This window comes from Brevibacterium sp. CCUG 69071, assembly GCF_021023135.1.
GTDB lineage: Bacteria > Actinomycetota > Actinomycetes > Actinomycetales > Brevibacteriaceae > Brevibacterium.
Map to the genome: position 1 here is coordinate 688,236 of NZ_PGFV01000001.1, position 56,357 is coordinate 744,592.

52 protein-coding genes, 1 tRNA gene and 1 pseudogene (1 of these 54 only partly in view) are annotated in these 56,357 nt (G+C 66.4%); 18 read left to right on the forward strand and 36 right to left on the reverse strand.

The window, feature by feature from the left end:
- Positions 1-43 precede the first annotated feature (43 nt).
- Positions 44-1,804, forward strand: coding sequence for a 5'-3' exonuclease H3TH domain-containing protein (locus tag CV023_RS03195; protein WP_230744006.1), 1,761 nt, complete (start codon positions 44-46; stop codon positions 1,802-1,804).
- 42 nt (positions 1,805-1,846) lie between these two features.
- Positions 1,847-4,108 carry an accessory Sec system translocase SecA2 gene (secA2, locus tag CV023_RS03200; protein ID WP_230744007.1) on the forward strand — a complete coding sequence of 754 codons (2,262 nt, stop codon included), beginning with the start codon at positions 1,847-1,849 and terminating at the stop codon, positions 4,106-4,108.
- Positions 4,109-4,150: 42 nt separating this feature from the next.
- On the opposite strand, the gene CV023_RS03205 is transcribed toward secA2, so the two are convergent.
- The 5 genes from CV023_RS03205 to CV023_RS03225 form a co-directional block, all read right to left on the reverse strand.
- Entirely contained in the window at positions 4,151-6,847 is a 2,697-nt protein-coding gene (locus CV023_RS03205) for a DEAD/DEAH box helicase (protein ID WP_230744008.1), read from the reverse strand.
- A complete protein-coding gene (gene tatC / locus CV023_RS03210) occupies positions 6,840-7,622 on the reverse strand; it encodes a twin-arginine translocase subunit TatC (RefSeq protein WP_230744389.1) in 783 nt (260 codons plus the stop codon). Before tatC ends, CV023_RS03205 begins: the two co-directional genes overlap by 8 nt.
- Before the next feature lie 56 nt (positions 7,623-7,678).
- Positions 7,679-8,008 carry a Sec-independent protein translocase subunit TatA gene (gene tatA, locus CV023_RS03215; protein ID WP_230744009.1) on the reverse strand — a complete coding sequence of 110 codons (330 nt, stop codon included), beginning with the start codon at positions 8,006-8,008 and terminating at the stop codon, positions 7,679-7,681.
- 110 nt (positions 8,009-8,118) lie between these two features.
- The gene (locus CV023_RS03220) at positions 8,119-9,006 is read right to left on the reverse strand and encodes a WYL domain-containing protein (protein WP_230744010.1); all 888 of its coding nucleotides are present in this window, start codon (positions 9,004-9,006) and stop codon (positions 8,119-8,121) included.
- Positions 8,990-10,012 carry a helix-turn-helix transcriptional regulator gene (locus CV023_RS03225; protein ID WP_230744011.1) on the reverse strand — a complete coding sequence of 341 codons (1,023 nt, stop codon included), beginning with the start codon at positions 10,010-10,012 and terminating at the stop codon, positions 8,990-8,992. Before CV023_RS03225 ends, CV023_RS03220 begins: the two co-directional genes overlap by 17 nt.
- Before the next feature lie 40 nt (positions 10,013-10,052).
- Between CV023_RS03225 and CV023_RS03230 the strand changes: the two genes are divergently transcribed.
- Positions 10,053-11,177, forward strand: coding sequence for a DUF3866 family protein (locus CV023_RS03230; RefSeq protein WP_230744012.1), 1,125 nt, complete (start codon positions 10,053-10,055; stop codon positions 11,175-11,177).
- A 39-nt stretch (positions 11,178-11,216) separates the two neighbouring features.
- Here the strand turns inward: CV023_RS03230 and CV023_RS03235 are convergent, their stop codons facing one another.
- The 7 genes from CV023_RS03235 to dop are packed head-to-tail and all read right to left on the reverse strand — an operon-like array spanning position 11,217 to position 17,278.
- Positions 11,217-11,591 (reverse strand): FKBP-type peptidyl-prolyl cis-trans isomerase, encoded by a 375-nt coding sequence (locus CV023_RS03235; RefSeq protein WP_230744013.1) that lies wholly within the window; start codon positions 11,589-11,591, stop codon positions 11,217-11,219.
- Between the two features lie 41 nt (positions 11,592-11,632).
- Complete coding sequence (locus tag CV023_RS03240; protein ID WP_230744014.1) at positions 11,633-12,589, reverse strand: FKBP-type peptidyl-prolyl cis-trans isomerase; 957 nt, start codon at positions 12,587-12,589, stop codon at positions 11,633-11,635.
- 51 nt (positions 12,590-12,640) lie between these two features.
- Positions 12,641-14,044 (reverse strand): Pup--protein ligase, encoded by a 1,404-nt coding sequence (gene pafA / locus CV023_RS03245; protein ID WP_230744015.1) that lies wholly within the window; start codon positions 14,042-14,044, stop codon positions 12,641-12,643.
- Positions 14,045-14,734, reverse strand: coding sequence for a proteasome subunit alpha (gene prcA / locus CV023_RS03250; RefSeq protein ID WP_230744016.1), 690 nt, complete (start codon positions 14,732-14,734; stop codon positions 14,045-14,047).
- Positions 14,735-14,747: 13 nt separating this feature from the next.
- Positions 14,748-15,548, reverse strand: a complete 801-nt coding sequence (prcB, locus tag CV023_RS03255; protein ID WP_230744017.1) for a proteasome subunit beta — start codon at positions 15,546-15,548, stop codon at positions 14,748-14,750.
- Between the two features lies 1 nt (position 15,549).
- Positions 15,550-15,741, reverse strand: coding sequence for a ubiquitin-like protein Pup (locus CV023_RS03260; RefSeq protein ID WP_230744390.1), 192 nt, complete (start codon positions 15,739-15,741; stop codon positions 15,550-15,552).
- A gap of 10 nt (positions 15,742-15,751) precedes the next feature.
- Entirely contained in the window at positions 15,752-17,278 is a 1,527-nt protein-coding gene (gene dop / locus CV023_RS03265; protein ID WP_230744018.1) for a depupylase/deamidase Dop, read from the reverse strand.
- Positions 17,279-17,310: 32 nt separating this feature from the next.
- On the opposite strand from dop, the gene CV023_RS03270 reads away from it, so the two are divergent.
- Positions 17,311-17,715, forward strand: coding sequence for a DUF3054 domain-containing protein (locus CV023_RS03270; protein WP_230744019.1), 405 nt, complete (start codon positions 17,311-17,313; stop codon positions 17,713-17,715).
- Positions 17,716-17,771: 56 nt separating this feature from the next.
- Here the strand turns inward: CV023_RS03270 and arc are convergent, their stop codons facing one another.
- Genes arc through CV023_RS03285 form a run of 3 tightly spaced genes read right to left on the reverse strand, consistent with a single transcriptional unit; the run spans position 17,772 to position 21,656 of the window.
- Positions 17,772-19,430: a proteasome ATPase gene (arc, locus tag CV023_RS03275; RefSeq protein WP_230744020.1), complete on the reverse strand. Its 1,659-nt coding sequence runs from the start codon at positions 19,428-19,430 to the stop codon at positions 17,772-17,774.
- Positions 19,427-20,449 (reverse strand): tRNA (adenine-N1)-methyltransferase, encoded by a 1,023-nt coding sequence (locus CV023_RS03280; protein WP_230744021.1) that lies wholly within the window; start codon positions 20,447-20,449, stop codon positions 19,427-19,429. Before CV023_RS03280 ends, arc begins: the two co-directional genes overlap by 4 nt.
- Positions 20,450-20,495: 46 nt before the next feature.
- The gene (locus tag CV023_RS03285) at positions 20,496-21,656 is read right to left on the reverse strand and encodes a site-2 protease family protein (RefSeq protein WP_230744022.1); all 1,161 of its coding nucleotides are present in this window, start codon (positions 21,654-21,656) and stop codon (positions 20,496-20,498) included.
- 127 nt (positions 21,657-21,783) lie between these two features.
- Between CV023_RS03285 and CV023_RS03290 the strand changes: the two genes are divergently transcribed.
- Positions 21,784-22,593, forward strand: a complete 810-nt coding sequence (locus CV023_RS03290; RefSeq protein ID WP_230744023.1) for a RecB family exonuclease — start codon at positions 21,784-21,786, stop codon at positions 22,591-22,593.
- A 48-nt stretch (positions 22,594-22,641) separates the two neighbouring features.
- On the opposite strand, the gene CV023_RS03295 is transcribed toward CV023_RS03290, so the two are convergent.
- Complete coding sequence (locus CV023_RS03295; RefSeq protein WP_230744024.1) at positions 22,642-23,301, reverse strand: HAD family hydrolase; 660 nt, start codon at positions 23,299-23,301, stop codon at positions 22,642-22,644.
- Positions 23,302-23,323: 22 nt separating this feature from the next.
- Here CV023_RS03295 and CV023_RS03300 point away from each other — a divergent pair, with 22 nt between their 5' ends.
- A complete protein-coding gene (locus CV023_RS03300) occupies positions 23,324-24,154 on the forward strand; it encodes a proteasome assembly chaperone family protein (RefSeq protein WP_230744025.1) in 831 nt (276 codons plus the stop codon).
- A 22-nt stretch (positions 24,155-24,176) separates the two neighbouring features.
- On the opposite strand, the gene mshC is transcribed toward CV023_RS03300, so the two are convergent.
- The 3 genes from mshC to CV023_RS03315 form a co-directional block, all read right to left on the reverse strand.
- Entirely contained in the window at positions 24,177-25,436 is a 1,260-nt protein-coding gene (mshC, locus tag CV023_RS03305; RefSeq protein ID WP_230744026.1) for a cysteine--1-D-myo-inosityl 2-amino-2-deoxy-alpha-D-glucopyranoside ligase, read from the reverse strand.
- Between the two features lie 62 nt (positions 25,437-25,498).
- Positions 25,499-26,311 carry an SCO1664 family protein gene (locus CV023_RS03310; RefSeq protein ID WP_230744027.1) on the reverse strand — a complete coding sequence of 271 codons (813 nt, stop codon included), beginning with the start codon at positions 26,309-26,311 and terminating at the stop codon, positions 25,499-25,501.
- 6 nt (positions 26,312-26,317) lie between these two features.
- Entirely contained in the window at positions 26,318-26,881 is a 564-nt protein-coding gene (locus CV023_RS03315) for a DUF3090 family protein (protein ID WP_230744028.1), read from the reverse strand.
- 57 nt (positions 26,882-26,938) lie between these two features.
- On the opposite strand from CV023_RS03315, the gene CV023_RS03320 reads away from it, so the two are divergent.
- Entirely contained in the window at positions 26,939-27,217 is a 279-nt protein-coding gene (locus CV023_RS03320; RefSeq protein ID WP_230744029.1) for a hypothetical protein, read from the forward strand.
- Between the two features lie 52 nt (positions 27,218-27,269).
- On the opposite strand, the gene CV023_RS03325 is transcribed toward CV023_RS03320, so the two are convergent.
- A complete protein-coding gene (locus tag CV023_RS03325; protein ID WP_230744030.1) occupies positions 27,270-28,169 on the reverse strand; it encodes an aldo/keto reductase in 900 nt (299 codons plus the stop codon).
- Between the two features lie 69 nt (positions 28,170-28,238).
- Here CV023_RS03325 and CV023_RS03330 point away from each other — a divergent pair, with 69 nt between their 5' ends.
- Complete coding sequence (locus CV023_RS03330; protein ID WP_230744031.1) at positions 28,239-29,072, forward strand: undecaprenyl-diphosphate phosphatase; 834 nt, start codon at positions 28,239-28,241, stop codon at positions 29,070-29,072.
- A gap of 34 nt (positions 29,073-29,106) precedes the next feature.
- Here CV023_RS03330 and CV023_RS03335 read toward each other — a convergent pair whose 3' ends face one another.
- A complete protein-coding gene (locus CV023_RS03335) occupies positions 29,107-29,793 on the reverse strand; it encodes a histidine phosphatase family protein (RefSeq protein WP_230744032.1) in 687 nt (228 codons plus the stop codon).
- A gap of 58 nt (positions 29,794-29,851) precedes the next feature.
- On the opposite strand from CV023_RS03335, the gene CV023_RS03340 reads away from it, so the two are divergent.
- Both CV023_RS03340 and CV023_RS03345 read left to right on the forward strand, forming a co-directional pair.
- The gene (locus tag CV023_RS03340; RefSeq protein ID WP_230744033.1) at positions 29,852-30,034 is read left to right on the forward strand and encodes a DUF5703 family protein; all 183 of its coding nucleotides are present in this window, start codon (positions 29,852-29,854) and stop codon (positions 30,032-30,034) included.
- A 28-nt stretch (positions 30,035-30,062) separates the two neighbouring features.
- Positions 30,063-31,043: a DMT family transporter gene (locus tag CV023_RS03345; RefSeq protein ID WP_230744034.1), complete on the forward strand. Its 981-nt coding sequence runs from the start codon at positions 30,063-30,065 to the stop codon at positions 31,041-31,043.
- On the opposite strand, the gene CV023_RS03350 is transcribed toward CV023_RS03345, so the two are convergent.
- The 5 genes from CV023_RS03350 to CV023_RS03370 form a co-directional block, all read right to left on the reverse strand.
- Complete coding sequence (locus tag CV023_RS03350; protein WP_230744035.1) at positions 30,997-32,304, reverse strand: M20/M25/M40 family metallo-hydrolase; 1,308 nt, start codon at positions 32,302-32,304, stop codon at positions 30,997-30,999. The two genes, CV023_RS03345 and CV023_RS03350, sit on opposite strands and share 47 nt — an antisense overlap.
- 122 nt (positions 32,305-32,426) lie before the next feature.
- Positions 32,427-32,514, reverse strand: a tRNA-Leu gene (locus CV023_RS03355).
- A gap of 81 nt (positions 32,515-32,595) precedes the next feature.
- A complete protein-coding gene (locus CV023_RS03360) occupies positions 32,596-33,450 on the reverse strand; it encodes a MaoC family dehydratase (protein ID WP_230744036.1) in 855 nt (284 codons plus the stop codon).
- A complete protein-coding gene (locus CV023_RS03365) occupies positions 33,450-34,802 on the reverse strand; it encodes a 3-oxoacyl-ACP reductase (protein WP_230744037.1) in 1,353 nt (450 codons plus the stop codon). Before CV023_RS03365 ends, CV023_RS03360 begins: the two co-directional genes overlap by 1 nt.
- Positions 34,799-36,088 (reverse strand): acetyl-CoA C-acetyltransferase, encoded by a 1,290-nt coding sequence (locus CV023_RS03370; protein ID WP_230744038.1) that lies wholly within the window; start codon positions 36,086-36,088, stop codon positions 34,799-34,801. Before CV023_RS03370 ends, CV023_RS03365 begins: the two co-directional genes overlap by 4 nt.
- Positions 36,089-36,146: 58 nt before the next feature.
- Between CV023_RS03370 and CV023_RS03375 the strand changes: the two genes are divergently transcribed.
- Together CV023_RS03375 and CV023_RS03380 are read left to right on the forward strand one after the other, a co-directional pair.
- The gene (locus tag CV023_RS03375) at positions 36,147-36,734 is read left to right on the forward strand and encodes a TetR/AcrR family transcriptional regulator (RefSeq protein WP_230744039.1); all 588 of its coding nucleotides are present in this window, start codon (positions 36,147-36,149) and stop codon (positions 36,732-36,734) included.
- Positions 36,731-38,827: an acyl-CoA dehydrogenase family protein gene (locus CV023_RS03380; RefSeq protein WP_230744040.1), complete on the forward strand. Its 2,097-nt coding sequence runs from the start codon at positions 36,731-36,733 to the stop codon at positions 38,825-38,827. The genes CV023_RS03375 and CV023_RS03380 overlap by 4 nt, the downstream gene beginning before the upstream one ends.
- A 190-nt stretch (positions 38,828-39,017) precedes the next feature.
- Here the strand turns inward: CV023_RS03380 and metX are convergent, their stop codons facing one another.
- From metX to CV023_RS03410, 6 genes are all read right to left on the reverse strand, one after another.
- Positions 39,018-40,052, reverse strand: a complete 1,035-nt coding sequence (metX, locus tag CV023_RS03385; protein ID WP_230744041.1) for a homoserine O-acetyltransferase MetX — start codon at positions 40,050-40,052, stop codon at positions 39,018-39,020.
- A gap of 1 nt (position 40,053) precedes the next feature.
- Positions 40,054-41,376 carry an O-acetylhomoserine aminocarboxypropyltransferase/cysteine synthase family protein gene (locus CV023_RS03390; RefSeq protein WP_230744042.1) on the reverse strand — a complete coding sequence of 441 codons (1,323 nt, stop codon included), beginning with the start codon at positions 41,374-41,376 and terminating at the stop codon, positions 40,054-40,056.
- 135 nt (positions 41,377-41,511) lie between these two features.
- A complete protein-coding gene (locus tag CV023_RS03395; RefSeq protein WP_230744043.1) occupies positions 41,512-45,024 on the reverse strand; it encodes an error-prone DNA polymerase in 3,513 nt (1,170 codons plus the stop codon).
- Position 45,025: 1 nt separating this feature from the next.
- A complete protein-coding gene (locus CV023_RS03400; protein WP_230744044.1) occupies positions 45,026-46,654 on the reverse strand; it encodes a Y-family DNA polymerase in 1,629 nt (542 codons plus the stop codon).
- The gene (locus CV023_RS03405; RefSeq protein WP_230744045.1) at positions 46,644-47,459 is read right to left on the reverse strand and encodes a porin; all 816 of its coding nucleotides are present in this window, start codon (positions 47,457-47,459) and stop codon (positions 46,644-46,646) included. The genes CV023_RS03400 and CV023_RS03405 overlap by 11 nt, the downstream gene beginning before the upstream one ends.
- Positions 47,460-47,498: 39 nt before the next feature.
- Complete coding sequence (locus CV023_RS03410; RefSeq protein WP_230744046.1) at positions 47,499-49,229, reverse strand: HNH endonuclease signature motif containing protein; 1,731 nt, start codon at positions 49,227-49,229, stop codon at positions 47,499-47,501.
- Between the two features lie 231 nt (positions 49,230-49,460).
- Between CV023_RS03410 and CV023_RS03415 the strand changes: the two genes are divergently transcribed.
- From CV023_RS03415 to CV023_RS03425, 3 genes are all read left to right on the forward strand, one after another.
- Positions 49,461-50,126 carry a class I SAM-dependent methyltransferase gene (locus CV023_RS03415; RefSeq protein ID WP_230744047.1) on the forward strand — a complete coding sequence of 222 codons (666 nt, stop codon included), beginning with the start codon at positions 49,461-49,463 and terminating at the stop codon, positions 50,124-50,126.
- Between the two features lie 89 nt (positions 50,127-50,215).
- A complete protein-coding gene (locus CV023_RS03420) occupies positions 50,216-50,680 on the forward strand; it encodes a tRNA (cytidine(34)-2'-O)-methyltransferase (RefSeq protein WP_230744048.1) in 465 nt (154 codons plus the stop codon).
- Between the two features lie 45 nt (positions 50,681-50,725).
- Entirely contained in the window at positions 50,726-51,550 is an 825-nt protein-coding gene (locus tag CV023_RS03425; protein WP_230744049.1) for a PfkB family carbohydrate kinase, read from the forward strand.
- Between the two features lie 114 nt (positions 51,551-51,664).
- Here CV023_RS03425 and CV023_RS03430 read toward each other — a convergent pair whose 3' ends face one another.
- Positions 51,665-51,919 carry a type B 50S ribosomal protein L31 gene (locus CV023_RS03430; protein WP_230744050.1) on the reverse strand — a complete coding sequence of 85 codons (255 nt, stop codon included), beginning with the start codon at positions 51,917-51,919 and terminating at the stop codon, positions 51,665-51,667.
- Positions 51,920-52,095: 176 nt separating this feature from the next.
- Between CV023_RS03430 and CV023_RS03435 the strand changes: the two genes are divergently transcribed.
- Positions 52,096-52,647, forward strand: a complete 552-nt coding sequence (locus tag CV023_RS03435; protein ID WP_230744051.1) for a YbaK/EbsC family protein — start codon at positions 52,096-52,098, stop codon at positions 52,645-52,647.
- 3 nt (positions 52,648-52,650) lie between these two features.
- Here the strand turns inward: CV023_RS03435 and CV023_RS03440 are convergent, their stop codons facing one another.
- The 3 genes and pseudogenes from CV023_RS03440 to CV023_RS03450 form a co-directional block, all read right to left on the reverse strand.
- Positions 52,651-53,421, reverse strand: coding sequence for a phosphatase (locus tag CV023_RS03440; RefSeq protein ID WP_230744052.1), 771 nt, complete (start codon positions 53,419-53,421; stop codon positions 52,651-52,653).
- A 138-nt stretch (positions 53,422-53,559) separates the two neighbouring features.
- Positions 53,560-54,537, reverse strand: a complete 978-nt coding sequence (rhuM, locus tag CV023_RS03445; protein WP_230744054.1) for a RhuM family protein — start codon at positions 54,535-54,537, stop codon at positions 53,560-53,562.
- A gap of 15 nt (positions 54,538-54,552) precedes the next feature.
- Positions 54,553-55,005, reverse strand: a pseudogene (locus CV023_RS03450) (TrmH family RNA methyltransferase); the annotation flags it as partial.
- Positions 55,006-55,199: 194 nt separating this feature from the next.
- On the opposite strand from CV023_RS03450, the gene CV023_RS03455 reads away from it, so the two are divergent.
- Complete coding sequence (locus CV023_RS03455) at positions 55,200-55,835, forward strand: recombinase family protein (protein ID WP_230744055.1); 636 nt, start codon at positions 55,200-55,202, stop codon at positions 55,833-55,835.
- Positions 55,836-55,996: 161 nt separating this feature from the next.
- Positions 55,997-56,357 carry the 5' portion of an AAA family ATPase gene (locus CV023_RS03460; RefSeq protein WP_230744056.1) on the forward strand. 1,988 nt of this gene lie beyond the right edge of the window, so only the first 361 of its 2,349 coding nucleotides appear in the window; the start codon lies at positions 55,997-55,999; its stop codon lies beyond the right edge, outside the window.

Genomic DNA, 56,357 nt, shown 5'->3' on the forward strand with positions numbered 1-56,357 from the left:
CCCGTGTCAGGACCGTCGGGTATCGTCATCGATTGTGAAGCCCTTGGTTCTGATCGACACGCCCGCTCTGTACTATCGCGCCTTCTATTCGGTGCCCGACTCGATCGTCAACGACGACGGTCAGCCGGTCAACGCCGTCCGCGGGGTCCTCGACGCGATCGCCCAGATGATCCGCCGCTTCGGTTCGGATCGGGTGGTGGCGACGATGGACGCGGATTGGCGACCGGCGTTCCGCACCGCGATCATGCCCGAATACAAGGCAGCCCGGGTCAGGGATGAGGAGGCCGGGACGGAGATCCCGCCGGAACTCGACGCACAGCTGCCGATCATGCGCCGGGTGATCGAGGCCGCCGGGATACCGATCGCCGAGGTGGACGGCGCCGAAGCCGACGATGTCATCGCCACGATGGCCGCTGAGTCGCGGACACCGGTGATCATCGTCTCCCCCGACCGGGATCTGCTCGCCCTCATCGATACGGTCTCCGAGGTCAGCGTCCTGCGCCCTCGCAAGGGCGGCGAGTGGGAGGCGATCGGACAGGCCGATCTGCCCACGGCCTACGGCGTGCCCGACGGTACGCGCTACCGTGAGCTCGCGGCGATGCGCGGCGATCCCTCCGACGGACTGCCGGGCGCGCCCGGCATCGGGGAGAAGACCGCGGCGACGCTGCTGGAGAGCTTCGGGTCGCTCGAATCCATTATCAAGGCCGCGAAGGCCGGGGTGAAGACCGGAGGGCTCAGCCCCAAACGTGCGGCCACTCTCATCGAATCCGAAGACGCGCTGCACAAGACGGTCGAAGTCATGCGGTGCCTGACCGATGTCTCCCACGGCATCGATGTCGAGAGCATTCCGGGACCGCTCGATCGTTCCGCGGTCGACGCGGCCGCCGCGGGCCAGAACATCCGTCGATCCGTCGACAACCTCATATCAGCGCTCGACGATGCCCGCACGGGCGCACCCTCGACCTCAGGCGCACCCTCGACCTCAGGCGCCCCCTCGGCATCGGGCGCCCAGGGGACCACGGTTGCCACAGGAGCCGCAGGAGCAACAGGCGCCACGACTGACACGGTAGCCTCGGCAGCCTCGACGCCACCGGCCATCTCGCCGGTCGCCGCGGCGAACTCCGCGGAATCCTGGACGCAGTCCCGCCTCGTCGGCTTCGACCTCGAAACCACGGGTGTCGAACCGGAGACCGCTCGCATCGTCACCGCGGCCTTCGTCGACTCCGCCGTGGACACGCGCACCTGGCTCGCCGATCCGGGCATCGAGATTCCCGAGACCGCCCGCGCCATCCACGGGATCACCACCGAGTTCGCCCAGGCCAATGGGGCGCCGGCCGCGCAGGTGGTCGCCGAACTCTGTGCCGTCTTCGCCGAGCTCAGGGACACCGGCGCCGTCGTCGTCGGACACAACATCGTCTACGACCTCAGCGTCATGTCCGCCGAGGTGAAGCGCCATCGCCCGGATATCGACTTCCCCGCGATCATTCCGACCATCGTCGACACCTTCGTCGTCGACAAGCACATCGACCCGTACCGCAGGGGAAAGCGCACGCTGACGGAGACGGCCAAGGTCTGGAAGGTCGACCTCCTCGACGCCCACGACGCCTCGGCCGATGCCCTCGCCGCGCTGGACATTTCCCGGGCATTGGCCGAGAACTCCACCGAAATCGCGAGGCTGACCCGTGCGGAGATCATGGCCGCACAGGGTGAGTGGAAGAGTTCCCAGGCCGCGGGACTGCAGGCCTGGCTGCGGAAGAAGGGCAACGCCGAAGCCGTTGTCGATGGCTCCTGGCCGATGCCCTGAGCGATAGACTCTGGTGCGACCATCACTCAACGAAGGACGATAATGGGTTTCTTTTCTCGATTGCTCAACCGACCCGGTGCGCAGGCGGACAAGGCCACCGGCTGGTTCGATCGAGCGGCTGATGAGCTCGACAAGGCCAGCCGCGAGTTCTCCGAGCTCAGTGATGCCGAACTCACCGAGGCCGCCGGCGAGGTGTTCGCCAAAGGGACCCAGCAGGACACCCTCATCCGCTACTGCGCACTGGCCCGCGAGGCCGCTGAACGAGCACTCGACGAACGCGCCTACGACACCCAGCTCAAGGGACTCGTCGGACTCCTCCAAGGCACGATCATCCAGATGGCCACCGGCGAGGGCAAGACCCTCGTCGGCGCCCTCGCCGCCGCCGGCTACGCACTGCAGGGGCGGCGCGTGCACGTCGTCAGCGTCAACGACTACCTCGCCGTGCGCGACCGCACCTGGATGAAGCCCGTGTTCGACCTCCTGGGCGTGGATTCCGGGGCCATCTCGGCCGCACAGGAGGACGCCGAGCGCCGCGATGCCTATCGTTCCGAAGTGCTCTACGCCTCGGTGACCGAGGTCGGATTCGATGTGCTCCGTGACCGCTTCATCACCGACGACGCGGACCTGCGGGTGCCCTCCCGCGATGTCGTCATCGTCGACGAGGCCGACTCCGTGCTCATCGACGAAGCGCGAGTTCCGCTCGTCCTCGCCGGCTCGGCCAGCGTCGAAGACTCCGACGCCGTCATCGCCGCCCTCGTGGAGAAGCTGAGCGCCGGGGTCGACTACGAAGTCAGCCCCGACCATCGCGCGGTGTCGCTGACCGACGAGGGAGTCGACCGCGTCGAGTCCGAACTCGAGGTCGATCTCTTCGGCGAGGGAGCCTCCGAACTCGCCGCCGTCAACCTCGCCCTCTACGCCAAGGCACTGGTCAAACGCGATGTCGACTATCTCGTCGTCGACGGCCGGATCAAACTGATCTCGGCCTCACGCGGTCGTGTCGCAGAACTCCAGCGCTGGCCCGATGGCCTGCAGGCCGCCGTCGAAGCCAAGGAGGGCGTGGGCACGACAGAGAGCGGAGAGATCCTCGACCAGATGACCGTCGAGGAGCTCGTCCACGGCTACGAGACCGTCTGCGGCATGACGGGCACGGCCTTGGCCGTCGGCGATGACCTCCGTGAGTTCTACGATCTCGAGATCGTTCCCGTCGACACCCACCTGCCGGTCATCCGCAAGGACGAACCCGACCGCCTCTACACCTACCAGGAGTCGAAGGAACGCGCGATCGTCGAGGAGATCGCGGAGAACCACGGCAAGGACCGACCGGTGCTCATCGGCACCTCCTCGGTGGCCGAGAGCGAATCTCTGGCCTCCCGGCTCGCCGAACGGGGAATCAAGGCCAATGTGCTCAACGCCAAGGACGATTCCCTCGAAGCTGAGATCATCGCCGCCGCCGGTGCCCCGGGCGCGGTGACGGTGTCCACGCAGATGGCCGGTCGCGGCACCGACATCCGCCTGAGCGACGATGCGGTCGCCGAGGCCGGTGGCCTCCTCGTCATCGGGGCCGGACGCTATCTGTCCTCGCGCCTGGATGATCAGCTGCGCGGCCGGGCCGGCCGCCAGGGCGATCCCGGCACCTCAGTGTTCTTCACCAGCCTCGAGGACGAGCTGCTGACCCGGGTCCCGGAGATCCAGCGCTTCGTCTCCGAGGGCGACGAGACGGGATGGATCGAGTCCAAACGTGCCCTCGGCCTCGTCGAACATGCGCAGCGGATCGCCGAGGGGCAGAACACCGCTCTGCACCGTGACACCTGGAAGTTCAACGAACTCATGGCCAAGCAGCGGGATCTCGTGCTCGAACGACGGGTGGAGATCAGGACCGCGAGCGAACCCATCGATGAGCTCAAGAAGCGACTCGGTGACCGCGCGGGCGAGCTGGCCGATCAGCATTCCGAGGAACTCGTCGACTCCGTTCTCCGCGAGGTCATGCTCTTCCATCTCGATTCCCGGTGGGTCGATCACCTCGCCTTCCTCAACGATCTGCGCGAAGGCATCCACCTGCGCACCTTCGCCCGGGAGAAGCCGCACGAGGCGTTCAACACCGAATCGATCCGGGTCTTCTCCTCGTTCTGGTCCGATGTGGTCGAGGATTCGGCGACGACGGTCGAGGAGGCCGAATTCACCGATGAGGGCATCGATCTCGCCTCGCACGGGCTCAAACGCCCGTCATCGACGTGGACCTATCTGACGACGGAGAGCGCCTTCGGCTCCGACGTCGAGAACATCGTCAAGCGCATCAAACGCTGAGGCGCCCGCAGAAGCGCGCGGCTGCTCGGCGCGGCCGCGCGCTCAGGAGTCGGCGACGACTCCGCGACGGACGGCATTGATCGTCCGTCGGATCCGCACCGCGGTCTCGGCCTCGGCCACCTCGGCGACCTGACCGAGGAGGTCGAGGCTCTGCTTCGCCCAGCGGACGAAGTCTCCGGCCGCGATGTCGGTGCCCCGCAGCGATTCGGAGAGGCTCTTGCCCTCCGTCCAGCGGTACATCGGCTTGACCAGTCCCCTGTCGGGTTCGTCGGTGGTCGACAGGGCCTGCTGCTCTTCGAGCTGATAGAGCCGCTTCCAGATCGTCTCTGCCTCATCGGCGGTGACCTTGAGGTCCCGCGAGGGGGCACGATCAGTTCGGAGTGTGTCGCCGCGGCGGGATTGGAACACGAAGCAGGAGGCGAATGCGGCCAGCTCGGGTTCGACGAGACGGTCCCAGAGACCGGCGCGCACGGTCAGCGCCACCAGCAGGTCCCGCTCACCATAGATCCGACGCAGCATGTCCGAATGCTCCGGTTCGAAGCCGAGCGTGCGCAGGAGATGCTGCACACGGTCGAACACGAGGGCGATCGAGGTTGTTCGTCCCTCGATCCGGGAGATCAGGGATTCGTTCTCCTTGATCAGCTTCGCGGCGCGGTTCGCCCAGCGGGCGTGGATCTCACGGTCGGGGCAGTCATGGCAGGGGTGTGCCCGCATCTGCGCATCGAGTTCGGCGACCGTCGAGCTCACACCGGGACTCTTCGCCGTGGTCTCCCAATGCACATCGGGATCGACCCGACCATCGGACTTGGCTTCGTCGAGGATTCCCAGCAGCTGGCGACGGTCCCCGGCCTGCCGATGGTTGAACTTCTTCGGAATGCGGATGCGTCCCTGCGCAGCCAGCGGCTCTGTCACCTCGTGGGGACGCAGATGCCATACCTTGCCCTGCTCGGTCAGCACCGTCGGCAGCCTCGACACCCCGTCGCGGGAGGACATCGGCGCGATGATCACGGCGTATCCCTCGACGCGTTTGGTCGGCATCGTCACCACGTCCCCGGGTTTGAGCGCCGTCAGCGATTCCACGATCTCACGCTGCCTGTTGCGAGACTTCGTCCGCGTCTCCTGCTTCTGCGTATCGGAGATGGACTGGCGCAGCTGCGCGTATTCGGCGAAGTCACCGAGCTCGCACTGCATCGACTTCTCATAGGCCTCGATGGTGGTCTCGTTCTTACGCACCTTCTTCGCCAGTCCGACCACGGCCTTATCCGCCTGGAACTGGGCGAAGGAGGTTTCGAGCACCTTCGCGGCCTCCGCCGAGCTCATCCGTGAGAGCAGATTCGCGGTCATGTTGTAGGTCGGACCGAAGGCCGAGTTGAGGGCGTAGGACCGGTTCGAGGCCAGCCCTGCGAGCTCGCTGACCTCGAAGCTCGGGTGCCAGACGACGACGGCATGGCCGATCCGGTCGATGCCGCGGCGACCGGCCCGTCCGGTCAGCTGCGTGTACTCCCCCGGTGTGATCGAGACATGCGCCTCGCCGTTGAACTTCACGAGCTTCTCGAGCACCACGGTGCGGGCGGGCATATTGATGCCCAGGGCCAGAGTCTCGGTGGCGAAGACGACCTTGATGATGCCCTGCGAGAACAGCTCTTCGACGAGCTGTTTGAACTGCGGAATCATCCCGGCGTGGTGGGCCGCCACACCGAGCAGCAGGCCTTCGCGGAAGGTGTGGAATCCGAGGATGCCGAGGTCCTCGTCGGAGAGTTCGTCGCGCAGCTTCTCGATCTCCGCATTGACGATGATCTTCTCCTCCTTCGAGTTGAGATCGAAGCCGGAGGTCAGATACTGCTCGACCGCTTCGTCGCAGGCGTTGCGGGAGAAGATGAACATGATCGCCGGGAGCATGGCCGCCTCGGCCAGGGAGGACACGATCTGGGTTCGGCTGGGCCGCCGGAAGCGAGCTCGGGTGGCACGGGCACGCTTCGACCGCGGGCCGCCGTGGGTGCGGGTGGCATGGCCGAGAGCGGGATCGATCCGATCAGAATCGGCATGCGTGAAGAGGTCGTACATGCGGTGGCCGACGAGCACATGGTTGACCAGCGGCACGGGTCGGTGGGACGTGGAGACGATCGTGGTCGGTCCCCGCACCTCACGCAGCCAGGCACCGAATTCCTCGGCGTTCGAGACCGTGGCCGACAGTGAGACCATCTGCACACGTTCGGGCAGGTGGATGATCACCTCTTCCCAGACCGGCCCGCGGAAGCGATCGGCGAGGTAGTGCACCTCGTCGAGGACGACGAAACCGAGATCGGACAGGCCCTCCAGGTCGTTGTAGAGCATGTTCCGCAGCACTTCGGTCGTCATCACGATGATCGGCGCGTCCCGCCGAATCGTCGTGTCGCCGGTGAGCAGGCCGACGTTCTCCACCCCGTGGACATCCATCAGGTCGTTGAACTTCTGATTGCTCAGAGCCTTGATCGGCGTCGTGTAGAAGACGCGCTTTCCCTCATCGCGGGCGAGTTCGACGGCGAATTCGGCGATGAGCGTCTTGCCGGCCCCGGTCGGGGCGGTGACGAGGACGTCCTTGCCGTCCTGCAGGTTCGTGCAGGCCTCGATCTGGAAGTCGTCGAGCTCGAAGTCCGTGCGCGCCATGAACCGACCCAACGGGGTTCTGGCCATCTCGGCGCGGGCACGGAAGTCGGCGTAGGCGTCGGCGGGACTGGTCGAACTCGGGGATTCAGTCATTCTTCTCTTCGTCTAGGGGGTCAGCGGGGTCGACCCACAGGCCCTGGGCGATCAGGCGCTTCTTCTTGCGGCGATCGTTGAACAGGCAGATCACCCAGGCGAGGCAGAACAGGGTCATCATCGGGATGACGAGGAAGAACATCGACATCGCATCGGGGGTGGGGGTGGCGATCGCGGCGAACAGGAACACCAGCATCACGATCACGCGCCAGGAGCGTCGGATCCGGTCTGCGGAGAGGATCCCGAGCATGTTCAGACCGACCATGAGCACGGGCAGGACGAAGGCGAGACCGAAGACGACGATGATGACCATCACGAAGCTCAGGTAGTCCTGAGCCGGAATGATGTTCGTGCCGCCCTCGGGGGTGAAGGAGGTCAGCGCCTTGACCGCGTTCGGCAGGGCGAAGAACGCCATCGTCGATCCGGCGAGGAACAGCGGGATCGCGCTGCCGAGGAATCCGACGGAGTACAGCTTCTCCTTCTTCGTCAGGCCCGGAACGATGAATGCCCACACTTCGTAGAGCCAGATCGGGCAGGCGAGAAAGATGCCGATGAAGAAGGAGAGCTTGATCTTCAGATCGAACGGTGAGGCGACCCCGGCGAAGTTGATCTCCGCGGTGCGTCCGCTGGTGTCGCGGATGGTCCTGATCGGCTCCTGCAGGATGTCGAGGACCGGATCATAGAGGAACCAGCCCGCGACGGCCCCGAGCACGACGGCGATCGCGGCGATGAACACACGATTGCGCAGTTCGATGAGGTGCCCGACGACGGGCATCTTGCGTTCGGGATTCTTCCGACGAGAGGAATGGGATCTCCGCTGGCTGTTCTCTTTCACTTCTCGTGAGACTGCGGATCCTGCTTCTCTCCGGTCGGCCGGTCGGCCGCCGAGGAATCTGCCGGTTTCGACTCAGCAGACCGGGTCTCGGCAGCTCGGGCGTCGTCCGTGCGCGGCGTGCCTGCATTCGAGGCGTCCCTGCCCAGCTCTCCCGGCTTCGTCTCCGTGGCCGTCGAATCATCGTCGTCACGGAGGTCCTTGACCTCGGACTTGAAGATCTTCATCGACTGGCCCAGGCTTCTGGCCAGCTGCGGCAGCTTGGGAGCGCCGAAGATGATCACGATGATGAGGATCACGATCGCGATCTGCACGAAACTTGGTCGCATGATGGCTCCTTGGTATGGGTGTGCTGTGTCAGATTCTACGCGCTGCAGCTGAGCCTTTCATCCTCATCGCTCGGCACGCCGGACCGGACGGCTTCAGGATGGTTCGCGGCTCAGCCGAGTCGGGCCAGGGCCGCCTCGACGGCCTCAGCATCGTCGATGTCGGTGATCACCTCGGCGTGCCGGAGCAGGAATCTGCTCAGCCAGTCAACGGAGTGCACCATCACCCGCACCCGCACGGCCGATTCGGAGTTGTCCGGGTATTCACGCTCGAGCACCTCGAGTTCATCGGCCAGCCAGGCGCCGTCGGCGGAGAGGCCGATCGTGACCTCCCGCGATTGTGAGGAGGATTCGCTCACCGACAGGGGCGGGTGCGCCGCGGCCGCCCAGGAGCGGATGCTGCCGAAGGCGAAGCGGCGTGGTGCTCCGGCCGAATAGCACCAGGCGTCGACGTACCAGTCGGCTCCGGGAATCAGCCGGGCGGGCGCGATCGTGCGATGCGTCAGTTCGTCGCGGGAGGCCACGTAGTAGTCGATGCTCACCGCGGACTCCGTGTCGATGGCCTGGCGGAGGAACTCCATGAGCTCCTCGTCGGCGGGAATCGGGCTGACCTCGACGGTCGTGTGCAGGTTCTCCCCCGCCGCCAGACGCAGCTTCTCGGCGGCGCTGCGCACGGCCGCGGTGTCGAGTCCGGGCAGGGCATCGAGGAGGTCGAGGGCGAGTACGAGGACTCCGGCCTCCTCGGCGCTCAGCCGCACGGGCACCGAGACCTCTTCGGCATTCGAGATGTGGATCTGGCCGCCTTCCCACGACGCATCGATGAGGTCATCGGGCATGTGACCGGGCCGACCGGTGACGAAGAGCAGCTGCAGGTCGTCGATGAGGGTGTCGGAGTCGATCCCGAAATAGGCGGCGGTGTCCTCGAGGTCGGCACCGGGGTGCGCGTCGAGGTAGGGCACGAGGCTGAGCAGGCGGGTCAGTCGCTCACGCGCTGAGGACATTGCGACCTCCGAGTCGTCGAAGTGAGCTGCGGATCGTCTCCCGGCGGGCGGCGACGGCGCGAGCGAGCTCCTCGGGCTCGACCACCTCGACGGCATCGCCGAATCCGACGATCTCCGCGGCCAGGCTCTGCGCATCGGTGTATTCGATGACGATCTCGTCCCCGTCGCTGCGCACCTGCCGGCGGCGCAGCGGATCGGCCCGATGCGCGCCGATGCGCAGCCGTGCCTCGGTCACGACAGCCATCTCCGAACTCGTCGAGAGGGTGACGTCGGCGGCGAAGTCCGCAGGGATCTCGTAGTCGCCGAGTTCGCGGCCGCCGAGCTTCGTGATCCGTCCTTCGACGCGGGAGAGCCGGAAGGTCCGCTGGGCATCCCGGTCGATGTCGAAGCCGAGCAGGTAGACGCGATCACCGCGGCTGAGCAGGGCATAGGGTTCGAGCCTGACCTTGCGCGCCGACTGCCCCGGCTTGTGATAGGTGAAGGCGATGGCCTCACGGGCGTTGATGTGGTGAAGGGCGGTGGCGAAGTTCGCACTGCCGAGCTTCTTCGCCGCCGGCGGCTGGTCCGGTCCCGCTCCGCCGGGAGCAGCGTCGCTGAGGTCGATGCCGAGGGCACGCAGCTTCGTCAGGGCCTGAGCACTCGACTCCCCGAGCTCCGTGTCCGACCAGAACCTGGCGGCCACGGCCACGGCGGCCGCCTCGGCGGGGGTCAGCTCGACATCGCCCATCGCATAGTCATCGGCGGAGATCCGGTACCCGGTCTCCCCCGCATCCCCGTAGACATCGTGTTCGGCTCGGGTGGCGATAGTGATGCCCATATGCCGCAGCAGCTCCTTGTCGCGGGAGAACTTGCGGTCGAAGGCCACATCGTCGAGTCCGGCGTAGCCGTCGATGACGGTCATCAGAGTCTTCCGAGACACCCAGCCGCGGGCGGCTCGCAGGGCGATCAGCAGGTTGAGCAGACGTTCGGTCTGCTGCCTCTGTCTGCTGGGGCGGGGTGTGTTCACAATTCCACCGTAACCTAATGCGGGCGATAGTCTTAGGATCATGATTCATTGGCGCAGAGGAATCGTCGACGCGATTCGGACCACCCGGCCAGGATACACAGAGGTCGAGGTCGATCTTGACCAGGCTCTGCCGGGGACGACGATCACGCACATCAGGGCGATCGCCTACACCGAGGCCGTCGGCGATCCACGGCCCGGGGACGCGGTCCTAGTCAACGTCTCGGCTTTGGCCAAGCGTCTGGGCACGGGCGGGTTCGGACTCATCGTGGCTCTGCCGGATGCGCTTCCTGCGGATCCGCCGGAGGGTCCCGGGCATCTGGTCAAGGACCGCTATTCCCCGCTGCAGACGATGGTCCTCGGCGTCGACGATCAGGAGTCCGAACACCACGCCACCCTCGCCGAGGCGGAATCGCTCGAGTCGATGCCCGTGCTCGTGGCCGATCTGCATTCGGCCCTGCCGGCGATCGTGGCCGGCATCCGCGCGGTCGATCCCACCCTCCGGGTCGCCTATGTCCTCAGCGACGGTGCCGCTCTGCCCGCCCGCTTCTCACAGGCGGTGGCCGGGCTCAAGGACGCCGGCTGGCTGCACGGATCGATCAGCACCGGCCAGTCCTGGGGTGCCGATCTCGAGGCGGTGACGATCCACACCGGACTGCTGGCCGCCAAACACGTGCTCGGCGCAGACTTAGCGATCGTCGCCCAGGGCCCCGGGAACCTCGGCACGGGCACGAAGTACGGGTATTCGGGCCTGGTCACCGGTGAGCACCTCAATGCTGCCGCTCTCCTCGGGGGCACCCCGATCGGGGTGCTGCGGATGTCGAATGCCGATGCGCGCGGCCGTCATTTCGGGATCTCGCACCATTCCCTGACCTCGCTCATCGATATCGCCCGACCAGGGGTGGCCGTTCCGGTCCCCGACTTCTCCAGCCTCGCCGAGGTGGAGCGGGCGCAGATGGATCCCGATCCGGCCGTCGTGGCCGAGATCACGGCGGCTCAGCGGGAGGAACTGGACATGCACCGCCTCGTCGACGTCGATCTCACCGGGCTGTGGGAGGCGCTGCAGTCCTCCCCCGTGGGGCTCTCGACCATGGGACGCAGACTGTCCGCCGATGCGGCAGCGTTTCTCGCTGCCGCCGCGGCGGGCAGATTCGCGGCCGAACTCTGACCGCGGGACCGAGCCGACTGCTCGGTCTGACTCAGCGTCTCAGCGCACGTTCTCCAGGTCGCAGACGAAGATCAGCGACTCACCCGGCTTGATGACGCCTCCGGCGCCCTGGTCTCCGTAGGCCAGGTGCGGCGGGATCTGCAGGGTGCGCCTGCCCCCGACCTTCATGCCCTGGATGCCCTGATCCCAGCCGGAGATGACCATGCCGGAGCCGAGTTTGAACTCCAGCGGGGTCCCCCGGTTGTAGGAGGCGTCGAACTCCTCGCCGGTCGAATGGGCGACGCCGACGTAGTTCACGCTCACGACATTGCCGGGACCCGCCTCGGCGCCGTCTCCGATGATGTCATCGACGATGATCAGTTCGGTCGGGGCTTCGCCCCCGGGGAAGTCGACTTCCGGTTTCTGCTTGCTCATGGTTCCTCCTGTTGTGAGTTGTCGTCTGCGGTCTGCTGCACTCAGCCCTGGGCCGAGAGGATGTCGATGACGAAGATCAGGGTCGCATCGCCCGGAATGGACGGGGGGCTTCCCTGTTCGCCGTAGCCCTTGTCGGGCGGGATGACGAGGACGATCTGGCTGCCGACCTTCTGACCGACGAGGCCTTCGTTCCAGCCGTCGATGACCTGCGCCTCGCCGACCGGGTCGACGGCGAAGGGCTGTCCGCCTTCCTTCCAGTTCGAGTCGAAGTACTTCGAAGTGTCGTCCCACAGCCAGCCGGAGTACTTCACGGCCACGCTCTGGCCCTTCTTCACCTCGGGACCTTCGCCCTCGATGGTCGTATAGGTCTCGAGTTCGCTGGGGGCCTTGCCCTCGGGCTTCGAGATCGACGGTTCTCCGTTGTCTCCCCATTCGACGGTCACCGGGTTGTCCCCCTGGTCGACCTTCTCGCCTTCGGCGCGGGTCAGCGGCTTCGTGGTCTTCTCGACGTCGATGACGTAGACGAGGGTCTGATCGGGCTGGCCCTGCTGGGCGGCGCCGTTGAGCGACATCACCACGCGGGAGCCGACCTTGACGTCGATGAGCGCGTTGTAGAGATCTTCCGAGATCTGCGACTTGTCCATCGGGAATCCGGCCGGGGACTTCGAATCGTAGCTCGATTCGATCTCCTCACCGCTCGTGCCCGAAATCAGCGTCATCTGCGCGGAGACCTGCTCGCCGTCGGCGATCTTCTCGCCCTTGCCCTCGCTGATGACGGTCTTGCCGGTCTTGTCGATGACGAGGGGGGCCTCGAAGCTGACCTTCGGCTTCTTCCCGAAGTCGCCGTCGACCTTGACCTCGTCGAGGCTCGTCGATTTCGCGTCCTCTGCGGAGACGGAGGGCGGGGCGCTGGCGGTGTCCTCGGCTTCCTCACCCTGCCCGCAGGCGGTGAGCAGCAGCAGACCCGCGGCAATGGCACTGAGCACTCTGGTGCGCACGTGGTTCCTTTCGTCACTGTGGCCGAACAACGGCCGGATCACTGAGAGATCTTACAGGCCGGCGATGAGTGCCTCGGCCTGCGGGTGCGTGGGTTCGAAGGGATTCTTCAGCGCCACCGCGCGCCCGGATTCGTCGTTGAGGCGCAGATGCACCCAGTCGACCGTGTAGTCGCGGCGAGCCGCGTGGGCAGCCCGGACGAATTCGCCGCGGATCGCCGCCCGGGTCGTTGCCGGAGGCACGTCCTTGGCCGTGGTCCGGGCCTCCTCGCTGACGAGATTCTTCGCCATGCCCGAACGCTCGAGCTTCGGGAACAGGCCCGTGTCGGGGGTGATGTCGTGATAGGCGATGTCGAGCCGCTGGATCCTCGGATCGGTGATCGAGTCGATGCCTCTGGCCATCGCCCGGTCGATGAGCGTCTTCTTCATCACCCAGTCGATCTCCGTGTCCACGGCGGAGAAGTCCTGGGCCTCGACGGCCTCGAGCATCCTGGTCCACAGATCGATGACGTAGTCAGCGATGCCGTCGCCGCCGAGGCTGTGGTCGCCTTTGTCGACGAGCACGCGGGCCCGATCCCGGTAGTCGGCGAGCAGGCCCAGCGGGGTCGTCGTCGTTCCGTCGGTGCGTTCGAGTCTGACGCCGCCGGTGAGGTCGCGGGCGACGAGGCGGATGTCCCTGACCGGATGGCGCAGTCCGTTCTCGGGGATCCTGGCGCCCTGTTCGATGAGGTCGAGCATGAGCACCGCGGATCCGATCTTGAGCGCCGAGGTGGCCGTCGACATCGAGGAGTCCCCGACGATGACGTGGAGTCGGCGGTACTTCTCCGCATCGGCGTGCGGTTCGTCACGGGCGTTGATGATCGGCCGGGACCGGGTGGTCGCCGAGGACAGTCCCTCCCACATCACGTCCGAGCGGGCGGAGAGGCCGAACATCATCTCGGACCGGTTGGCATCCTCGTCGGGGGCGAAGGACGACTTCTGCGGGATGATGGCCCCGGCGCCGACGAGCAGCTGCCGGGTCACGAGGAAGGGCAGCAAAACCGTGGTCAGCCGGTTGAAGTCGAGGGTGCGGCGGATGAGGAAGTTCTCGTGGGAGCCATAGGAGTTCCCGGCCGCATCGGTGTTGTTCTTGACCATGTGGATCCGACCGCCCAGGCCGTCGGCGGCCAGTGCGGACTGGGCCTGCTCGAGCAGGTCGATCATCAGCGCCTCCCCCGCCCGATCCTGGGTCAGCAGATCGGTCAGCGAATCGCATTCGGCGGTGGCGTATTCGGGGTGGGAGCCGACATCGAGGTAGAGCCGGGAGCCGTTGGGCAGGAATACGTTCGAGGACCGTCCCCATTCGACGATGGGCCGGAACAGGTACCGCGCGATCTCCTCGGGACCGATGCGTCGGTCACCGGTCTGCGCGGTGTGGGCGAGCCCGTATTCGGTCTCGAGTCCGTAGATGCGTGCCATTCAGTCCTCCCGCAGCGCGGCAATGGCTGCGTCGTCGAGTCGTTTGAAGGTGCGGTGCCCGACGGCGGTGCGATCGAGGATCGCCGCTTCCAGGTCACTCGTCGGCAGCGGCCCCGAGGTCGCGGCGGCCAGGGCTCGAACTCCGTGGTCGACGACCTCGCCCAGAGTCAGCGCCGAGGTGGCCAGGCCCTTGAGGCTCGCGGTGATCGCATCGGCTTGGCCGCCGATGGCCACGTGTTCGGATTCGTCGATGACGGAGCCGTCGTAGCTGAGTCGGTAGAGCTGGTCGGTCTCCGGTGTGAGGCCGAGTTCGGCGACGACGAGTTCGACCTCGAAGGGCTTCGACTCGGTGGTGAAGACCCCGGCCAGGGTCTGTGCATAGGCGTTGGTCAGTCCCCTGGCGGTGACATCCGTGCGGTGATAGGAGTACCCGCGCAGGTCGGCGTAGCGGACTCCGGCCTGTCGCAGAGTCTCGAACTCGTTGTATTTGCCGACCGCGGCGAAGCCGATCCGGTCGTAGATCTCGGCGATCTTGTGCAGGGTCGGTGAGGGGTTCTCCGCGAGCAGCAGAATCCCCTGGTCGTAGCGGAGGACGACGACGGAGCGGCCGCGGGCGATGCCTTTGCGGGCGAAGTCCGCCCGGTCCTTCATCAGCTGTTCGGGTGAGACGTAGAACGGGGCCTGGCTCATGACGGATCCTCACTCATGACTGTGCCTTCCGGGTCCGCCGCTCGACCACCTCGGCGGCCACGGCCAGGGTCGTTGCGGTGTCGATCTCCTGCACACCGGATTCCAGATCGACGGTGCAGATGGTCGGGGCGATGCGGCGGACGAAGTCGGGTCCCCCGGTCGCGGAATCGTCATCGGAGGCATCGAACAGGGCTTCGACGGCCACGGTCACAGCCGCCTCGGGGTCGAGCGCCGGCTGCCACAGCTTCTTCAGTGCCCCGCGGGCATAGCCGGATCCGGAGCCGATCGCATGGAAGCGGTGCTCCTCGTATTTGCCGCCGGTGACGTCGAAGCTGAAGATCTGACCGGCCGGGGTCGAATCGTCGACGCCGGCGAACATCGGGACCACGGTCAGGCCCTGCATCGCCAGTCCCAGATTCCCCCGCAGCATCGAGGCCAGACGGTTGGCCTTGCCGTGCAGGGACAGCCGCGCCCCTTCGATCTTCTCGTAGTGTTCGAGTTCGAGTTGGAACAGGCGGATGAGGTCGAGGGCGACTCCCGCAGTCCCGGCGATGCCGATGACGGAGAAGTCATCGGCCGCCCGGACCTTCTCCATCGAGTGGGAGGCGATCATATTGCCGATCGTGGCCCTGCGGTCCCCGGCCATGAGGATGCCCGAGGCGGTGCGGAAGCAGATGATCGTGGTGCCCTCCGGCACCTGCTCGGCCAGGTGGCGGCCCTCACCGATCGGCAGCGTCTCGGGGGCGACGCTGCGGGCGAGTTCGACGAAGGAGTTGCTCGTCGAACTCAGAAATGCGGGGCTGAAACCCGACATCTCATTGGCCGCCCTTCTGCACGAAGTTGCGGACGAACTCCTCAGCGTTCGTTTCGAGGACTCCGTCGATCTCGTCGAGGATGGAATCGACGTTCTGGGTGTTGATCTGTCCCTGCACGGCCTCGGGCGGGTCGACGGGCGGCTCTCCGCCGCCGGCCGAATGATCCTTCTGCACCTGCTCCTGTGAACTCATCATGTCCCCTTCAGTCGTTCTTCGTCTTCAGTCTATCGACTCCGAGTGCCTCGAGCAGGCCTGCGGAGGTCTCGATCCCGGACAGCCGGTCCTCGAGCAGGGCGCGAGTGCCCTTGAGCGGTTCGCTCATCGGCAGGCGCACGACCCCGAAGTCACCGGCGTTGAGGACGAGAGAGTCCCAGCTGGCGGCCACCAGGTCCGCGGAGAAGCGCGTGATCGCAAGGGATCGCAGGTAGGCCCGGGTGCCTTCCGGTGCCGCGGTGACTGCGGCCTCCACCTCGGCGTCGGTGGTCAGGCGCCGAATCCGGCCCGCCTGCTCGAGCTTGTGGAACAGGCCCTTCTCCGGGCGCACATCGTGGTACTGGACGTCGACGAGCGCGAGCTTCGGGTGATCCCAGTCGATGCCTTCGCGCTCACGGTAGCTTTCGAGCAGCACCCATTTGGCGACCCAGTCGATGGAGTCGGCGAGGCTGCGCGGGTCTTCGGCCAGTCCGTCGAGGAACCGACGCCATTCCGCGAGCACCGAGGCGGTGTCTTCGTCGTCGCCGGCGTGCTGCGCGCAGGCCGAGTAATAGGCTTCCTGGACCTGCAGGGCCGTCATCGTCGATCCGTCGCTCAGCGGCAGCTCGGCGGCGAGGTCGAGGTCGTGGCTGACGTCCCACAGTGCCTGCAGGGGGTCGGCGAGTTCGAGCCGCGGGGCCAGCCCCGCCTCGATGAGGCCGAGCACGAGCGAGGTCGACCCGAACCGGACGAGGGTCGCCGGTTCGGCCATCGTGGCATCGCCGATGATGACGTGGAGCCTGCGGTACTTCGCGGGGTCGGCGTGCGGTTCGTCGCGGGTGTTGACGATCGGGCGCCGCAGCGTCGTCTCGAGTCCGACCTCGGCTTCGAAGAAGTCCGCGCGCGAGGAGATCTGGAAGCCCGCGGACTCCCCTTCCCGGCCGATGCCGACCCGACCCGATCCGCACAGGATCTGTCGGGTGACGAAGAAGGGGATGAGGCCGGCGACGATGTCGTCGAAGTCCACACCGCGGTCGACGAGGTAGTTCTCATGGGTGCCGTAGGACGATCCCTTGGAGTCCGTGTTGTTCTTGTACAGGTTGACCGGTTCCCCGGACTTCTCCAGTGCCCGCACCGAGGCCAGTGCGACGAGGTCCCCGGCCCGGTCATAGGCGACGAGATCGCGGGGGGTCAGCACCTCCGGGGAAGAGTATTCGGGGTGGGCGTGGTCGACGTAGTAGCGGGCCCCGTTCTCGGTGACGACATTGGCCAGGTACTGGGCCTCGACGTCTTCGGCGGGCACGTGGGTGAGCTGCGAGGAATCGGCGTCGGCGATGTTCATGAAGAAGCCGCGCGCATCGGCCAGGGGCGATTCGGTGGCGAAGTCCCAGAAGTTCTGGGAGGACCGCAGGCCGCGGGGTCCGGCATAGGCGTCGACGACACGCGCCGAGTCCCGCATCGGATTCGCACGCGGATTGCCCGGTTGGCTGAGGCCGAACTCGGTCTCCGAACCCATCACTCGGTGGACGCTGAGCATCTCATCTCCTTCTCACGACTAGACTCGAGGCCGTGGCAGCCAAGAAATCCCATCTCCCGATCGCCCTCACAGTCGACCTCGTCCTCGTGGTCCTGTTCACGATCGTCGGTCATTACACACATTCTCACAATTTCGATCCGCAGGGGCTGATGACCACGGCGTGGCCGTTCCTGCTCGGACTGCTTGCGGCCTGGGTGCTCACCGCCGTCTGGGATCGACCGATCTCGCCCCTGCGCACGGGCACCGGCGTGTGGGCGATCACCGTGCTCATCGGACTGGTGCTGCGCGGCGTCACGGGCGCCGGCGACACCCCGGGAGAGATTCCGGTGACCTTCATGATCGTTGCCACGAGCCTCAACCTCATCACCCTCGTGGGCTGGCGGATCATCGCCACCGCGGTGGCCGGCGGATCCGGGAAGCGCCGAGGCGGCCGCTGAGCCTCGTGCGCTGATCCCGGGATCACGCGGATCCCGGTACCGCGTCGAGCCCGGGCTCACACGAGGTCGGAGTTCGGGTACACCTCGGCGATGTCGGTCTCCAGGGGCACCGCGGGTGCACCCCGAGTGGTGTCGAGGTGCATCATCCGCAGGTGGGTCACCCGTTCGCCCTTGCGGCCGGAGATCCGCGCCCACTCATCAGGGTTCGTGGTGTTCGGCAGATCCTCGTGTTCGCTGAATTCCTCGGCGATGGCCTCGTCGAAGTGTTCGGGGCGCAGACCGCGCTCCCCGGTCTCGAGCAGGCACTTGATCGCCGACTTCTTGGCCCGGTCGACGATGTTGTGGATCATCGCTCCGGAGGCGAAGTCCGAGAAGTGGAGGATCTCCTTGGACCCGTCGGCATAGCTGACCTCGACGAATTCGTTCTCCGCGCTCTGGGCGAACATTCTCTCCACGCAGTGCGTGATCAGGGCGTCGACCGCCTCGGCGGCGGTGGCGTGTCCGGTGAGTACGCTCGGGTGGAGCGGAAGATCGGTCGTCAGGTACTTCTCGAAGATGTCTCGCGCGGCCTCGGCGTCGGGCCGTTCGATGCGGATCTTGACGTCCAGGCGACCGGGACGCAGGATCGCGGGATCGATGAGGTCCTCACGGTTCGAGGCGCCGATGACGATGACGTTGTCGAGCTGTTCGACGCCGTCGATCTCGGTCAGCAGCTGGGGCACGATCGTCGTCTCCACATCGGAGGACTTGCCGGTGCCGCGGGTCCGGAACAGGGACTCCATCTCGTCGAAGAAGACGACCACGGGGAAGCCTGCCGAGGCCTTCTCGCGGGCGCGGGCGAAGATCAGACGCAGCTGACGTTCGGTCTCGCCGACGTATTTGTCGAGCAGCTCGGGACCTTTGATGTTGAGGAAGAAGGTCTTGTGGGACTGCTCGGAACCGGTCCGGTCGGCCAGGGAATTCGCGACCGCCTTGGCGATGAGCGTCTTGCCGCAGCCGGGAGGTCCGTAGAGGAGGATGCCCTTGGGCGGTTTGAGTCCGTGCTCGGTGTAGAGCTCGGGGTGTTCGAAGGGCAGCTCCACGGCATCCTTGATCTGACCGATCTGGTCGGCCAGGCCTCCGATGTCGGAGTACGTGATGTCCGGGACCTCTTCGAGCAGCAGCGAGGACACCTCGGGCTTCTCGACGACCTGCAGGGCGTAGTGCGTGCGGGTGTCGACGACGACGGCATCGCCGACGCGCAGGCTCGCACCGACGAGGGAGTCGGCGAGGACGAAGACCTGTTCGTCATCGCCGGGCGCACCGACGAGGATCCGGGTGTCGTCGACGAACTCGCGGACGTTGACGACCGACCCCACGGGCGGGAACTCCCCCGTGCCGATGATGACGAGTCCTTCGGACAGGAGCACATCGGCACCGGCGAGCAGCTTGGCAGGTTCGACCTCGGGGCCGATCGCGACGCGCATCCGACGTCCGCCGACGATGACGTCGGCGGCCAGACCCTTGTCATCGACGGCGACCAGCGTGCCCCAGTTGTTCGGGGGTTCGGTCAGCCGACGGGCCTCTTCCTTGATCCGTCCGAGTTCGTCGCGGGCGGTGCGCAGGGTCTTCGACAGCGCCTCGTTGCGTTTGCCGGCGCTGTAGAGCTGTTGGCGCAGTGAGGCCGTGTCTTCGCGCAGACGCTTGACCTCGGTGGTGGTCTCGGTCTCGGTCATTGGTCCTCCTTCGACCCGGGGGTCGGCTGTGTGCGTTCCAAGCGTTTGCCTGCCTCGCGCATCACGCGACGCAGCTTCTTCCCATGTGCGACTCGAGCGCCGACGGCGGCCTCGGTGACTTCGGGTTCGGTCCAGGCGGCGACGTCCTCGGCCGCGGCGGTCGCTCCTTGGGGGCGCTTCTTCTTCTCCAGAGGCGTCACCCCCGGTGCCATCCGGCGGGCGATGATGAGGAACCCGGTGTGGGCGATCATCCGGTGATCGGGACGCACCGCGAGACCGTCCACGTGCCAGCCGCGGACCATGGCCTCCATCGACTCCGGTTCGGCATAGCTGCCGGTCTCGCGCAGGGCCTCGACGAAGCGGGAGAGCTGCGGGACGGTGGCGACGTAGGCGATGACGATGCCGCCGGGAGCCAGTGCCTCGGTGACCGCTTCGAGGGTGTTCCAGGGGGTGAGCATGTCGAGGACCACACGGTCGACGGTGCCGGCTTCATAGGCCTGGGGCAGGGTCTCGGCGAGGTCGCCGACGGTCACCGACCAGTTCTCGGGTTCGCCGTCGAAGAAGTCGGCGATGTTGCCGGCCGCGATGGTCGCGAACTCCTCACGCAGTTCGAAGGAGTGGACGGTGCCGGTCGGCCCGACTGCGCGCAGCAGCGCCATCGACAGGGCACCCGAGCCGACGCCGGCTTCGACGACGGTGGCTCCGGGGAAGATGTCGCCGAGGGTGACGATGAGTCCGGAGTCCTTCGGGTAGACCACGGCGGCGCCTCGCGGCATCGACAGCACGAAGTCCTCATAGCGGGGACGGAAGACCTGGAAGTCCACTCCCCCGGTGTTCGTGACGACGATGCCCTCGGTGCGGCCGATGATGTCATCGTGGTTGATGAGTCCCTTATGGGTGTGGAAGACCTCACCGGGACCGAGCACGATCGTGTGCATCCGTCCCTTGGGGTCGGTGAGTTGGATCTTCTCCCCGGGATGAAGGACCCGATGAGGTTGGGTATGGCTTACCTGAGTCATGATGTGACCACTCTACGCTGGTGGGCAGCGCCTCGGCACACCCGGTTCAGGCGGCGAGAAGCTCGTCGAAGAATTCCTGCAGGTCGATGACGCCGACGAGGGTGTTTCCGTCCATCACGAGGCTGAACTGCGCCTTCGGTCGGTGGGTGAGCGATTCGAGCAGATGCGGGGCGGTGATGTCCTTGGGCACGCCGATCCATCCGGCCAGAGGTCGGGCGACCTCACCGGTGGGTACCGGAGAGAGGTCCTCGGCGAGCCGTCCAGCCGCGGCGTGCCGGTCCACGAGCCCGTAGGGCAGTCCCTTCTGATCGAGGACGACGATGAGCGTGCGCTCCTTCGCATTGCCCAGCGTGTTCGCGTAGTCGAGCGTGTCGGCGAGATCGGCGTCCCAGGTCGCGGCGATCGCCGGCTGGATGACCTGGGACAGGTCGTAGGTCTCCATCTTCCGTGCCCGCTTGGCGTGGGTGGCCGCATCCCCTGCGGAGAACCACAGCATGATCGCGATGAGCGACATCCAGGCCACCGTCAGCGGGTCGGGTCGATCGCCGGCCAGCAGCGGGGTGATGACCGACCAGCCGATGAAGCCGATGGCGATGATGCGTCCGACCCAGCTGGCGACGATCGTGCCGAGGTACTGGGAGCCGGTGATGCGCCACATGATCGCCTGCAGCGCCCAGCCGCCGTCGAGAGGGATGCCCGGCAGCAGGTTGATCGCGCCGAGGGCGACATTGGCGAAGGTGACGGCGATGAGCAGCAGCCACGGCACCGAGGTCGGGCTGACCGCGCTCAGGCACCACCATCCCAGCAGGGCGAGGACGATGTTGACGATGGGCCCGACGATGGAGATGACGAAGCTCGTCGTCGCGGCCTTGTCGCGCGGGTTGTCGACCTGCGGTTCGAACCGGGTGAAGCCGCCCCAGATGTTGAGCTCGATGGCTGCGACCTTCTGCCCGTAGAATTGTCCGGCGACGCCGTGGGCGAGTTCGTGGAGGAACACCGAGGCGAAGAGGAGGACCGCATAGGCGAAGGCCACGAACCAGGCTCCGACGCCCAGGTCCGGACGCACCGTGTTCAGCCACGGAGTGAAGAGAATGGTGATGACCACGGCGGCGAGAAACCAGGACCAGGCGAGGATCACCGGGGCGCCGAGAACAGTCCCCAGGCGCACGCCGGAGGACGCACCGATCTGGTGACTTTTCGCAGCCATCGAAGGAATTCCTCTGCTTGGGGGTCGGGGGTTCTCAGCCTAACAGCGAGACGGGCTCCGCCGCTGGTCGACGCGGCGGACGCAATCAAGTCGTTGTCGTGTCAGTGTGAGTCGTTACAGTGGTGACATGGCCGTGCTCACCAGTCTCTCGCCCTCTCGGGCCAATGACTTCATCCAGTGCCCCCTGAAGTTCCGGTTCCGCAGCATCGACAAGCTTCCGGAGCCGCCCTCCCAGGCCGCCTTTCGGGGCACCGTCGTCCACTCTGTGCTCGAGAAGCTGTTCACGGCCCCTGCCGAACAGCGCACCACCGACCATGCCCAGTCTCTGCTCATGCCCGCGTGGACCGAGCTCGTGGACAAGGACCCCGAGGTGCTTGAGATCTTCACCACAGAGGCCGAGCAGGCGGAGTTCTTCACCTCGGCGCGGAAGCTCCTCGACGCCTACTTCACGCTCGAATTTCCCGAGCACCTCGAACCGGATGAGACGGAGAAGTTCGTCCGCACCACCTTGGACAGCGGTCTCGAGCTGCGCGGCTTCATCGATCGCATCGACGTGGCGCCAGGCGGGGAGAAGCGCCTCGTCGACTACAAGACCGGCAAGCAGCCGAAACCGCAGTACGGGCGGGAGGCGAAGTTCCAGATGGGCTTCTACGCCCTCGTCGAGTATCGGCTCACCGGTGAGCTCGTGCACACCCTGCAGCTGATGTATCTGGGTTCGCGCAGCGTGCTCAAGTCCCATCCCACGATGGCTGACATCGAGGCGACGCAGTTCGAGATCGACGCGATCTGGAAGGATATCGTCGCCGCTGCGCAGACCGACCGGTGGCGGCCGCGGAAGTCACCGCTGTGCAATTGGTGCACCTTCAAACCCCTGTGTCCGGCCTGGGGCAACGCCGCGCCGCCGACTCCGGAGATCACCGAGATCGTCGGCGCCTGAGCCGCGTCCGGCGGGCGCGCAGGGACCTGCGAGATCCCGCACCTCGGGTCAGGCGGACTGCCGGGCAGTGAGCTCCCGCAGATCGTCGAGTCCGCGACCGTGCAGGCCCTCCCACAGGATCCGGCCGGGCCGATCCTCGAGCTCCACGAGGTGGGGAACGCCGATCGCGATCGTCCCGGCCGCCTCGGCGCTGGCCAGACCGGGCTTCGAATCCTCGATCGCCACACAGTCAGCGGGGTCGAGTCCCAGCAGGGCCGCGCCCTTGAGATAGGGCTCGGGATCGGGTTTGCCGGCATCGACCTCGTCGCCGGAGATCAGACCGGCGAAGCTGCCGGCGGGGCAGGCGGCGATGACCGCCTCGGCGAGCCTGCGGTAGGACATCGTGACCATCACACAGGGGACGTCCTCGGCGCGCAGGGCTGCGAGAAGTTCGAGAGCTCCCGGCCGGAAGGGCACCGCTTCCTCGATGAGGGCGATGACCGAATCGATGAGCGTCTCCACGATCTCCGGGACCGGGAGTTCGAGGCCGGCCTCCTGCATCATCCGCGCCGAGGTGCGCAGGTCGTTGCCGACGAATTCCAGTCCCTGCTCCTCGCTCCAGGAGATTCCGTGCGCGTGCATCAGTTCGGTTTCGGACCTGATCCAATACGGTTCCGTATCGACCAGGGTTCCGTCCATGTCCCATAGGACTGCGGCTGGGTTCGTCATGTTTCCAGCGTAATCTTGAATCATGAGTTTTCTTCCAACGGGTGGCGCCTCACTCGTCTTCATCGCCTTCGAGGGGCAGGACGCCGATGCTTCCGAGGCCGCGAGTTCACTGGTCAAGGATCTCATCGAAGTCTGGAACCTCCACGACAGTGAGATCTTGGACACGGACGGCTTCTACGAGTTCCGCTTCTCCGAACCGGAGATCATCCGCGACGAGGACGGACGAGCTTCGATCGCCTGGCCCGGAGTCGAGGTCCACCGCGGAGAGAATGCGGGCATCCCGATCACCGTCATCCAGGGCCACGAACCCGGCCTGAAGTGGCGCGAATTCCTCTCCCTCATCCTCACCCAGGTTGGGCCCGAGGATTCGGTCGTCCTCCTCGGCGGCCTGCATGCCGAGATCCCGCACACCCGGCCGATGCCGGTGGTCGCGAACACGGAGGACCCGGTCGTGGCCGAGGAGCTCGGCATCGACGTCAACGGCTACGCCGGTCCGATCGGCATCCTCGGCCTCCTCGGCGTCGAATGCCGGTGGCGAGGTCTGCGGGCGATCAACCTGTGGGTGGGCGTGCCGGACTATCTCACGGATTCGCCCTCACCGAAGGCGGAGCTGTCCCTGGCCAACGCCGTCGAGCGGTGCACGGGAATCGAGATCGACATTCCCGTCCTCGAGGAGGAGTCCCGGGCCTGGGAGCTCGGCGCCGATAAGCTCGTCGCGCTCAATCCGCACCTCGTGGAGATGGTCAAAGGGCTCGAGGAGCTCAATGACTCGGCCGATCTGCCCGAGGCCAGCGGCGACGCCATCGCCGCCGAGTTCGAACGCTATCTGCGCAAACGCGGCCGAGAGAAGTAACCGCAGCCGGTGAGTAACAGGCTCAGTCGGTCAGGGCGATGCCGAGCAGCGCATCGACGGCGTCGGCGACGCGATCGCCGCTGACCGGCGCAGTCTCGGTCGGCTCCGAATCGGCATAGTGCTCGGCCCATTCGTCGAGGATGCCCAAGGCGCGAGGACTGTCGAGATCATCGGCCAATGACTCGCGCAGCAGTCCGATGATGTGGCCGCGCAGGCCTTCCCTGCATTCCGACTCACACCGCGCGGCATGCTTCCAGGCCCGCAGGCGGGCGGAGGCGGACTCGAGCAGATCGTCGGTGTAGTTCCAGTCGCTGCGGTAATGGTTCGACAGCAGCACGGTGCGGATGACCATCGGGTCGACGCCCTGTTCGCGCAGCTTCGAGACGAGCACGAGGTTGCCCTTCGACTTGCTCATCTTCTCACCCTGATAGCCGACCATGCCGGTGTGCATATAGGTCGTGGCCAGCGGCTGCCGCTTCCAGGCCGCGGCGTGGGCCGCGCTCATCTCATGGTGCGGGAAGACGAGGTCGCTGCCGCCGCCCTGCACATCCACGGGCATGCCGGCGTATTCCTCGGAGATGACCGTGCACTCGATGTGCCAGCCGGGTCGGCCCCGGCCGAGGCTGCCGCCGTCCCAGGCGGGTTCGCCCGGGCGCTCGGCCCGCCACAGCAGCGGATCGATCGGATTGTCCTTGCCGGGGGTCTCGGGGTCTCCCCCGCGTTCGGCCGAGAGCCTCTGCATCGTCGACCTGTCGTCATGGCTGACGCTGCCGAAGGGCGGCTGGATGGGCGTCGAGACCCGGTAGTAGACGTCGCCGTTGTCCAAGGTGTAGGCCGCACCGGAGGCGACGAGATCTTCAACTGCCCGCACGATCTGCGGAACCGATTCGACGACTCCGATGAAGCTCTGCGGCGGAATCACCCGCAGCGCCTGCATGTCCTGCCGGAACAGTTCGATCTGAGTCTCGGCGAGCTCCCGCCAGTCGACCCCGGTCGAGTCGGCCCGCTCGAGCAGCGGATCGTCGACATCGGTGGTGTTCTGCGCGTAGACGACGTCGATGTCGGCATCGCGCCACACCCGGTTGAGCAGGTCGAAGGCGACATAGGTGGCCGCGTGGCCGAGATGGGTGGCGTCGTAGGGGGTGATCCCGCAGACGTAGAGGGCCGCCGAGCGCTCACGCACCTTGAGCTTACGTGGGCTTCTGGCGGCGGTATCGAAGACCGTCGGCGCCTTGCCGGAGCTGGTGAGGCGGGGCAGTTGAGGTTCGGACCATGACTTCACGCAGACCAGCCTAACCGAGTCCTTCGGCAACGGCACCTCCGGCAGGGTCCGCCGAGACGAGCTCAGATCGGCGGCCAGGGAATCGCCGTGCGATCCTCGGGTGGCTCCGGGAAGAATCCGTCCTCGGCCAGGGCCTCGGCTCGGGCGGACAGGGCCGTGATCTCGGTCGCGGCCAGACAGTCGTCGAGGACGCCGCGCAGACCCGCAGACATCTCGGCCACCTCCGCGAGGGCATCGAGCTCCTCGACTTGGAAGGAGGAGTGAGAGAAACCCCACAGCACGGTCCGCAGCTTCTCCTCCGGGTGGAAGGTCAGCCCGTTGTCGATGCCGCGGGTGGCGATATCGGTGTCAGCGAGGCTGGGCAGGCAGGCACCGGTGATGACGTGCCCGGCCTTGCGGTCGGCGTTGTTGGCCAACAGGTCGAAGAACGACAGTGCCCGCAGCGGCGCCGAGGTGGTGTGGGAGAGGACGAGGTCCCGACCGTCCTCGGTGCGCAGGGCGAACATCGGAGCGTAGTCGTTCGGGATCGCATCAACCGCGCTCAGCGCCACCGGGTCCGCACCGCCGGCGTCCTCGACATAGGCCTGCAGCGATCCCGTCCCGGCGGGCAGGTCCTCGCGCAGAACCGTCGGTGGAATGACATCGAGTCCGAGGTGGGCGCTGAGTCGATGGGCGGCGGTCTCCCGCAGCGCCAGGGTGCCGGAGGGGAAGTCGTGGAGCGGTCGTTCTCCGGAGATCGGTTTGTACACGGCCTTGAGGACGCGGCCCTCGTATTCGACGACCATCAGCCGGGTGTCGTTGCTCGCCCGCGGGATCACGCCCATCTCCGTGCAGGCGCCCTTGGTCAGCGCGGTGACGAGGAAGGATTCGTCCATGCCGCCTCAGCCGCGGGGAATGCCGTTGGCCCGGGGGCAGAGGTGGCCGTCGGGCTCGAGCGGGAGCGAACAGAACGGGCAGTCTCCGCGGCCGGCATTGACGACCTGTTCGCCGCGGCGCGAGAACTCACGGGCACCGGCGGCGTCGAGGACGATGCGGAGCACATCGCGTTCGACCTCATCGTCATCGGGATCGGCCGAAGTCCCCGCCTGCGCATCCTCCTCGGTGAGTTCGAAACATTCGACGACGAGTTCATGGGCCACGGTGTCCCAGCCCAGGCTCATGGTTCCGACCCGGAACTCCGGTTCGATGGGCACGTTGAGGCCGGCGTTGTCGATGCGCTCGTCGAGCGCGGTCTGGGGCACGCGAGCGGCGGGGTCCTTGATCATGACCATGTCGAGGAGTTCGGTGATGCGGTCGGCGAGGATCTCCACCTGCTCCTTCTCGACGACCACCGTGGTCAGCGCCGATCCCGACTTGGCCTGGAGGAGGAAGGTGCGTTCTCCGGGCAGTCCGATCGTGCCGACGACGAATCGTTCCGGTGTGGGGTGGTCGTACAAAGCTGCCATGCCTTTAGCCTAGTTCAAACCCTTACATGTCGGTCCCGCCTGGGATACATTTGAGTTATGAGCACTGATCCTCGTGAGGCCCTGGATGCGTTCCTCGAAGCAGTGAGGGAACACTACGCCGCATCCGCACACCGCAATGGAGACCAAGATCCGCGAGTCGAAGCCGCTTACATGGCCTTGGCCGATGCCTTCGAAATCTACGAAGACGCGATCTACACCGCATTCGACGAGGTCACACCCTTCGAGCTCTTCGACGATGTCGAGGACGCGAAGGACGACGATGAGAGTGGGCTCGACGAAGAATTCGAGCTCGCTGAGGACGATGAGGACGCCTGAAGCCTGACCTGAACGGCGTCTGATCCGACCGGCACCTGACCCGGCCGGCACCTCAGGAGATTTGTTCGAGGACCTCGGCGATCTCTGGTTCGAGCTCGATTACGTCACCGGTGAGTTCGGCTAGCTGCTCCGGGGTGCGTGCCGAGACCAGTGAACAGGCGATCCCCTGGTGGCGGTTGAAGGCCAGAGCGATGTCCGTGGTCGAGACTCCCAAGGCCGCAGCGGCCTTGCGCACACCGGAGAGCACCCGTGTCGAGGGTTCATCCAGGTAGGCCGCGACGTAGTCGCTCAGCTCCCCGGCGAGGCGAGAGTCCTGCGGAGTGCCGCGCCGATACTTGTCGCTGAGCACTCCCCTGCCCAGACCAGCTCCGGCGATGAGGCTGACCCCGCCGTAGCGTGCGGCAGGCAGGAGCTCGTCCTCGGCCTCGCGGTTGAGCAGAGAGTATTCGGCGATCGCGCAGGCGATCGGAATCCCGGCCCCGCGCATCTCCGAGAGCTCCCAACCGGCATGGTGGGAGACTCCGACGTAGCGGATCTTGCCGAGGGTGAGCAGGGTGTCGATCGCCGAGGCGGTCTCCGCCCGATCGACCTCGGCATCGAAGACGTCGAGGATGAGCACGTCGATGTGGCCGCGACCCGTGGTGCTCAGCAGAGCGTCGACCTGATCGAGGATCCGCGCCCGACCGAGACCGACCTCGATGTGGGATGATTCACTCATGGACACGCCGACCCGAGCCATCACCAGCAGCTCTTCGGGAAGACTCAGCTGAGCCAGCACAGCCGCAGCATGGCGGCCCGAACTCGGCAGCTCGACGAGGTTGCCACCAGCGAGGACATAGTCGTCGAGGAGGCGCTGGGCGACGACGGAATCGACCCGGTGACCCCATTCGAAGGTCCCGAGACCCACTTCGCTGACGTCGAGGCCGGTGGTGCCGAGGCGCTGCATCTTCATGATTGTTGAGGTTACCCGATGTGGCGGCTACCGTGGTTTCGTTCCCATCCCCCTTTTTCAAGGAGTCGTATGTACGACTGGCTGGTCGCCGCTGTGCTCGGAATCGTGCAGGCGCTGACGGAATTCCTTCCCATTTCGTCCTCGGCGCATGTGCGCATCGTCGGTGAGCTGATGCTGCCGGGCTCGGATCCGGGCGCCTTCTTCACCGCCATCATCCAGATCGGCACCGAGGCGGCCGTCGTCGTCTACTTCTGGCGTGACATCGTCTCGATCATCGGCAAGTGGTGCAAGGCGCTGGTGGGACGTCATGATCGCAAGGATCCCGAGGTCCGCCTCGGTTGGCTCATCATCGTCGGTTCGATCCCGATCGTCGTCATCGGTCTGCTGTTCCAGGACTACATCGAAGGTGCGCTGCGCAGCCTGTGGATCACCGCGACCATGCTCATCGTCTTCGGCCTCATCATCGGCCTCGCCGACTGGGTCGGCAAGAAGCAGCTGACGCTTAACGATATGAAGTGGGGCCAGGGCATCCTCTACGGCCTCGCCCAGGCGCTGGCCGTCATTCCCGGCGTCTCCCGGTCCGGCGGCACGATCATGGCCGGTCGGTTCATGGGCTTCTCCCGGCCCGCCGCTGCCCGCTATTCGTTCCTGCTCGCGATTCCCGCCGTCCTCGGCTCCGGGTTCTACGGCGTCTACGAGACGATCGGCAGCACCGACATGGTTCTCGGCTGGGGCCCAACGATTCTGGCCACGGTCATCTCCTTCGGCCTCGGACTCCTCGTCATCCATTGGTTCCTCAGCTATGTCGAGACGAAGTCCTTCGCGATCTTCGTCTGGTACCGAGTGGCCCTGGGCATCGTCCTCTACGTGCTGCTGGGCACCGGCGTCCTCGCAGCCGCCTGACCGGCGCGGGTGACCGATCAGCGCGGGTGACCGATCAGCGCAGGCCGCCGCCTCCGGGGGCTCCGCTGTCGGCCAGCCCGGCCGCGGTCACCGACATCGCCGTGAGCACGGGACGCGTACCCGAATAGTCGATGACGGTGAATGAGCCGGGAGCGACCCCGATGCGCTGGAAGTCATCGAGCGGCATGTTCAGGGCATCGGCGATGATCGCCTTGATGATGTCGCCGTGGGAGACGAGCATCCCCCACCGCGGCGGGGAGTCCTTCTCTCGCTGTTCCTTCTCCCGCTGTTCCTCCTGAGCAAGCTCGACGACGAGCGATCGGACCCGGGAGACGGCGCGCTCGGCCGCCTCGGCGAGGGACTCCCCTCCCGGGAACCGCGCCTGCGATGCACGCTCGAGGACCGTCTTCCACAAAGGCTCTGCGGCGAGTTCCTTGAGCGACCGCCCGGTCCAGTCGCCGTAGTCGAGTTCGATGATGTCCTCGCTGACCTCGACGGAGTCGAACTCGGCGGCCCGCTGCGCGAATTCCGCGGTCTGTTCGCACCGGTGCAGCGGGGAGTGCAGGAGTCGGGAGAACCGTCGCTGCGGAAGCATCCGCAGGGTGGCTTCGAGGGCGTTGACACCCTCATCGGTCAGCGACACGCCGGGGGCGCGTCCGGCGAGGATTCCTGCCGTGTTGGCACTGGAGAGACCGTGCCGCAGAAGGACGATGACGGGCATGCCACCAGACTAGCCCACCATCGTCTAGGGTGGGCCTATGAAACGTCAGCGGCCACGTATGACCTACGAGTTTCGGAAGGTCTCTTTCTCCAAGGATGTCCCGCGCTCGGTCAGTCTGCAGGAGCTCAACGACGAGTGCGAATACGGCAAGTGGGAGCTGGCCCGGACGCGGATCTCGGTCGGCGGGGTGCGCACGGTATGGTTACGGCGCAAGATCATGCCGCTGACCCTGAGCAGCTGAGCCTCGACACGCTGAGAGCACCGAGCGCGTGACCGCACCCTCCCCCTCGCTCCTGCCGGTCCTCGGCGCCGGTCTCCTCACCGTCATCGCCGGTGCGGCCATGTCCCTGCAGGGGCGAGCCAACGGCTTCCTCGGCGCGGTGCTCGGTCACGCTGTCTTCGCCGCCCTGATCTCATTCGTCACCGGACTGCTCATCGTCTCCGCGGTGCTCCTGTGCTCGGCTCGGTCCCGAAGGGCCGCGATCGCTCTGCTTGGGCTGCTGCGCACTCGGGCGCTGCCGTGGTGGATGCTGCTCGGCGGGCTGAGCGGCGGTCTCGTCGTCATCGCCCAGGCCACGACGGTGCCGGTCATGGGCGTGGCCATGTTCACCATGGCCTTCGTCTCCGGACAGATCACCGGCGGCCTCATCGTCGATGCCACCCGTCTGCCGCCGGGCGGGAAGCAGCGGCTGAGCGCCCTCCGCATCCTCGGGGTGCTCGTGGTCATCGCCGCACTCGTCTACGGGGCACATGAGCGCATCGGCCTGGGCGTGCCCCTGTGGGCTCCGCTGCTGCCGTTCGCCTCCGGCAGCCTCACCGCCGCCCAGCAGGCCTGCAACGGTCGGATCAGGGCCGCAACCGGCTCGGCAGTGGTCGCGACCACCGTCAACTTCACTGTCGGGCTCATCGCGCTCGGCCTGGCGACCGCGGTCATCATGGTCGCCGGTGTCGGCTGGGCCGGCTTCCCGACGCAGCCCGATCAGTGGTGGATCCTCCTCGGCGGGGCCTTGGGCGTGCTGTTCATCGCCTTCACCGCGCTCACCGTCGCCCGGCTCGGCGTGCTTCTGCTCAGCCTCTTCTCACTCTTCGGCAACCTGGCAGGGGCGCTGCTGCTCGATTGGCTGCTGCCGATCCCGGGATCGCTGGTCAGTCCGACCACGATCCTCAGCGCCCTCGGGGTGCTCGCCGGGATCGTCATCACGCTCATGCCTTCAGCAGGAAGTCCCCGAGGACCCGCGTGCCGAACTTGAGCGCGGAGATCGGAACGCGTTCGTCGACACCGTGGAACATCGCCGGGAAGTCGAGATCACCGCTCAGCTGCAGCGGGGCGAAGCCGTAGCCGGTGATGCCGAGTTCGGCCATCGACTTGTTGTCGGTGCCTCCGGAGAGCGTGTAGGGCAGGACCATGGCGCTCGGGTCGTCAGCGAGCAGGCTGGTGCGCATCTGCGCCACCAGCGGAGTGTCGAAGGGCGCCTCGAGCGCCTCCCCCTCGTCCTCCGGGGTGATGTCGATGCCCTCCCCCGCGAGTTCCTTGAGCTTGAGCATGACGTCCTCGTGCTGGCCCGGCAGAGTCCGGCAGTCGACGTAGGCGGTGGCGGTGCCCGGGATGACGTTGTGCTTGTACCCGGCGCCCAGGAACGAGGGGTTCGAGGTGTTCTGCAGGGTTGGGGCGACGAACTTCTCGACCGAACCGAGTTCGGCCAGCAGCTGCGGGATCGTCTCGGCGGTGAACTCGATGCCGGTGAGCTCGGAGACCCCTTCGAGCAGCTGCCTGGTGGCGACGGGGATCTCCTGCGGCCAGGGATAGGACCCGATGCGTGAGATCGCGGCGGCGAGACGGGTGACGGGGTTGTCGTCGTTGCGCTGCGAACCGTGGCCGGCGGTGCCGTGGGCGACGAGATTGAGCCAGGCCAGTCCCTTCTCAGCGGTCTGGATGAGGTAGATGCGCTGCCCGCGGATGTCGACGGAGTACCCGCCCACCTCGGAGATCGCCTCGGTGGCTCCGGAGAAGAGCTCCGGACGGTTGCGCACCATGTGCCGGGCACCGTAGTTGCCGCCGGCCTCTTCGTCGGCGAAGAAGGCGATGATGAGATCACGCCGAGGCTGCTGTCCTTCGCGGAGCATCTGGCGCACGGCGGCGATGATCATCGCGTCCATGTCCTTCATGTCCACGGCCCCGCGGCCCCACAGCAGTCCGTCCTTGATGACGCCGCCGAAGGGGTCGACGCTCCAGTCCTCGGCGGCTGCCGGCACCACATCGGTGTGGCCGTGGACGACGAGGGCGGGAGCCTCCGGGTCACTGCCCTTGACCCGGGCGACGAGGTTGGCGCGTCCCGGGGAGGATTCGACGATCTCGGACTTCAGGCCCACCTCGGCGAACCAGGAGGCGATGAGTTCGGCCGCGGGAAGCTCCGGGTTGGCCTTGTTGCCGCCCCAGTTCTGGGTGTCGATGCGGATGAGCTGCTGGCACAGGTCCGTGACCTCGGACTCGGCGGCGCTGAAATCAAACACGGTGTCTCCCGTCGGCTGGTTCTCAAGTGGCTGATGAGATCCACGGTATATCACCCTCGTGCGAACCCGTATCCGGGAATGAGAAATGGCCCCCGGATCAGATCCGGAGGCCATTTCCTCTGTGCGCGGAGGGGGACTTGAACCCCCACGCCCGATAAGTTGGGCACTAGCACCTCAAGCTAGCGCGTCTACCAATTCCGCCACCCGCGCTGGCAACAGAGATTACTTTACACGCGGTTTCGGGTGGTGCAAAATCAATTCGGGCAATTGTGATGCACCGCACTCACACCCTCAGTCAGGCAGCTCCGTGACTGCTGAGAGCACGTGCGGTTTGCCCGATCTGAGGTCGAATACGGCGAAGTCCGCCGCCGCGTGCCGGCGCCCCTCGGTAATCGCGAATCCGACCGTCGACGGCAGCAGGATGGGCTTGGCGAAGGACACCTCCCAGCGGTAGGCCTCGAGCCGGGGATCCACGGCGGCCAGGGCCCGCGAGGCGCTGTACATGCCGTGGGCGATCAGCCGCGGGAAGCCGAATCCCTTCGCGGCCAGTCCGCTGATGTGGATCGGATTGTAGTCCCCCGAGGCCCGGGCGTAGCGCTGCCCGATGATCGGGTCGAGCCGCCACAGGGCCGTTGCCTGCGGGGCGGTGAAGTTCGCGTGCGGAATCTGCGCCTTCGCCTCGGCACCGACCAGCTTCCGACCCTTGGCGAGGTAGGTCGTGGTCTCACGCATCACCGTCTCGCCCTCGACCTTCGCCTCGACGAGGACTTCGATCGTTGTGCCCTTCGTGTGTTCGAAGGGGCCGCCGAGTTCGACGTGGAAGTCTACGACCTCACCGATGTGCACCGGGCGGAGAACGTCGATGGCGTTGTGGATGTGGACCATGCCGAGCATCGGCACGGGCACCTCGGGGTCGCTGAGCAGCTGCATGCTCAGCGGGAAGGCGAGCACGTGGAGGTAGCCGGGGTGGACGGCGTCGCGCAGCGGTGCCCCGACGACACTCGTGAAACCGGCATAGGCCTCAGCCTCGATCGGCATGCTCCGGTCGAGTGACCGGGTGGGCAGCTCGGGGCCAGTCTTCGGACCGATCGGCAGCGCCTTGAGCACGGCCTTCGCGTAGATCGGGAGCATCGAATCCTTGGCCATCAGGCACCTACCATGTTCTGGCCGCACACGCGCAGCGTCGACCCGTTGATTCCCCGCGCCCCCGCCGAGGCGAGGAAGCCGATGGTCTCGGCCACGTCGATGGGCTGACCGCCCTGCTGCAGGCTCGAGAGCCGGCGGGCGACCTGCCGGGTCAGGGTCGGCATCTTCGCGGTCATATCGGTTTCGATGAATCCCGGGGCGACGGCATTGATCGACCCGCCGCGCTCGGCGAAGTCCTGCGCCGAGGCGGCCGTGAGTCCGATGACCCCGGCTTTCGAGGTCGCGTAGTTCGTCTGTCCGCGGTTGCCGGCGATGCCCGAGGTCGAGGCCAGAGACACGACCTGCGCGCCCTCGGCGAAGAGGCCGCGCCGGCTCAGTTCGGCGTTGATCCTCGCCTGGGAGGCGATGTTGACCGCGATCACCGAATCCCACCGTGAGGCGTCCATGTTCGCGAGCATCTTGTCGCGCGTGATGCCGGCGTTGTGGACGAGGATGTCGACGGTGCCGCCGACCGCCTCGGCGATGGATTCGGCGGCGGTGTCGGCGGTGATGTCGAGCTGCAGCGACCTGCCCCCGACCTCATTCATCACCTCGGCCAGGGCCTGTCCGGCCTGGGGCATGTCGACACCGATGATGCTTGCGCCGTCGCGGGCGAGGTTGCGGGCGATCGCCGCACCGATGCCGCGGGCGGCTCCGGTGACCACCGCGGTGCGACCGGCCAGCGGCCCGGCCTGACCGGTGGACATGAACTCCTCCAGGCTCAGAGCGTCCCCGGCCGTGGAGGAGACGGTGATGAACTGTCCGGAGACGTAGGCCGACTTGCCCGAGAGCAGGAACCACAGGGCCGCAGCGACCGAGGGCGCCTGCAGGTCGACACCGTCGAGGAGGATGCCGTTGGCCGTGGACCCGGCGCGCATCTCGTGGGCCAGCGACCGGGTCAGACCGGTGATGCCCTGTGTGGCGGCGGCGCGTTCGGGGCTCTGCTGCGCCGGGTTCGGGGCCGTCGAGATGGTGATCACGCGACCGCATTTGGCCAGCGAACGCAGGGCGGCTCCGACCTCGAGGACAGTGGCCGAGAGATCGGTGGGGGCAGAGGCATCGTCGAGGACGGCGATGATCGCCCGCAGCGATTCACCGGAGTTCGCATGGCGACGCACCTCGAGTCCGTTGGCGAGCAGAAGATCGGCAAGCCCCTGCGCGTCCGGACCGGAGCCGAGGACGAGGACGGGCTTGGACCGGTAGCTCTCCGGGGTCGAGGCGAAGCGCTGGAGCGGCACCGGCTGGGGCAGGCCGAGCGACTTGGCGACCTGCTTGAGCGGACCGTTGACGAGGTTGAGATAGGTGTCGTTCATGCTGCCTCCACAATCGCGGTGAGTCCCTGGCCGCCTGCGGCGCAGATCGAGACCAGCGACCGCTTCTTGCCGGTGGTCTTGAGGTACTTCGCGGTCGAGGCGATGATGCGTCCGCCGGTCGCTGCGAAGGGGTGCCCGGCCGCCAGGCTGGAGCCGAGGGGGTTGAGCTTCGTCCGGTCGATCGTGCCCAGGGCGCCGTCGAGGCCGACCTTGTCGCGGCAGAACTCTTCGGACTCCCAGGCCGCGAGGTGGCTGAGCACGGTCGAGGCGAAGGCCTCGTGGATCTCGAAGACATCGAAGTCGGCGAAGGTCAGGCCGTTGCGGGCCAGGAGACGCGGCACGGCGTAGGCGGGTGCCATGAGCAGACCTTCGGCGCCGTCGACGAAGTCCACGGCTCCGGCCTCGGCGTCGACGAGGCGGGCCAGCGGCGTGAAGCCGCGGTCACGCGCCCAGTCCTCGCTGCCGAGCAGGACCGAGGAGGCGCCGTCGGTCAGCGGGGTCGAGTTGCCGGCCGTCATCGTCGCCTCGGCGTCCAGCTTGCGTCCGAACACCGGGGAGAGTTTGGCCAGGGACTCCAGTGTGGAGTCGGCCCGCATGTTCGTATCCCGACTGACCCCGAGGTACGGGGTGACGAGATCGTCGAAGAAGCCCTCGTCCCAGGCTCGGGCGAGGTTCTGATGCGAGGCCAGTGCCAGTTCGTCCTGGGCCTCACGGCTGATCTTCCACTCCGCGGTGGTGATCGCCTGGTGTTCGCCCATGCTCAGGCCCGTCCGCGGCTCACCGGTCGACGGGGCCTGCGGGGCGAGGTAGGCGGGACGGATCTGGGCGGCGATCTTGGCGCGCTGGGTCATCGTCTTGGCGCGGGAGAGTTCGAGCAGGATCTCTCGCATCGAATCGTTGATCACGATCGGTGCGTCCGAGGCCGAATCGACGCCGGAGGCGATGCCGGACTCGAGCTGTCCGGCGTTGATCTTGTTGTTGAGGCTGACGACGGTCTCGAGCCCGGTCGCGCAGGCCTGGCCGACATCGAATGCCGGTGTCGTCGGCGAGAGAGCCGAGCCGAGCACGGCCTCACGCGTGAGGTTGAAGTCCTTCGAGTGCTTGAGGACGGCACCTCCGGCGACCTCGCCGATGGCCTCTCCGGCCAGGCCGAAGCGAGCCACGAGCCCATCGAGGGCGGATGTGAGCATGTCGAGGTTGCTGGCCTTGGAGTACTGCTTGTTCGACCGCGCGAACGGTATGCGGTTGCCGCCGAGGATGACGGCGCGCTGGGTGGGTGTGGACATGTGCACCTCCGTGTCGTGGATTTAACTGTTACCGACAGTACCTGATACCGTCTGTCACATGAAATCGCTCACAGACGGCCGCTCGACTCGGTGGCAGCAGCATCGCGACCAGAGACGCCGCGAGCTGCTGCGGGCCGTCCGGCATGTCGTCGACGAACACGGCGACGAGCTCTCCATGGATCAGATCTCGGAATACTCGGGCACGACGAAGTCGGTGCTCTACCGGTATTTCACTGACCGTGCGGGACTGCAGGCGGCCATGGGGGAATGGGCGATGGACGTCATCGGCCGCTCTCTCGATGACGCCACGGCCGCCTCGGCGCATGAAGCGCTGACGAAGATGATCCGCGCCTTCGTCACCCTCGCCGCCGATTCCCCGTCCGTCTATCGCTTCTGCGATACGGCGGTCAATCGCTTCGCTCCGGCGGAGACCGGCGGCTTCTTCAATTCGATCGCCTCCCTGCTCGCCGATCGCCTCGAACTCGACGGCGAACCCGCACGGCTGTGGGCGGCGGGAGCGATCGGCTTCGTCAGGGCCGCCACCGAGAGTTGGCTGGCGGATCCGGACCGTCCCGAGGACTTCGCCACCCTCATCAGCCATTGGCTCTGGGCATCACTGCCCGCACAACTAGGAGTAGAAGAATGAAGCTGAATCTCGATCCGCAGGCCATCAACTCCGTGCTCGACGGTCGCTGGGCGGCCGCCCGGCGCAGGGGCCGCGAGCTTGCACACGAGTCGATCACCCACGAGGATCCCGCCGACGATCTCGAGACCACGCGGGCGCGGACGCTGACCGGGGTCGGCCTCATGGCCGACACGGGCCTGCCGATGGTCAGCCTGCCCCCGGAGATGGGCGGTCGCAACGAACATGCGACGAACGTCGCCGGCTTCGAGGAGACCGTCACCGCCTCCCCCAGCCTGCAGATCAAGGCCGGGGTGCAGTTCGGGCTCTTCGGCGGAGCGATCCTCCACCTCGGCGATTCCGAGCAGCACGAGAAGTGGCTGGTCGACGCGCAGCAGGGCAAGCTGCTCGGCTCCTTCGCGATGACCGAGATCGGGCACGGCTCCGATGTCGCCTCCGTCGCGACCACGGCCACCTACGATCCCGAGGCCGAGGAATTCGTCATCCACACCCCCTTCCGCGCCGCGACGAAGGAGTACATCGGCAATGCCGCCCGTGATGCGCGTGCCGCCGTCGTCTTCGCCCAGCTGATCACTGCCGGTGTCAACCACGGGGTGCACGCACTGCTCGTGCCGATCCGCGATGAGGCCGGAGAGCCGGTGTCCGGTGTGAGCATCGAAGACGATGCCTTCAAGGGCGGGCTCAAGGGCGTCGACAACGGCCGCATCGCCTTCGATGAGGTCCGCGTCCCGCGTGCGAACCTGCTCAACCGCTACGGTGCCGTCACCGCGGAGGGAACCTATTCCTCCCCCATCGAGTCCCCGGGCCGCCGGTTCTTCACGATGCTCGGCACCCTGGTCCAGGGCCGCGTCTCGCTCGACGGCGCCTCCATCGTCGCCTCGAAGATCGCCCTCGACATCGCGGTGCGCTACGGACTCGAACGCAAGCAGTTCAACTCCGTCTCCGACATCCACGAGACCACGCTGCTGGACTATCAGCAGCACCAGCGTCGCCTGATGCCAGCGATCGCCGAGGTCTATGCCTCGGCGCTGGCACACGAGAAGCTGCTGACCTCCTTCGAAGAGGTCTTCTCCGGGTCCGATGACTCCGAAGAGAACCGGGCGCTGCTCGAGACGCGCGCGGCCGGTTTCAAGGCCGACTCGACCTGGATGGCCCTCGACGTCATCCAGGAATGCCGGGAGGCCTGCGGCGGTGCCGGATTCATGGCCGAGAACCGCCTCGTCGGGCTGCGTGCCGATCTGGACGTCTACGCCACCTTCGAAGGCGACAACACGGTGCTGCTGCAGCTCGTGGGCAAGCGCATCCTCGGCGACTACGCCAAGGAGTTCGCGCACCTCGACGTCGGGGGCGCTGCCCGCTTCATCGGCACCCAGGCGGCCGAGCACACGCTCTACCGCACGGGTCTGGCCAATGCCGGCCTAGCGATCTCCGACGTCTTCACCCGCAATCTCAGCGACAAGCGGATCCGGTCGGGCCGCCTGCAGCGTTCGCTGCTCGAAACCCGACTCGAGGTCATGGTCTCCGGCCTGGCCCAGGCGCTGCGCCCGGCCACGAAGATGTCGACGGCCGATGCCGCGGAGCTGTTCAACTCCCAGCAGCACGAGTTCATCGAGATGGCTCGCGCCTATGTCGAATTGGAGAAGTGGAAGGCCCTCGACGAGGCGATGCGGGAGCAGGAGGATGCCGATCAGGCCAAGGTCTTCCGCCGGCTGCGCGACACCTACGGTCTCACCCTCATCGAGAAGCACGTCGGTTGGCACCTGATGTACGGCCGGCTGCCGATGCTGCGTGCCCGCCAGCTGACCGAGACGCTCAACCGTCTGTGTGCGAAGCTCGCGGCGAATGCTCTCGACCTCGTCGATGCCTTCGGCTATGAGGACGTCCACCGTCGAGCGACGATCGCCACCGGCATCGAGGCCAAGCGTCAGACCGAGGCCGCCGACTACTACCGGCATGCCCGTGCACAGCAGGACTTCCCCATCGAGGAGAAGCAGCTGCGCAAGGCCGCCAAGGCTGCCGCGAAGACCGAGGGAAAAGCAGCGGGCAAGGGATCGGCAGGCAAGGGCCCGGCCCGGAAGGCGAAGGCCGCGAAGTAGACCGCCCCTGGGCGGGCGGCATGGCTTCCCGTCAGGGCGGCATGGCTTCCCACACGCAACGGCATCCGGCCGGCAGCGCTGATCACAGCGATGCCGGCCGGATGCCTTTGTCGGTGGTGTTCGTTGTCGGCGGTGTTCAGGCGGAGTCGAGCCCGGTGGTCGGGCGGACTCGAGCCCGGCGGCCCCGGGATCAGGCGGCGAGGAACTCCCGCAGCGCCGCCGAGATCTTCGCGCCCTCGGTGAGAAACCCGTCGTGCCCGACGGGAGAGTCGATGACCTGATGGGTCACGCGTCCCGGCAGGTTCTGGGCGAGCAGCTCGACCTGCATCGGAGTGTAGAGACGGTCCGAGGAGACCGAGACGACGAGATTGTCGGTGCAGGCCTGGGACAGTGCGGTGCGCAGATCGTTCGAGCGACCGGTGCGCACATCGTGATCGCGCAGCGCCCTGGTCAGCACCAGGTAGCTGTGCGGGTCGAAGCGTCCCATCAGCTTCTTCGCCTGATAGTCGAGGTAGGAGGAGACCTCGTAGTAGTCGGTGTCCTGCAGACGCCGGGAGAACCGCAGGTTGAGATCGGCATCGTTGCGGTAGGTCAGGTGCGCGATCTGCCGGGCCAGACCGAGTCCCTGGGCCGGAAACCGGCCGACGGCGGTGTAGTCGCCCGAATAGTAGTTCGGGTCGAGTTCGATGGCGCGCTCCTGCATCATCGCCCAGGCGATCTGATCGGCCTCGGAGAACGCCGGAGCCGCGATGATCGCACACTTGCCGACCTTGCGCCGGTCGAGCAGCGCGAACTCCAGCGCCCTCGCCCCGCCCATGGATCCGCCGATGACGGCGTGCCAGGAATCGATGCCGAGGATCTGGGCGAGATTGTGCTCGAGCCGGGCCATATCCCGGATCGTCACCGCTGGGAAGCGTGAGCCGTACGGCAGACCGTCATCGTAGGTCGACTGCGGACCGGTGGTTCCCGAGCACCCGCCGAGCGAATTCGCACACACCACGAAGTACTCATCGGTGTCGATCGCTTCACCTGGACCGACGACACCCGGCCACCATTCGGTGACGTGGGTGTCGCCGGTCAATGCGTGTTCGACCAGGACAGCATTGCTGCGGTCGGCATTGAGGGTGCCGAAGGTCTCATAGGCGACCTCAACGGTGCCGAACGTGTGTCCGGAGTCCGTGACGAAGCCGAGGATCCGCTCGACGGAGGTGCTCTGGGTGGTCATCTCAGGCTGCGGCGGATGCGTTCGCTGCCGCGGCGGCGAAGCCCTTGTCGAGGTCGGCGATGATGTCGTCGATGCCTTCGAGGCCCACGGACAGGCGCACCAGTGCCGGGTTGACGCCGGCGGCGGCCTGAGCCTCCTCATCCAGCTGCGAGTGCGTCGTCGAGGCCGGGTGGATGACGAGCGAGCGGACGTCGCCGATGTTCGCCACGAGCGAGTGCAGCTCGAGGGCGTCGACGAAGGCCACGGCCGCGTCGTAGCCGCCGGCGATGTCGAAGGCCAGCACGGATCCGACGCCGTTGGGCAGGTACTTCTTCGCCAGTCCGTTCCAGGGGCTCGACTCGAGTCCGGCGTAGGCGACGCGGCTGACCTGCTCGTGGGACTCGAGGTAGGCGGCGATCTTCTGGGCGTTCTCGACGTGGCGTTCGATGCGCAGGCTCAGCGTCTCGAGTCCCTGGGCGATGAGGAAGGCGTTGAACGGGCTCGCCGCGGGACCGAGGTCGCGCAGAAGCTGGACCCGCAGCTTGAGTCCGTAGGACACATTCGCGCCGAAGGGCGAATCCGCGCCCAGGTCACGGGCGTAGACAAGTCCGTTGTAGGAGTCATCGGGGGTGTTGAAGCCGGGGAACTTCTCGGCATCGGTGCCGTAGTCGAAGGTTCCGCCGTCGACGACGACTCCGGCGATCGAGCTGCCGTGGCCGCCGAGGTACTTCGTGGCCGAGTGCACCACCACATCGGCGCCGTATTCGATCGGACGCACGAGGTAGGGGCTGGCCAGGGTGTTGTCGACGATGAGGGGGACGCCGGCTTCGTGGGCGATGGTCGAGACCGCCTCGATGTCGAGGACGTCCGAACGAGGGTTGGAGACGACCTCGGCGAAGAAGAGCTTCGTGTTGTCCTGAACCGCGTTCTTCCACGCTTCGTGGTCGTCGACGTCGACGAACGTGGTCTCGATGCCGAGCTTGCGCAGGGTCACATCGAGCAGGTTGTAGGTGCCGCCGTAGAGGCTCGAGCTGGCCACCACGTGGTCACCGGCACCGGCGATGTTGGTGATGGAGAGGAATTCCGCCGACTGCCCCGAGGCGGTGAGCACGGCGTGGACTCCGCCTTCGAGGTCCGCGATCCGGTTCTCCACGACCTCCGTGGTGGGGTTGGTGATGCGGGTGTAGACGGGTCCGATGTCGGCCAGGGCGAAGCGGTCCTTCGCGTGCGCGCTGTCGTTGAAGACGTACGAGGTGGTCTGGTGGATGGGAAGCGCGCGCGATCCCGTCACCGGGTCGGGGGTCTGGCCGGCGTGGATCTGGCGGGTCTCGAATGACTGAGTCATGGTCTCTCCTCTGCTGATGCTGCCTGGTGTTCCCACTACTGTCATCGACGTTCGGGTTCCGCGGGTTCGCAGGTGTCATCTTCGTGTCACGGTCCGTCATGTTTCGTCACACGTGTCACAGCTGCGCACCGTCCGTCAGCGGAAATTGCGGGACTTCGTCGGCAGCTGCACCTCGAGCGGGATGAGCTTGTGGGCGTAGAGGCTGACGACCTCTCCCCCGCGCTGGATCAGGCCGGTGACCACGAGTGCGTTGCGTGAGGTCGCGACCGTGCGGAATCGCTTCATCAGCCCGGCCGTGGCCACGACGTTGAGCATCCCGAATTCGTCCTCGAGGTTGATGAAGGTGATCCCCGAGGCAGTGGCCGGGCGCTGCCGGTGGGTGACGATGGCGGCGACGGTCATCCGGGTTCCGTCCTCGGCCGCCGCGGCATCGGCTGTCGACGCGTAGCCGCGTGCGGTCAGGGAGGCCCGCAGCATCTCGGTCGGGTAGCCGTCGACGGTGATCCCGGTGGAGAACAGCTCGGCCAGGGTGGTGTCGAAGACGTCCATGCTCGGCAGGCTCGGCGCCGAGCTGATCGTGGCCGTGCCCGGCAGCACCCCCGGGTGGGCACCCGCGACTCCCCCGGCCACCCACAGCGCCTGCCTGCGGTCGAGGTCGAATCCGCGCAGGGCCCCCGCCGTGGCCAGGCCCTCGAGGGCCTGCTTGCCGATCCCGGTCCGCTCGGCCAGGTCCGCCACCGAGGTGAAAGCCGCGCGTGCGCGCTCGGCCACGATCACCTCGGCGAAGGCGCCCACATGGGTGACCGAGTCGAGTCCCAGTCGGATCCCGAATTCCCCCGCCGAGGCGGTCCCTGTCCTTTCCGGCGTCCCCGCGGGGACGCGTTCGAGGTCGGCCTCGGCCTGTGAGTGCCGGATGTCGACGGGCAGGATCTCCACTCCGTGGCGGCGCGCATCGGCGACGAGCGACTGCGGGGAGTAGAAGCCCATCGGCTGGCTGCGCAGCAGCCCCACGGTGAAGGCCGCATGGTGGTGGTATTTGAACCAGGCGGACTGGTAGACGAGGTTGGCGAAGCTGATCGCATGCGATTCCGGGAAGCCGTAGTTCGCGAAGGCGGCGATAGTGGCGAAGATCGCCTCTGCGGTCTCCTCCTCGACTCCCTTGGCCGCGGCTCCGGTCCGGAACTTCTCGGCCAGCTCGGCCATTCGCCGCTCCGAGCGGCGCGATCCCATGGCCTGCCGCAGCTGGTCGGCATCGGCCCCGGTGAAGCCGCCGACGTCGATGGCCATCTGCATGAGCTGCTCCTGGAACAGCGGCACCCCGTAGGTCTTGGCCAGGGACTTCGCCAGCAACGGGTGGAGGTATTCGACCGCGTCGAGTTTCTGCCTCCGCCGGATGTAGGGGTGGACGGACCCGCCCTGGATGGGTCCGGGCCGGATGAGGGCGACCTGGACGGCGAGGTCGTAGAAGTTCTCGGGCTTCAGCCGCGGCAGGGTCGCCAGCTGGGCCCGCGATTCGACCTGGAAGACTCCGATCGCATCGGCTCGGCGCAGCATCGCGTAGACGGCCTCGTCATCGTCGTCGATGGTCGCCCGGTCGATGTGCTCGCCCGTGTGCCGGTGGACTAGGTCGACCATCTCGTGCAGCGCGGTGAGCATGCCCAGCCCCAGCAGGTCGAACTTCACGAGGTCCATGGCCGCACAGTCGTCCTTGTCCCACTGCACGACGGTGCGGTGGCCCATCGTGGCTCTCTCGATCGGGACCACCTCGCCGATGGGTCGGTCGGCGAGGATCATTCCGCCCGAGTGGATGCCCAGGTGGCGAGGCGAGCCGAGGAGGTCACCCGCGACGGCGAGCACGGGAGCCGGGACCGGTGAGTCGGTGGGATCGGGCAGGCTCGTCCACCGGTTGCTCGTCTTCGAGAATGCGTCCTGCTGGCCGGGAGCATAGCCGAGGCTGAAGGCAGCATCCCGGATCGCCGACTTCGCCCGGTAGGTGATGACATTGGCGACCTGAGCGGCCCGGTCGCGGCCGAAGTGGTCGTAGACGTATTGGATGACCTCTTCCCGACGGCCCGATTCGATGTCGATGTCGATGTCCGGGTAGCCCTTGCGGTCCGGGGACAGGAACCGGTCGAAGAGGAGTTCGTGTTTGACCGCATCGACGGCGGTGATGCCGAGGACGTAGCAGACCGCGGAGTTCGCCGCCGAGCCCCGGCCCTGACAGAAGATGGCCGACCGGTGGCAGAACTCGGTGATGTCGAAGACGATGAGGAAGTATCCGCAGAAGCCCAGCTGCGCGATCAGGCTCATCTCCCGGTCCAGCTGCGCCCAGGCCCGCGGGTTCTCCGTCCGCGTCCCGTAGCGACGCCGGCCGCGTTCGGCGATGAGTGCGCGCAGGTACTCCTCTGCCCCACGGTCCTCGGGCATCGGGGCCCGGGGCAGATCCGGGCGCGCCGAGTTCAGGGTGAATGCGCATTCCTGACCGATGGCGACCGCGTTCTCCAGCGCCCGGCGGGGGAAGCGCGCGGCCATCTCCTCCCCCGTGTGGATGCGGGCGCTCGCCGTCGCCGGCAGCCAACCGGCCAGTTCGTCGAGGGACAGACGGGACCGCACCGACGCCCGCACCTGCGCGGACTTCCACTGCGCCCGGGTGGCGAAGTGCACACCGTTGCTGGCGACCACCGGCAGGTGCGTACGCTGGGCCAGCTCGCCGAGGTGGTGCAGCCGTTCGTCGTCATCCGGGGTGCCGTCCCGGCTGAGTTCGACCGCGAGACGGTCGGGTCCGAACAGCGTGATGAGCCTGCGCAGAGCGCCGAGGCCCCCGTCGGCATCGTCGAGGGCTCTGCGCAGCGGTCCCTTGCGGCAGCCGGTGAGGATCGTCCAGTCCCCGCTCATCGCCGCGAGCTCCTCGAGGTCGAACACCGGGCGGTTCTTCTCACCGGCCAGGTTGGCTTCGGTGATGGCCTGTGAGAGCCGGTGGTATCCCTCGACACCGCGGGCGAGGACGAGCAGATGGGTGGCATCGGGATCGGTCTGGCCGGGGATCTTCTCACTCAGCCCCACGGACAGCTCGGCTCCGAAGACGGTGGGCAGGCCCACCTCGGCGGCGGCATGGGCGAATCTCACCGCACCGTAGAGACCATTGTGATCGGTCAGCGCAAGGGAGCTCAGACCGGCGGCGGCACCGGCGGCGACAAGCTCTTCAGGGTCGGAGGCCCCGTCGAGGAAGCTGAACTGGGAGTGCACGTGCAGCTCCGCCCATTCGAGGCGAGAGGTCCGCAGGACCGGTCCGGCGCCGGTGCCCTGTCCTGCCGACGGGGCGGGACCGAGATACCGACCGGGCCCGTCGGAGCCTCCGGGGCCCACCGAGACGCGGTAACGGTCGGGTCGGGCGAAGGCGGGGGCATCGGAGCCGTCAGCGTGCTTGTCGACGACCTGCCGGTCTGCGACGAGCTTGCCGGTGTGGTTCTCTGCGGAGGTGTGCTGGTCGCCTTTATAGGCGCGCTGACCGTCCTCCTGGGTGTGCTGGTCGCTCTCAGAGGTGTGTTGGTCGTTCTCCGGGGTGTGCTGGTCGTTCTCGGGAATGTGCTTGCCCTCGAGACGGCGAGCCAGCTTCGACCACGGGGTGCGCGGGTTCGAGAATCCCATCTCAGCGGTACCTGCCCGTGATGTACCACTGGCCGTTCTCCTTGCTCAGCAGGAGTGCTCGGCCCGGTTCAGTCACGACCTGCAGGCGGGTCCGATAGCGTGCTTTCTCCGGATCCCACCATCCGGATTCGATGGGCCAGGATCCCGAATAGTCGGCGATGGCCTCCGTGTCCCCGGACGGGAAGCGGATCGTCCGCGGTTCGGTTTCCAGCCCCGAGGGTCGGGCCTGGACCGGTCGGCCGTTCGCGGCGAGCACATCGACGGCCAGGTGTTCGACCGTCGTCGGCCGAGGTGCGTGCAGGGCACCGGGCCAGGGGGCGCGGGGGCTGCGGACGGGGGTCGCCGTCTGCTGCCACGGGGTCCACAGGTTCGTCTCGGCCGGATCCCATCCGCCCTGGAGGCCGGGGACCAGGACCGCGTCCGGGCCGAAGAGTCCCTGGAGGCGTTCGAGGGTGTGGGTGATCTGCCCGGTGTTCTCATCGAACAGGCTCTTCGTGGCGCCGACCGGTGTGGTCAGCTCCGCGGCCCTGAGTGTGAGGGAGATGATGCCGTCGGCGGAGAAGTCCTCCGGGTCGGGCGCCGGTTCGTCGACGATGTCGGGATCCTGCTGGCGCCTGCTGGGTGTGTCGCCGACGCGCTCGTTTCCGCCTCCCCCGTGCCCGGAAGCGGCCAGCCAGCCCTCCGCCTGCCACCGCAGACGGTCGGCGATGGCGTTCTCGTTCATGTCCTCGATCCGCCAGGTCCGGTTCGAGGACTCTCCCGCCACGGCGGCCAGTTCGATCGTGATCTGCGTGCACACGAGTCCCTGCCGGCGGACCTTGCCCAGAAGCTCGGCACCGATCTGGCGGGCGAGGAAGCCGAGGGTGTCGCTGCGGGTCGTCGGCTCGTCGAGCACGCGTTCGACGGCGAGCTGCTCCTCACGGACGTGATCGGGCAGGGCAGACCTGTCTGTGCCCGTGGCCAGGTCGTGGACGTGACGGCCGAAGGCCCCGAACCGGGAGTTCACGTCCTTCGCCTCGAGTCGGGCCAGATCCCCGAGCGTGCGCAGTCCCAGCTGCCAGAAGACGTCGATGAGTTCGTTCACCTCGGCCCCGGCGTATTCGAGGGTCCGGATCGGCTGGGCGGCGAGGAACTCCACGGTGTCTCCCGGTTCGACCCGTCGGGCCTGCCCGGCGGCGAGCACGGCGGCGAACACGGTGTCGGCGATGCCGGGGAAGAACTCCCAGCCCGTCTCGACCACGAGCGCGGAGATCAGGGCTTCGACGGCGCTGGGCTCATCGGCATAGCCGTGTCTGAGGGAGGACAGCGGGATCGCCAGTGTGCCGGGGGCCAGCAGGGTGAATCTCGCCACGAGGCTCTCGAGAGCACCGACTCCCGCGGAGAAGTGCCTGTTGTCCACGTCCTCGTCCCAGGCCACGACCTGGGCCTCGGGGCAGCGGAAGCCGACCGCTCGCCTGTTGTTGCCCACGGTGATGCCCGCGGCGCGGGCAGGGGCGTTGGCGGCGACGACCTTGCCGGTGTGGAGGACCGCCACCGGGGTGCTCGGATCGAGATCGCGTTCGGCCGCGGCTGCCACCGCCGGCCAGTCGGGAACCGTGAGGACGAGAGTGCGCGCGGGCTCAGCCGACACCGCCGATCACCTGCCTCAGGTGCGTGCCCGTCCGCGTCCCCGCGGGGACGCCGGCAGATGCCCCTGCGGGAACGTGCGCAGAGGTCCCTGCGGGGACGGGTTCGGGTGCCCCCGCGTCTGCGGTCATGTGCACGGGCGTCACCACTGGTGCCGGGGTCACCGCTGGCGCCTGGGTCACCGACGGCGCCTCGGCGGGTGTGCCCGTGGGACCGGGCAGCAGGAATCGGTGGATCCCCGTCTGTGAACGGGCCCTGACCAGGCAGGAGCGCAGGCGCCCATGACCGTGCGAGGTGCCCGACCACTGCGTGTCCGTGATCTCGATCTGTTCGGTGCTCCCGGACATCGGACGCAGGCTGATGAGGCTGATCCGCCGCTCCCGGATTTTGGCCAGCAGGCGGGCGCGTTCGGAGGCACTCGGCAGGAACCCCGGATCGACGAGGAGGATGTCGAAGGATTCGATGAGAATGGAGACCACCCGCAGCCAGTCCTCCGGCGGGGTCGCGAGGTTGACGAAATGGTCGAGGTCGACGCCCAGATCGGCGATGGAGGCCACCGCCGGCTCTCCGAGCCCGATGCCGGCGCACCACTTCCGCTCCTTCGTCGCGGCCGCGATCGTCGCCAGGGCGCAGCTCAGGGACTGTCCCCCGGTGAAGGTCACGAGTTCACCGCGGGGAAGGCCGCCCCGGCGGAACATCGGCGACAGCACGGAATCCACGGGGTGAGGCGGGATTCCGTCGAACAGGGCTGCGGCCGTGGAGATTCCCATCTCCCGGCTGAGCTGTTCGACGACCGGTGCTGCTGACATGACATCCATTATCGAACTAGTGTTCGAAATAGGCAAGATTCAGGCGGCCACATCGTTCCCCCGGGCGTGTCGCCATTCGGCTTCGAACATCCAAGCGATGCAGAGGTCGAGATCGAATCCGTAGCCGCCGCCCACGGTGAACGGATCTGCTTCAACCGTGGCCCTCTTCGCCACCTCGACCAGCCGTGCGGTGCCGAGCACCTGTCGTCCGATCTGCCCCTTCTCGAGCGGCAGGAGCTCCGAACCGTCGGGCAAGAAGAAGGCGAATGCGGGCGGGGCCTGCAGAGCTCCCGCGAAGGGTGCGCCGGTGCGTTCGATGCGGAGCTGGAACGTGTGGACCGCCGTATGGTGAGCGCGGCAGAGCAGTACGAGATTGCCCATATCGGTCGCCCCACCCGCCGACCAGGGCCGGATATGGTGGGCATCGCAACGGCGCCGAGCCCGACAGCCGGGGAACTGGCACCCGATGTCGCGAGCACTCAGCGCCAGACGCTGGCGCTTGCTGACCAGCCGCTTCGACCGTCCGAGCATGAGCACGTCCCCGTCAGCGGCCTTGATCGTTCCGCTGATCAGAGCCTCACAGCTCAGTCGCTCCGTCGTCGCCGAGGTGATGCCGCCGAATCCCTCGATCCGGCAGGTCGCATCCGCCGACGTCCCCGCTGGGACGTTTTCGTCCGCCTCCGTGCCCGAACCCCCTGCACCCGAATCGTCGAGGGGGATCTCGGGGCTGGGCTCGGCGGCCTCGAGGGCGGCACCGGCGCGAGTGACCACCTCGGCGGAGGCGTGGACGAGCATCCGAGCGCGGTCGGCGTCGACGACCCCCTCGGATTCCGCACGAGGGAAGGCGCGGACGACCCGCATCAGGCACATCACCTGGGAGATCGGCTCATAGCGGAGCTTATCTTTCTCATTGTCGTCATCCCGGGCCTTCGACCAGTCTTCGTCGAAGATGTCGGGAACGGAGTCCGGGCTGTCGTCGGCGTCCTCGGCAGAGGAGTCCTCACGTGTCTCCGCTTCGATGGCCTGGCGGGCGGCTTCGAGCATGGTGTTGAGTTCACCCGCTTCGTCCTCTCCCAGGTCGATCGTGATGCGAATCCGACCGGGTCCGTTCGGTCGGAAGGACAGGGTGTCGCTGGGCAGCAGACGGGGAATGTCGGCGGTCTCGGTGGACGCGGCCAGCTGCTGGTAGTTCTGCGAGATCCGACTGATCTGACTGCCCGTGGCCACCGTTGCCAGACGCAGCGCCTCTTCGTCGCCGATCCGCTCTCCCAATCGTGTGACTTCCCTGACCTTCGAATAGCTGACGTCACCCTCGGCGAGACTCTGCCTGACCTTCGGCATCTGCCGCAGGGCGGTCATCACCCGCACATACTCTCGTGCGGTGTGCATCGTCACCGAAGCGATGTGCATGACCCACTGCGGCAGGGACTTCACACCGACCCACTGCACCCACAGGCCGCGCCGATCCGCCTCATCGATGAGGTCGATGACTCGGGCATGGCAGTAGGCGATGCACGAGATATTGCGTTGGATGGCGGCGACGATCTCCTCCCCGCTGAGAATGCTGAGCTCGGCCTCACCTGGTTCCGCCGTCTCCATGGCTGCGGCGCTGCCAGGCGCCCCGCTGTCAGTCATCTCGCTGTCAGGCGTTCCACTGTCATGACCGCTCCCGCCGGGTCCTCTGCCCTCACGCTCTCCGTCGCCGTGTCCTCCGTAGTCGCGCGGGTCGACGCTGAGCCCCTCGAGATCTGCGGTTTCCTTCTCCTTCATGGTTCTCCCCTTCCCCTGCGGCCCTGCCCGGCCGGCGTGGTTCGTGAATCCCCATGACCGCGAACCATACCTTCACAGTACGGACCGGCACTGACACGGGAAAGCGAACGGATGGAAGCATGCCGATCAAATATACACATTTCTTCTATTACTGTTCGTTTCCACTGGTCAGGGACGTGCCCGGCTCCATCTGCGGAATGTCATGTCGGTGCCCGCAGGTACGCTGGCGTCATGGACGACAGCAGCAGCGACCGCCGGGCCGCAACCCGAGACTCCTATGACGCCATCGCCGAAACCTACACGGACTGGATCGCCGACGAGCTCACCGCGAAGCCTCATGATCGTGCGATCCTCGGGGCCTTCTCCGAACTCGTCGCCGCGACGGGCCAGTCGGAGACGCTCGATCTCGGCTGCGGGCCGGGTCGCATCACCACATTCCTCGCCGCCCTCGGCCTTGCTCCGGCAGGGCTCGACCTCTCCCCCGAGATGGTCGCCATCGCCCAAGGCCTCTACCCGAATCTCTCCTTCACAACCGGATCGATGACCGCACTCCCCTACGCGGAGAGCAGCGTCTCGGGCGCTGTGTCCTGGTACTCGAGCATCCATCTCAGCGATTCAGACCTCGACGTCGCCTGCGCAGAGGCGGCTCGTGTGCTCAGGCCCGGCGGATTCCTCCAACTGGCATTCCAGCTCGGCGACCGGGTCGACCATTTCACCGATCTGGCCGGTTTCGACGTCGACCTCGACTTCCACCGACGCTCGATCGATGACGTCCTCGCGGTCCTTGCGCCGCACGGATTCGCACCTGTCACGCGCATCGAACGCGAACCCGATCGATCGGGTCGATTCCCCGAAACGAGTCGGCAGGGGTATCTGCTCGTCCGGCTGGAGGAATGAACCGACTACAGGAGCGAACCGGGTGGCGGGATGAACCAACTGACGGAGTGAACCGACTCGACGGTGAAAGGTGAGAAAATGGTCGACATATGAACATCGACATCGTCTTCCACACCCCCGAGATCCCCGGGAACACCGGAAATGCCATCCGCCTGGCCGCGGTCACGGGTGCCCACCTCCACCTCGTCGAACCCCTCGGATTCGACCTCTCCGATGCGAAGCTGCGGCGGGCGGGGCTCGACTATCACGACCTCGCCCATGTCACGGTCCATCCGACTTTGGCGGACCTGTGGGACCACCTCGGCGAGCGTCGGGTGATCGCGTTCAGCACCCATACGGACCAGTCCTTCGCCGAAGTGGACTACCGTGACGGCGACGTCCTACTGTTCGGGCAGGAGTCGACGGGACTTCCCGAATCCGTCATCTCCGACGATCATGTCGATTTGACCGTGCGGATTCCGATGCTGCCTTCGCGCCGGTCCCTCAATCTCGCGAATTCCGCGTCGATCGCGATCTACGAGGCATGGCGGCAGCAGGGCTACGCGGGAGCCTGATCCCGCGTAGACTTCTTCGCGTCAGCTTTACCTGAAAGGACCACCATGACCTCCAAAGTGCTCACCGTCGCCGGTTCCGATGTCTCCGGCGGAGCAGGGCTCGAAGCCGATCTGAAGATGTTCGAGGAGTACGGGGCCTTCGGCACCGCCGTCGTCACCTGCATCGTCACCTTCGATCCCGCCGACCGCTTCGCCCACGTCGTCGAATTCATCGAACCCGAGGTCGTCAACCGTCAGCTCGAATCCGCCCTCGCCGTCCACCGGTTCGACGCGATCAAGTCGGGCATGCTCGGCTCCGTGGAATCGGCTCTAGTGCTCGCCCAGGAACTCAAGGACAACGAGCTGCCGTACGTCTTCGACCCGGTGCTGGTGTGCAAGGGCGTCGGCACGATGGTCGATCTCAAGGACCTCTTCGTCGAGAATCTCGTCCCCTTGGCCACCGTCATCACCCCGAACCTCGAAGAGGCCGCGACCTTGGCCGGACTCGACCCGATCGACTCGCTCGAGGGCATGGTCAAGGCTGCGAAGATCATCCACGGTCAGGGAGCACAGAACGTCGTCGTCAAGGGCGGGGCCCGCCTGGCCGGCGAAGACGCCATCGACGTGCTCTACGACGGCGAGAGCGTGACGACGCTGCGCTCACGCAAGGTCAACGAGAAGCTCGTCAACGGTGCGGGCTGCTCATTCGCCTCGTCGATCGCCGCCGGCATCGCCACCGGCCTGAGCATCCGTGAAGCCGTGGTCTCCGCCAAGGAGAAGGTGGCGCACGGAATCGCGAACTGCCTCGACAACGCCACCGGGGTAGCCTCCCTGCTTCACCCTGCGGCTCGCACTCAGCCCGCACTCGAGGTGTCGGTGAGCATCGACTGACCGAAAAATCCTCCAGACGCAGAACTGCCCCGCACACCGAAGTGTGCGGGGCAGTTCGTATCTGGAACCGTTGAGGGCGGCAATGCCGCCTCCTCGGCCGGAGCCGAAACGGATTCAGCGCTTGCCGAAGCCCTTGTAGCGGTCCTTGAACTTCTCGACGCGACCGGCGGAGTCGAGGATGCGCTGCTTGCCGGTGTAGAACGGGTGCGAGGCGCTCGAGATCTCAACGTCGATCACGGGGTAGACGTTGCCGTCTTCCCACTCGATGGTCTTGTCGCTCTTGGCGGTGGAGCGGGTGAGGAACTTGGTTCCCGACGACAGATCGTTGAACACGATCGGTGCGTATTCCGGGTGGATGTCCTTCTTCATTTTCTTACCTCTGCTGAATCCTGTCAGGCTCCTGGTATGGGTCTGCCCATCCGCCAGTGCCCGAATTCGTCTGCTGGACACGCCCCGCACCGTAGGAACCGGACACGAAGCGACAGTCCAGTCTATCCGATGGACGCCCGCAATGCGATTCGAGACGCGTCTCCTAAACTGTGGCCATGACCACGAAGGAACGCATCTCCACGCAATTCGAGCTCCAGCCCGCATCCGCCTCCCCCGAACTCCTCGCCGAACCCACCGCTGCGGCTCTGCCGACGATCACCGGCGAGGTCGACGCCTTCGCCATCGATCCCCAGATCGCTGATACCGCCGCCCTCCTCGATGCCACGGGTCTGGGTCCGGAGACCTCGGCGAACTGCGTGCTGGTCGCGGGTTCGCGGTCCGGTGACGAGAGGATCGCGGCCTGCATGGTGCTCGCGAACACCCGCGCCGATGTCAACAAGCGCGTGAAGAAACTCCTCGATGTCCGCAAGGCTTCGTTCCTGCCGATGGATCGAGCTGTCGGCGAATCCGGAATGGAATACGGAGGCATCGGTCCGATCGGCCTGCCCGCGGACTACCGGGTGCTCATCGACTCCCGCGTCGCCGAAGCTGAAGAGCTCATCATCGGCTCCGGGATCCGCGGGTCGAAGCTCATCCTCTCCGGTGCCGCTCTTGCCTCACTGCCCGGCGCCGAGGTGGTCGAAGGCCTGGCGAACGAGATCGAGTAGAGCTCAGCGCAGTCCCGCCCGTTCGAGGACGAACTCGATGAGCGGGGCATAGAGGTTCGGCACGACATCGTCGTCGAGGGGAATGCAGGCCTCGAGCGCCCCTTGTGCCTCGGCGACGAAGAGCGCCGGGTCGTTGCAGTCGGCATAGCCGATCGTCCGCAGCCCCCGGCTCGATGCCGCGCCGGCCCAACCGTGATCGGCGACGATGAGGTCGGGCAGAGCCTCGCCGCGGGCTTCGATGTCATCGAGAAGGGTGTGCATCGGTTCGGCCAGGTGCGTATGCGGGGTTCCACCGTGCAGGTGCCAGGTCCAGACGCGGTTGATCTGTCGGACATCGCCGCCGAGCTCGGCCACCGGGATGAAGTGATCCTGCGAGACGATGTGTGCCCCCGCGGCTGCCGCCGCTTCCGCGATCGCCATGTGCACGGGCAGCAGACCGGCCGGATGTCCGGTCGCGAAGAGGATCCGGCCTTCGGCACGAGCAGTTTCGCCGACAGCCTCGGCGAGTTTCTCGAGCGCGTCGATGCAGGCCTCGGTCGAGATCGTGTCCACGCCTGTGAGGAAGTCGGGATCCGGGCGCAGTCCGCACCGGTCGACCATGAGGGCGAAGACCGTGTCATAGTCCCACTCTCGAGTGAGTTTCACTCCGAAGTCGAACTGCCGCTCCTGGTCGAGGAAGCGTCTGATGTGGGAGAGGTTGTTCTCTCGAGGGGTGGCGACTTCGCCGGTGATGGCTCCGGCTTCAAGGGCTTTCGCAAGGGTGCTGCGGTCCAATGCTCTCCTCATTCAGGTGCGGTTGCTATCTCAAATGCCCCACTGATTTCGGTTCCGGGGCACGTCATGCAGTGTCGTGGCGATTGACAGTACTCAGTCTTGCACAGGCGATCCGTACGGTTTCGGCTCGGTTCCGGGTCACTCACTCTCCGGGACGATCATGCGTACGATAAGTGCGATCATCAATTCCTTCTCTGTCGGGTCGCTCATCGCTACCAGCAATGTGATCGCCGCGAGAGCGTTGTTGGCCACCCGCGTGCCGCCGTCGTCTTTCATCAACGCGTTATTCCGGTCGAGAAATGTGAGGAACAGCGCGGCTGCGCTGCGTTTGTTTCCGTCGGCGAGCGGGTGGTCTTTGACTACGAAGTAGAGCAGGTTCGCGGCCTTTTCCTCGACAGTCGGGTATAGCTCGTGATCGCCGAATCCCTGATAGATCGCTCCGATAACGGCAGCTACCCCATCACCTCGCTCCCGACCGAAGAGGGTGTCTGAGGGAAACTGTCTGCCAGCATTCCGGATTACTCGTCGAGCTTCGTCGAGTGTCAAAGTCCAGTCAGGAATCCCCCGAGGTTCGGTAGGAATGTGTCCCTCGTCGAATTCTCGAAGCATCGTCATCGCCGGCAGGAACGACGACAGAACATCGGCAACGCCCGCGACCAGGCGATCATCAGATCGACCCAGGACTTGGACGATCTTGTTCAACTGGTCGAGTCGTCGTTGGTTGGTCGCTGCACCCTCGATGAGATATTCGCGGAGAACATCTGTAGCCCACTTCCGGAATCGCACGCCTTCCGATGACTTGACGCGATAGCCGATAGAGATAATGAGATCGAGGCTGTAGTGTTCGACGTTCCGCGTCACGCTGCGCTGGCCCTCACGTTGAACTGTCGCAAATTTTGCGACAGTTGCTTCCGCCTCGCCCTCCAGCTCTTCGCGCAAGGCGTTGGCGATGTGTTTGCCGATAGTCTTCACGTCGCGGCCGAACAACACCGCCAACTGCTGTCGAGTCAGCCAAACGGTTTCAGCATCCGTGCGCACCAGGAGTGAAGTGACGCCGTCATCGGTCGTGTACAGCTCAACTGAGTCACTCATCATGCCACCGTAGCCTGCGCCCATGACACAGGAGCAGAATCACACTTTCTGCAGGGCGAAGCAGGCCACCGCCGAGGCGGCCGCGACGTTGAGGGAATCGACTCCCCCGCTCATCGGGATCATCACGGTCGAATCGCAGGCCGTGATCGTCGACTTCCGCAGTCCGTCGCCTTCGGTGCCGAAGACCACCGCCGTACGGTCCGGTGCCGAGGCGGCGAAGTCGCGGATCGCCACCGAGTCCTCCTCCAAGGCCAGAGCCGCGACGTGGAAGCCGAGTTCGCGCAAGGCATCGACCCCGGCGGGCCAGGATTCGATGCGGGTCCACGGCACCTGGAACACGGTGCCCATGGACACCCGGATCGAGCGCCTGTACAGCGGGTCGGCGCACCTCGGCGTGACCAGCACCGCGTCGACGCCGAAAGCGGCAGCGGAACGGAAGATCGCGCCGACGTTGGGAGGTGTCCCAACTCGTTCTAGAGGAACCAGGGTTCTCAGCACGACTGCAGAGGGAGCGCGAGGACATCGCATGGAAGTAGTTTATCGCTGGTCAGACCACGTATTGGACCTTCGGAGATGCCAGGCCTTCGCAGCTTCGTGTTCAATAAACCTATGAGAACTGCAAGTGTCCAGATTTCATCTATCCGGCCAGCGACATGCTCGGAGGGACCGACTCTGTGCCTCACACGATGACGCTCATCGGTCTAGTGCGAGTCACCCGGGACCCCCGCAACGTACAAGAACAGCACGATGCGGTGGACCCGATGTGCGCTCAAGTGTTCGAGGAAGAGTCCTCCCGCCGACGCCTGCTCGACAGCCGCCCAGCACTCCTCACCGTGGTGGAGCAGCTTGGCACCGGCGACCGACTTGTGGTGAGGAAGGTCAGGGACCTGGCCCAAAGTATGGTCGACGGCTGGGAGGTGCTGATCGATCTGATCGAGCACGGTGTCGCGGTCCGGGTTCTCGAAGGCTCTGATGCTGGTGACTACGACAAGCTCTCGGACATTCGCGAGCCGGTACGGGACATCACCGAGAGCCGACGCTCGATTCTGAGCGACAGGATCAAGCGCGGACTGCAAGCAGCTCGTGAAGGTGGAGCGGTCGGGGGGCGCCGCGAGTCGCCGATCGTGCCATGCGAGCCGCCATCTTCGCCCAGCGCGATGAGGGAGAGACGCTCCGCTCCATCGCACGATCGCTCAGCGTGTCAGTCGGGACCGTGCACGCTGTCCTCGCCGGAGAGTGAAGCACCTGCGGCGCAGGTGACGGGACTACGGAGCACACGGCCGCTGCTTCGCTGGCGTGACCGGGAGCCGTCATGCCTCTGAACACACTCACTTCAGAGACGGTTGGAAGCGAGGTGGCTCGCGTAGGCCGACATCGCCGAGGCGCGTAGGCCGCATCGCCCTCCTGATGTCGGACGTGCTCTGTACAATTTGCCTTAGGCAGGCTCTCCGAGCCGGGATGAACAGATGGCGAGGACGTGATCATGCGCGTGACACAGGTGTTGGTGCGGTTCTACAAATCGTTCAACTTCGACTACGAGTTGAAGGCAACGCCGGGTGCTAAGCAGGTGCCCTGGCAGCAGACCAAGGACGGATGGATGCCGCACGTGCGCATCTCGCTCGAGCCGGACATCACCGCGGTCGTCGGCGCGAACGAGTCGGGTAAGACGCATCTTCTCGATGCGATCAAGATCGTACTGACAGGCGAGGGCTTGCTTCAGCGAGACTTTTGCCGGTCATCCACTCTCTTCTCGGTCGAGCACGGCTCACGCCTCTACCCAGAAGTCGGCGCGATACTCGCCCTCGATGAGTCCGAGGCAGAGGTGATCGCGGCACAAGCCATCC

Coding starts and splice junctions, on each gene's coding strand:
- secA2 (WP_230744007.1), top strand. CDS start 1,847: ATGGGTTTCTTTTCTCGATTGCTCAACCGACCCGGTGCGCAGGCGGAC.
- CV023_RS03205 (WP_230744008.1), bottom strand. CDS start 6,847: ATGACTGAATCCCCGAGTTCGACCAGTCCCGCCGACGCCTACGCCGAC.
- tatC (WP_230744389.1), bottom strand. CDS start 7,622: ATGCCCGTCGTCGGGCACCTCATCGAACTGCGCAATCGTGTGTTCATC.
- tatA (WP_230744009.1), bottom strand. CDS start 8,008: ATGCGACCAAGTTTCGTGCAGATCGCGATCGTGATCCTCATCATCGTG.
- CV023_RS03220 (WP_230744010.1), bottom strand. CDS start 9,006: ATGTCCTCAGCGCGTGAGCGACTGACCCGCCTGCTCAGCCTCGTGCCC.
- CV023_RS03230 (WP_230744012.1), top strand. CDS start 10,053: ATGATTCATTGGCGCAGAGGAATCGTCGACGCGATTCGGACCACCCGG.
- CV023_RS03235 (WP_230744013.1), bottom strand. CDS start 11,591: ATGAGCAAGCAGAAACCGGAAGTCGACTTCCCCGGGGGCGAAGCCCCG.
- pafA (WP_230744015.1), bottom strand. CDS start 14,044: ATGGCACGCATCTACGGACTCGAGACCGAATACGGGCTCGCCCACACC.
- prcA (WP_230744016.1), bottom strand. CDS start 14,734: ATGAGCCAGGCCCCGTTCTACGTCTCACCCGAACAGCTGATGAAGGAC.
- prcB (WP_230744017.1), bottom strand. CDS start 15,548: ATGTCGGGTTTCAGCCCCGCATTTCTGAGTTCGACGAGCAACTCCTTC.
- CV023_RS03260 (WP_230744390.1), bottom strand. CDS start 15,741: ATGAGTTCACAGGAGCAGGTGCAGAAGGATCATTCGGCCGGCGGCGGA.
- dop (WP_230744018.1), bottom strand. CDS start 17,278: ATGCTCAGCGTCCACCGAGTGATGGGTTCGGAGACCGAGTTCGGCCTC.
- arc (WP_230744020.1), bottom strand. CDS start 19,430: ATGACCGAGACCGAGACCACCACCGAGGTCAAGCGTCTGCGCGAAGAC.
- CV023_RS03280 (WP_230744021.1), bottom strand. CDS start 20,449: ATGACTCAGGTAAGCCATACCCAACCTCATCGGGTCCTTCATCCCGGG.
- CV023_RS03285 (WP_230744022.1), bottom strand. CDS start 21,656: ATGGCTGCGAAAAGTCACCAGATCGGTGCGTCCTCCGGCGTGCGCCTG.
- CV023_RS03290 (WP_230744023.1), top strand. CDS start 21,784: ATGGCCGTGCTCACCAGTCTCTCGCCCTCTCGGGCCAATGACTTCATC.
- CV023_RS03295 (WP_230744024.1), bottom strand. CDS start 23,301: ATGACGAACCCAGCCGCAGTCCTATGGGACATGGACGGAACCCTGGTC.
- CV023_RS03300 (WP_230744025.1), top strand. CDS start 23,324: ATGAGTTTTCTTCCAACGGGTGGCGCCTCACTCGTCTTCATCGCCTTC.
- CV023_RS03310 (WP_230744027.1), bottom strand. CDS start 26,311: ATGGACGAATCCTTCCTCGTCACCGCGCTGACCAAGGGCGCCTGCACG.
- CV023_RS03315 (WP_230744028.1), bottom strand. CDS start 26,881: ATGGCAGCTTTGTACGACCACCCCACACCGGAACGATTCGTCGTCGGC.
- CV023_RS03320 (WP_230744029.1), top strand. CDS start 26,939: ATGAGCACTGATCCTCGTGAGGCCCTGGATGCGTTCCTCGAAGCAGTG.
- CV023_RS03325 (WP_230744030.1), bottom strand. CDS start 28,169: ATGAAGATGCAGCGCCTCGGCACCACCGGCCTCGACGTCAGCGAAGTG.
- CV023_RS03330 (WP_230744031.1), top strand. CDS start 28,239: ATGTACGACTGGCTGGTCGCCGCTGTGCTCGGAATCGTGCAGGCGCTG.
- CV023_RS03335 (WP_230744032.1), bottom strand. CDS start 29,793: ATGCCCGTCATCGTCCTTCTGCGGCACGGTCTCTCCAGTGCCAACACG.
- CV023_RS03340 (WP_230744033.1), top strand. CDS start 29,852: ATGACCTACGAGTTTCGGAAGGTCTCTTTCTCCAAGGATGTCCCGCGC.
- CV023_RS03360 (WP_230744036.1), bottom strand. CDS start 33,450: ATGGCCAAGGATTCGATGCTCCCGATCTACGCGAAGGCCGTGCTCAAG.
- CV023_RS03365 (WP_230744037.1), bottom strand. CDS start 34,802: ATGAACGACACCTATCTCAACCTCGTCAACGGTCCGCTCAAGCAGGTC.
- CV023_RS03370 (WP_230744038.1), bottom strand. CDS start 36,088: ATGTCCACACCCACCCAGCGCGCCGTCATCCTCGGCGGCAACCGCATA.
- CV023_RS03375 (WP_230744039.1), top strand. CDS start 36,147: ATGAAATCGCTCACAGACGGCCGCTCGACTCGGTGGCAGCAGCATCGC.
- CV023_RS03380 (WP_230744040.1), top strand. CDS start 36,731: ATGAAGCTGAATCTCGATCCGCAGGCCATCAACTCCGTGCTCGACGGT.
- metX (WP_230744041.1), bottom strand. CDS start 40,052: ATGACCACCCAGAGCACCTCCGTCGAGCGGATCCTCGGCTTCGTCACG.
- CV023_RS03390 (WP_230744042.1), bottom strand. CDS start 41,376: ATGACTCAGTCATTCGAGACCCGCCAGATCCACGCCGGCCAGACCCCC.
- CV023_RS03395 (WP_230744043.1), bottom strand. CDS start 45,024: ATGGGATTCTCGAACCCGCGCACCCCGTGGTCGAAGCTGGCTCGCCGT.
- CV023_RS03405 (WP_230744045.1), bottom strand. CDS start 47,459: ATGTCAGCAGCACCGGTCGTCGAACAGCTCAGCCGGGAGATGGGAATC.
- CV023_RS03410 (WP_230744046.1), bottom strand. CDS start 49,229: ATGAAGGAGAAGGAAACCGCAGATCTCGAGGGGCTCAGCGTCGACCCG.
- CV023_RS03415 (WP_230744047.1), top strand. CDS start 49,461: ATGGACGACAGCAGCAGCGACCGCCGGGCCGCAACCCGAGACTCCTAT.
- CV023_RS03420 (WP_230744048.1), top strand. CDS start 50,216: ATGAACATCGACATCGTCTTCCACACCCCCGAGATCCCCGGGAACACC.
- CV023_RS03425 (WP_230744049.1), top strand. CDS start 50,726: ATGACCTCCAAAGTGCTCACCGTCGCCGGTTCCGATGTCTCCGGCGGA.
- CV023_RS03430 (WP_230744050.1), bottom strand. CDS start 51,919: ATGAAGAAGGACATCCACCCGGAATACGCACCGATCGTGTTCAACGAT.
- CV023_RS03435 (WP_230744051.1), top strand. CDS start 52,096: ATGACCACGAAGGAACGCATCTCCACGCAATTCGAGCTCCAGCCCGCA.
- rhuM (WP_230744054.1), bottom strand. CDS start 54,537: ATGGGCGCAGGCTACGGTGGCATGATGAGTGACTCAGTTGAGCTGTAC.
- CV023_RS03455 (WP_230744055.1), top strand. CDS start 55,200: ATGACGCTCATCGGTCTAGTGCGAGTCACCCGGGACCCCCGCAACGTA.